Below are 42,719 nucleotides of genomic sequence, written 5' to 3'. Positions count from 1 at the left end.
CCATCTAAACTCAGCGGGTACATTCTGTTATCCATTAGCTGCTTTATAAAATCAATTGATTGATAGTACGGCCAGTGTTCAACGGGTTGTGGATTGAGCCAAGCAACTTTATCAAAGTGGTTGGTGATTCGTGATAACCATGCACTGCCGGGCTCTTCGTTGTAGTGCTCTACTGAGCCGCCGGGGTAGGCGATTTCATAGGGGCCCATAGTGGCATCGCCAACAAATATCACTTTATAGTCGCTGGTAAATTTATTAATCAGCGTCATGGTGTCGATGATGTTTGAATGGCGGCGTGCGTTGTCTTGCCAAACGTGCTCGTATAAGCAGTTATGAAAGTAGTAAAACTCTAAATGTTTAAACTCGCTGTGGGCTGCGCTAAATAGCTCCTCGCAGGTATGAATGTAGTCATCCATTGAGCCGCCAATATCAAACAGCATTAATACTTTTACGGCATTGTGGCGCTCGGGTGCCATTTTTAAATCTAACATGCCGCCTTGTTTGGCGGTTGCACGAATAGTCTCATTTAAATCAAGGGTGTCACTTGCGCCTGTGCGGGCAAATTTACGTAATTTTTTAAGGGCGAGCTTTATTGTACGTGAGCCAATTTCACGGTCGGAGTCTAAATTGCGGTATTCGCGTTTATCCCACACTTTTACCGCTTGGCGATGTCGGTTACCGTCTTGCCCTATACGCACGCCTTCTGGGTTATAGCCATATGCGCCAAAAGGTGATGTACCACCAGTGCCCACCCATTTATTGCCACCTGCGTGGCGTTTTTGTTGCTCTTGTAAACGCTCTTTTAGGGTTTTCATGAGCTCCTCGAGCCCACCCATGGCTTTTAGCTGGGCTTTTTCTTCATCGCTTAGGTGCTTTTCAAATTCTTTCCGTAACCAATCTTCAGGTAGGTTGTGCTGTTGCTTTAAACTCTCGAGCAGGTCTAAGTCGACAATGCCGCTAAAGTAATCGCTAAAAGCTTTGTCGAACCTGTCAAAATGGGTTTCGTCTTTTACCATTATGGTGCGTGCTAAATGGTAAAAGGCGTCTACGTCGGCAAATATAACGCCTTTTTTTAAGGCGTTAATTAAATCGAGCAGCTCGCGCAGGCTTACCGGTAAGCGGTATTCACGTAGTTTGAAGAAAAACGCAATCAACATATTAACGGCGGCTCATAAAGGCTAATTTTTCGATTAGGCTTATGTCTTGCTCGTTTTTAAGTAAGGCGCCAAACATTGGCATTAAGCCGCCTTTTTGGGTTTTGTCGTGCAGTGTTTTAGCGTCTATATCTTCGGCCATTAAAAGCTTTAACCAATCCAGCAGTTCGCTGGTGGAAGGCTTCTTTTTAAGGCCGTTTGCTTCGCGCAGGTTAAAAAATACTTCGAGAGCTTGGCGAACTAAATCTTGTTTAACATTAGGGTAGTGTACATCAATAATTTGCTGCATTTCTTCGCTGCTTGGAAAATCAATATAGTGAAAAAAGCAGCGGCGTAAAAAGGCATCAGGTAGTTCTTTTTCGTTGTTTGACGTGATGATCACAATAGGCCGCTCTTTGGCTACAATGCGCTCGTTAGTTTCGTATACATGAAACTCCATTTTATCAAGCTCTAGTAGTAAGTCGTTTGGAAACTCGATGTCGGCTTTGTCTATTTCGTCGATTAATAGTACAGGGCGTTTGCCGTTAAGTTCGGCGTAGTTAAACGCTTGCCACAGCTTACCTTTAACTATGTAGTTACCAATATTATGTACGCGTTCATCACCTAATTGGCTGTCGCGTAAGCGCGACACCGCGTCGTATTCATACAAGCCTTGCTGCGCTTTGGTGGTAGATTTTATATGCCACTGAATAAGCTCGGTATCTAAACTTTTTGCAAGCTCCTCAGCCAGCATGGTTTTTCCCGTGCCTGGTTCACCTTTAATTAAGAGTGGTTTTTCGAGCATAATGGCGGCATTGACAGCTTGTTTAAGCGAGCTGCTAGCGATGTAGTTGTCGGTAGAATTAAATTGCACGGGTTACCCTTATCTGGTCTGAGCAGTTTTGAATGTGTTTATAATGCCATAGTTAATCTGCAGGTCCAAGGTATGCAAACCTAGGTATGGTTTCGCCGTCTTTTTCAACGGTTTCTAAAAACATGCTTAACGGGCGTGCCCACATGCCATACTCGCCATATAGGGCTTGGTATATCACTAATTGCTCGTCGGTTTCGCTGTGTGTAGCTACGTAAAATACTTTGTATTGCGGGCCTTTGTAGTGTTGGTATATACCTGGTTTGAGGGAAAGTGGTTTTATTGCTGTAGTCATGTTTTGATCTCTTGTATAATTGCGTTTGCTTTTTATTATGCCAAAGAATACACCAACACTATGAATTATATTTCTCTCGATGATTACAAAAAAGCCTGGGTTTTTCGTCATAAAGACCTTCCTGTACCTGAGCAAGATGCAGCGCGAATAAAACCAATGACCAGCGAACGTGCTGCGGTACTTTGGACCACAATGGTAAGCCGCGAATTTGACCACCCCGACTTTTTTGATAAAACAGATTGGTGCGGTAAAGAAGAAAGCTTTAGCGAACAAGTTAATTGGGAAGATGCGTGGGAAAATGGCGACGAAAGCTTACCGCAAGCTATTTTGGAGCATTTAGATTGGCAGGCTAATACCACGGTTTATTTTTGTATGGCGCGCGATAACGTTATCGAAACCACCTTTGATGTATTTAAACGTAATTGGCAAAACTTTATGTTTTTAGCAGATGGCAGTTTATTAATTGGTAAAAAGCGCAATACTGTGGTGCAATTTTTAGAAAGCGGTATTGCTAAATTAGGTGAAAAGCCAAGCGCTTAAATTGCTACGCGCGCTTAAAAAGTAATCGCCACTGTGCTATAAAACAGCTACCTAATTGTTTTTTGAGTATAACTATTGGTAGCGAAGAGTCAGCCACTTGCAGCTCAGCAGCAAGAAATATGGCAAAGTGATGCGCAAAAAGTGTTGTATGCACAATTGTGTAATGCGTTTTATCAGCGTGAGGTGCAGCGTTTAGTGGCGGAGCCTAATGCCGATAAACTTCGCCGCCAACTAAAAAGCTTACCGTATTATATAGAACGGGCAGCAACTTTGGTTGCTAATGGAAGCTCACCGTTTACGCTTGACTCACAAAATGGCTCGTGGCTTGAAAAACAAAAGCCAACACCGCCCGAGGTTAACGCTCAGGCAAATGAACTTTTTTATAAAAAACATGCCCAAGTGGGGCTAATAGTGCCGGTGTTAATAAATAGCCATGATCAAATTAGGCTAAGAATAGACAGCATAGATCAAGTAAGCGACAGTAAATTGCATTGTAATGAACTAGGCTGGTTTGATTTTTTTGGTAAAGGCTTAGAGCAAGCTAATGCGCAGTTGCTAAAACCCAGTAAAATGAGTTTAACAGCGGCATGTTGTGGGCATCAGTGGCAATTTTCAAAACGCTGTGCACCTAGGCTACTTTCACTCAGAGAGATGCTATTAGCCAGTAATATTAATTGGCGTAATATAAAGCGCCCAAGAGCCTAATTTTATTTAAAAACGAAAACCAATAGGGAGTGTTAAATGCGGTTTTTTCAACTTGGCTTGTTGTGCTTAGCACTGTTTATTCAATACCGACTTTGGTTTGGTCACAACGGTGTGCAAGACTATACGCGTTTAAAAGCAGCTGTGGCTTCTCATCAACAAACGAACGAAAAACTCATTAAGCGTAATAAAGTACTTACCGCTGATATAGAAGACTTAAAGCTTGGTCAAGAAGGTATAGAAGAGCGCGCTCGAAACGAATTAGGAATGATTAAACCGGATGAGACGTTTATACGCGTATTACCGGCAAAAAGACATGAAAACGAATAATACAATTGCTGCCATAGTACCCGCTGCAGGTGTTGGCAGTAGAATGCAGCATACAGCCCCAAAGCAGTATATTAAATTGGCAGGTAAAACTATTTTAGAGCATACGCTGTGTAAGCTTTCGCAATTACAAAACTTAAGCCAAATAGTGGTCGCCGTGAGCCAAACCGACCCTTACTTTGATAATCTTGCACCTATTGATTCGCGTATTGTTCGTGCAAAGGGGGGGCAAGAGCGTGCCGACTCCGTGCTCAATAGCTTATTGTTTTTAGAGAGTAACCCTCCTGAGTGGGTACTAGTGCACGACGCAGCTCGCCCCTTAGTCACCATTGACGATATAAACACCTTAATAACGCATTGTATAGCCGATAACGAAGGCGGTATTTTGGCCAGTAAAGTAAAAGACACCATAAAGCGTGGTAACACGCATAGCGAGCAAACCGTGCCTCGTGATGATTTATGGCAAGCGCTTACTCCGCAGCTTTTTAAATATGATGAGCTTATAAAGGCGTTGCATGAAGCGCTTTTACAAGGCGTAACAATTACTGATGAAGCCAGTGCCATTGAGTGGGCAAATAAGCCCGTTAAGCTAGTTGCAGGGCGTAGCGATAATATTAAAATAACCACGCCAGAGGACTTAGACTTGGCGAGGTTTTTATTAAACAAACAACAAAACGAGCAAGCATTATGATTCGAATTGGCCATGGTTTTGACGTACACAAATTTGGTGGCGAAGGCCCAATAACAATATGCGGCGTAAAAATTGATTACTCGCAGGGCTTCTTAGCACACTCAGATGGCGATGTTGCTATTCATGCATTGTGCGATGCTATTTTAGGCGCCTTGGCGATGGGGGATATTGGTAAGCATTTTCCGGATACGGCGAGCGAATATGAAAATATCGACAGCCGCATTTTACTTCGTCATGTTGTAGGCCTTGCCAAAGAGCAAGGTTATATACTGGGCAATGGCGATGTCACTATTGTGGCACAAGCGCCTAAAATGTTGCCACATATTCACGCTATGCGCTCAAATTTAGCTAGCGATTTAAATTGCGAACTTTCACAAATAAATGTTAAAGCGACCACCACTGAGAAGCTTGGCTTTGAAGGGCGTAAGGAAGGTATTTCTAGCCATGCGGTGGTTATTATGAGTAAAGCGCCTAAGAGTACAGCAAGCGCATGAGCGACTTAAATTACTTATACGGTGCGCCGCTTTCAAAAGCTGATTTTAAAACCATTGCCGAAGATTTTATGGTTGATGAAGACCTAGGTATAGAATTTACCGGCAGCGGAGAGCATGTATGCTTACAGGTGGTAAAAAAAGGTGAAAACACCCAGTATGTAGCCAAGTTAATTGCACAAAAGGCTGGCGTATCACCGCGTGAAGTAAGCTATGCCGGCATGAAAGACCGTCACGGCGTGTGCAGTCAATGGTTTAGTGTAAAAGTACCGATTAAAAAGCACATAGATTTTACAGAGCTCAATAGTGAAAGTGTTTTTGTAATTGCGCAGCAACGCCACGAACGCAAACTTCGCACCGGCTGCCATAAAGGCAACCGATTTACTATTACCCTTCGTAATGTAACCCAGCCGCTTGATATATTATGCCGTATTAATGCTGTACGTGCTGGCGTGCCCAACTACTTTGGTGAGCAACGATTTGGTCGCGATGGCCATAATCTAGTGATGGCCGAAAAAATGTTTGCTGGTGAGCGTATTCGCGATAAAAAACTTCGCGGTATTATTATCTCCGCAGCCCGTTCACATGTATTTAATCAAATAGTGAGCTTGCGTGTAAAAGAACATGGGTTAGCTAAAACTATGCACCGTGAAGTATTTATGCTTAGCGGGAGTAATGCCTTTTTTGAGGATGCAATAAGCGATGAAAACATAGCGCGTTTAGCATCTGGCGATATTATGATGTCGGCCCCTATGGTGGGTAAAAGCGAAAAAGGCTTAACTGAACAAGAAAAAATATGGCTAAAACCATACCAAGCATGGTGTGAGGGTTTAGGAGAATTAGGTCTTAAAAATGAGCGCCGAATGCTGCGCCTTCTTCCGCAAGATTTAGCCATAGAAACACTAGACGAAACCACATTAAAATTAAGCTTTGGTTTGCCTAAAGGGTGTTTTGCTACCGCACTTTTACGTGAGCTGGTGGATTACACCGATGCAAGCCCTAATGAGCGAAAAGAAAAGGACAGTCAAAATGAAGATACTGCTAAGTAACGATGATGGTGTTAATGCTAAAGGCATTGCTGTTTTGTATCAAGCACTCACGCAAATTGCCGATGTAACTCTTGTAGCCCCAGATCGTAACTGTAGCGGCGCCAGTAACTCGTTAACATTAATAAATCCACTGCGCGCTACTAGGCTTGAAAACGGCTTTATATCGGTTAATGGTACCCCGACGGACTGCGTGCATCTAGGTGTAAACCAGCTTGTAGATGAAACTCCCGATCTTGTTGTGGCCGGTATTAACCATGGCGCTAACTTAGGCGACGATACCTTATATTCTGGCACCGTTGCGGCAGCAACCGAAGGCCGCCATTTAGGTTTACCCGCAATTGCCGTATCGCTTTGCTCGCACCATGGTGAGCACTTTGAAACCGCAGCAGCGGTGACCGTTAATATAATTAAAGGCCTTGCTTCGCACCCACTGCCAAAAGATCAAATTATTAATGTAAATGTACCCGATGTTCCTTTAAGTGAGCTAAAAGGGGTGCAAGTTACCCGCTTAGGTGCTCGTCATAAAGCCGAAACCATGACCAAACAAACCGATCCATGGGGACGTGATATCTTTTGGTATGGCTCGCTAGGTACTGAGAGTGATGCAGGTAAGGGCACTGATTTTTACGCTATTAATAACGGTTATGCTTCGGTGACCCCATTAAGTGTTGATATGACGGCAAAAGAGAGTATTGAAGCGGTTGGGCAGTGGTTAGCTGAAATGGAGATAGATGGTGCTGGCTAATTACTCCCGTAGTGCAAATGCGCTTGCTAAGCTTTTAGAACAAGAAGGGGTAGAAGATAAGCAGGTATTAAAAGCCATCGCAGATATACCGCGCCACGCTTTTATTGATGATGTATTAAAACACAAGGCGTACGAAAATACCGCGTTGCCAATAGGGCAAGGGCAGACTATTTCGCAGCCCTATATTGTGGCGCGTATGACCGAGCTGCTTTATTTGGCTGGGGTGCGAGATAAAGTGCTAGAAATTGGCACAGGCTCTGGTTATCAAACAGCGGTATTAGCAAAATGTTTTAACAAAGTATATTCGGTTGAACGTATTAAGGCATTGCAATGGCAAGCAAAGCGACGTCTACATCAACTTGATTTATACAACGTAACCATGAAACACGGCGATGGTTGGCAAGGTTGGCAATCACAAGCTCCATTTAATGGTATTATAGTGACCGCAGCCGCATCAAAAGTACCGCAAGATCTACTCTCTCAACTATCAGATGGCGGTGTTCTACTCGCCCCTATAGGCGATAAAGAACAAAAATTAACCATGGTTATTCGCCAAGGCAATAACTTTACAGAGCATGTAATTGCGCCAGTACGATTTGTACCCCTAGTACCTGGTGACATTGAATAGGAATTCACGTTGAAATTTTTTACTAAGTTATACGACATGGCCCTTGTATGGGCAAAACACCGTTTTGCTGAGCGCTATTTAGCTGCTATGAGTTTTGCCGAGTCGGTTTTTTTTCCAGTGCCACCCGATGTGATGCTTGCCCCTATGTCGCTTGCTCAGCCAAGTAAAGCATGGCGATTTGCTAGTTTTACAACAGTTGCATCAGTACTTGGCGGTATCGTAGGTTACCTTTTAGGCTATTGGCTATTTGAACCTGTTGTTCAACCTTTTATTGAGCAGATGCACTGGCAAGAAAAGTTTGAAACCGCGCTTACATGGTTTAAAGAATATGGCGTGTGGGTGGTATTTTTAGCTGGTTTTTCACCTATCCCATACAAGGTATTTACTATAGGGGCGGGTGTTTTACAGATGGCATTTTTGCCATTTTTAATTGCATCTGCGGTTGGACGTGGTGCGCGCTTCTTTTTAGTTTCTGCTTTAATGAAGTGGGGCGGCGCGCAAATGGAAAAAAAATTACGTCAATATGTAGAAGTACTTGGTTGGGGTTTGGTTATATTAATTGCTGTTGCTTACTTTTTATTGCGCTAACCGGCAAAAGTAGTACTTTTTATTATTTTGGAGTAAAACACCTTGAATAGTCAGCATCTAATATATGTAATTGTATTTATTGCTATTATTATTTCAGGGTGTTCATCTCGTCATAGTCCAGCGCCTGTTAGCAGCCTTAATACAAATGTAACTGATTTTCAAAAAGGGATAAATATAGCTGGAAACAAATATAAAGTTCAAACAGGCGACACTTTATATTCAATCGCGTTTAGCGCAGGACTTGATTTTAAAACACTTGCAAAAAATAATGCAATTCCATCACCTTACGTAATATATCCCGGCCAGGTTATTTCACTCGATGCGAGTAATAGCATAGTGAGTAGGGATAGTTCACCAGCCATACAAAAACCTATAACGACCAAAATAAAACAAAAAACTAACAAAAAATTAAAGAAAAATCTTGATCAGCCGAAACAACGAGAGTATGTTCGAAAACAAGCCAATAAAATAGTTAGTAATGCTAAACCCTCGTCGAGCAGTAAAGTACAGTGGTTTTGGCCTGCAAAGGGCAAAGTAACGAAACGCTTTTCTAATAAGGAAAACGGTTACAAGGGTTTACAGATTACTAACCGTAAAGGGGCTTCAGTTTTAGCCGCAGCACAAGGAACGGTGGTGTATGCGGGTAATGCGCTTCGGGGATACGGTAATTTAATCATTTTGAAACATAATGATGATTACCTAAGTGCTTATGCACATAACTCGAAACTACTTGTTAAAGAAAAGCAGAAAGTTAAGGCAGGACAAAAAATAGCAGAAATGGGCAAGTCAGAATCTTCGGTTACTGCGCTTCGTTTTGAAATTCGCTACCGTGGGCAAGCTGTCAATCCTGCTAAATACCTTCCCTAATTTCTAGGTATTGATAATTGCTCGGGAGAAGGCTTATGGCTAACGCAGCAAAACTTGACAAAAACACCACCGATGAAAAATTTGATGACACCGCAGTAGAAGAAACTGCAGCGCTACTCGAAGAAGTCGATAACGAAGAAGAGATCTTTGCAAAAGAGGAAGTCACTAAAAACCTCGATGCAACTCAGCTTTATTTAGGAGAAATTGGTTTTTCTCCCCTACTTAGCGCAGAAGAAGAAGTATTTTTTGCCCGCAAATCGCTACGTGGATGTGAAGCATCACGCAAGCGTATGATTGAAAGTAACCTACGTTTAGTTGTAAAAATTGCCCGCCGTTATAATAACCGAGGATTAGCACTTTTAGATCTAATTGAAGAAGGTAACCTTGGTTTAATCCGCGCCGTTGAAAAGTTTGACCCAGAGCGCGGCTTTAGATTTTCAACTTACGCAACATGGTGGATACGCCAAACAATTGAACGCGCTATTATGAATCAAACGCGCACAATTCGTTTACCAATTCATGTAGTTAAAGAATTAAATGTATACCTGCGTACAGCTCGCGAGCTAACACAAAAGCTAGATCATGAGCCAACAGCAGAAGAAATTGCCCAAAGCCTAGGCAGACCCGTAGAAGACGTAACAAAAATGCTGCGTTTGAACGAAAAAATTGCCTCAGTTGATACGCCAATTGGTGGCGAAAACGACAGTGCGCTGTTAGATATTATTGCTGATGAAAAAAGCGCAGGTCCTGAGGGAGAAGTTCAAAACAACGACATCAACAAGCATATTGTAGATTGGCTAGGTGAGCTAAACCCTAAACAACGCGAGGTATTGGCGCGCCGTTTTGGTTTACTTGGCTATGAGCCATCAACCCTTGAAGATGTTGGTCGCGAAATTGGTTTAACGCGAGAACGTGTAAGACAAATTCAGGTAGAAGCACTTCGCCGCTTAAAAGATATTTTACAGCAAGAAGGGTTAAGCACAGAAAGTTTGTTTGACCAGTTCTCGTAATAGATTTAATACAGCCTATGTGTTTAAAAGCTGAAGGATAAAACCTTCAGCTTTTTTATGCCAAACCTAAAGCAGTGCTTTTAACTTATAAAGTAACTCATGTGCTTGGCGCGGTGATAGGTTGTCTGGGTCTATTGCGCTAAGCTGTCCTTCAACCTCAGAGGGCTCAGGTTCCGGTAGCTCATTAGCAAATGAAAACGCCTGCTGCTCAGCATTAGGTGCTGTCACACTTTGATGACTTTCGAGTAGTTTTAACTTTTGCTTTGCTTGGGCTATTACAGCTTTAGGTACGCCGGCAAGCGCAGCGACCTGTAAGCCAAAACTTTTACTTGCCGCACCATCGAGCACGGTGTGCATAAATGCAATGGTATCGTTGTGCTCTATGGCATCTAAGTGCACATTAACAAGCCCCGCTTTTTGCTCGGCAAGCTCTGTTAATTCAAAATAATGAGTAGCAAAGAGTGTTTTAGCAGATATTTTTTGAGCTAGATGATCGGCCGTTGCATAAGCAAGAGATAACCCATCGTAGGTACTGGTACCTCTGCCAATTTCGTCCATCAATACTAGCGACTGAGCTGTTGCGTTATTTAATATTGTGGCGGTTTCTGTCATTTCTACCATAAAGGTTGAGCGGCCAGAGGCTAAGTCATCGCTTGCGCCAATACGAGTAAATATTCGGTCAATATTACCAATTTTGGCACTATCAGCAGGCACGTAGCAACCAATGTGCGCCATCAGTACAATAAGCGCGGTTTGACGCATATAGGTTGATTTACCACCCATGTTAGGACCAGTAATAATCAACATTTTACGCTGGCTATTTAGCTCCACAGGGTTGGCAATAAAAGGTTCTTTCATTACTTGCTCTACCACCGGGTGACGACCTTGCTTAATGCTTATATTGTCATCATCGCAAAGCTGTGGTTTTGCATAGTTAAGCGTTTGAGCGCGCTCTGCTAAATTATTCAATACGTCTAAGTCGGCCAACGCACTAGCCATTATTTGAAGCTGTTCAATATTTGGTGCTATAAACTCAAATAGCTCTTCATATAACTGCTTTTCAAGCGCCAGTGCTTTTGATTGGCTGCCAAGCACTTTATCTTCGTGCTCTTTTAGCTCAGGTATTATATAACGCTCATTATTTTTAAGCGTTTGACGGCGAATATAGTCATCAGGAACTAAATGTGAGTTTGCACGGCTCACCTCAATGAAAAAACCATGTACTTTGTTGTAACCAATTTTTAATGTGCTGATACCTGTGCGTTCGCGCTCTCTGAGCTCTAATTGCTCAAGTATATCGGTTGCGCCTTGACTCAAGTTTCGCCACTCATCGAGCTCGCTGTTGTAGCCTGGTGCAATAACGCCTCCATCGCGTATCAGCACAGGGGGGTTATCAATAACAGCGCGCTCAAGTAAAGCTTGCAGCTCAGGCAGCTCTTCAGAGTGGCGGACAATACTAGCAATACGCTCATCATTCGCATCGTTTAATAATGCGTGTAATGGGGCAAGCGCTTGCAGGGCAGTGCGAAGTCGAGTCAGATCGCGCGGGCGTGCGGTGCATAAAGCAAGACGTGCAATAACGCGCTCTATATCACCAATCTCTTTTAAAGAATCGTGCAACTCGCCATATAACTGCGCATCTAAAATCGCACTAATAGCATTTAAACGTGAGTTAAGCTCATTTTTGTTTCGTACAGGTGTATGAATGCGGCGTTTAAGTAAACGCGAGCCCATGGCTGTGGCCGTTTTATCAAGTACTTGCGCTAGGGTGTTTTCAAAACCGCCAGATAAATTAACGGTTAGCTCTAAATTTTTGCGTGTTGCGGCATCTAAAATAACAGCGTGTTCATTATGCTCAAGCGTTATAGCGCGAATGTGGGGTAGGGCAATGCGCTGTGTATCTTTTACGTACTGCATCAAACAGCCCGCAGCAACTAAAGCAGTATGCGCTTTATCTACACCAAAACCAACTAAATCTTTAGTGCCAAACTGCTCGCACAGTAAATGCTGAGCGGTGTCTAGATCAAATTCCCATTCAGGGCGTCGGCGTGCCCCTTTTATATGCTCAATTAAATGAGTGTTTTCAAAACTTTCACAATATAAAAGTTCAGCAGGTGCTAAGCGTTGTATCGTTGAAGTGAATGCTTCGTCGGTGGTAACTTCGACAATGTTAAAACGCCCTGAATTAATATCAAGGTAGGCAACACCATAAAGCCCTTTTTTATTTTGCCATACACTGGTGAGAAAGTTATCTTGGCGCTCTTGTAATAAGGCCTCATCTGAAATAGTACCTGGTGTAACAATACGTACTACTTTACGCTCAACGGGTCCTTTACTGGTAGCGGGGTCGCCAACTTGCTCACATATAGCAACTGATTCGCCCATTTGCACTAAACGCGCTAAATAGTTTTCTACTGCGTGATAAGGCACGCCCGCCATCGGGATGGGATCGCCACCGGCTTTACCGCGATGTGTTTGTGAAATATCGAGTAGTTGTGCCGCGCGTATAGCGTCGTCAAAAAAGAGTTCATAAAAATCCCCCATACGATAAAACAATAAAATATCGCGATGCTCTGATTTTATTTTTAGATACTGCTGCATCATAGGGGTTTGTTGTTTTATAGTGTGTGGTGCATAAAGATCAAACGACATGTACTTACCCAAAGGCTGAATATGGAATTACATCAAGAGATTACAACACTTGCTGCGCAATTGGGCGTTATTTTAACGGATAAACGCTTATGGATCACTACCGCAGAATCATGTACCGGGGGCGGAGTGAGCTATGCGCTAACAGATACCCCTGGTAGCTCGGCTTACTTAGGCCGAGCTTTTGTCACATATAGCAATGAAGCAAAGCACGAACTACTTAATGTAGCTAATACCACGCTAGAAAAATTTGGTGCAGTGAGTGAACAAACAGTAAAAGAGATGGCATTTGGTGCGACAAACATGGCCAAAGCCGATGTTGCTATAGCAATTTCGGGGATAGCTGGGCCAGGCGGCGGCATGCCCGATAAACCCGTTGGTTTAGTATGGTTTTGCATACAAATTGCCGATAAGCAATTCACGTTTAAGCAAGTATTTGAGGGTAATAGAGCGAAAGTTCGAGCTCAAGCTATTGAATTTGCATTAAAAAGCACTATCGAGAAGATAAATTTATAAATATAACTTGATACTGTAATTTCATACAGTATACTTGTTCGCATTAGCCGGATTTGGAGAACAGAATGAACGATAATAAACAAAAAGCGTTGGACGCTGCCTTATCACAAATTGAGCGTCAGTTTGGTAAAGGATCAATTATGAAACTGGGCGATAACAAAGCCCTAAATATTGATGCTGTATCTACAGGCTCACTTGGGATCGATATTGCTTTAGGCATAGGCGGTTTACCTATGGGGCGTATTGTTGAAGTGTATGGTCCTGAATCATCAGGTAAAACAACGCTTACTTTGCAAGTTATCGCACAAGCACAAAAAGAAGGCAAAACATGTGCCTTTGTTGATGCTGAGCATGCTCTTGATCCGGTATACGCACAAAAGCTAGGTGTGAATATTGATGATCTACTAGTTTCTCAGCCAGATACCGGTGAGCAAGCACTAGAAATTTGTGACATGTTAGTACGCTCAAGTGCTGTAGATGTTGTTATTGTTGACTCTGTTGCAGCACTGACTCCAAAAGCTGAAATTGAAGGCGATATGGGTGACTCACACATGGGTTTGCAAGCACGTTTAATGTCGCAAGCATTGCGTAAGCTTACAGGTAATATTAAGCGCTCAAACACATTGTGTATTTTCATTAACCAAATTCGTATGAAGATTGGTGTAATGTTTGGTAACCCAGAAACAACAACAGGTGGTAATGCACTTAAGTTTTATGCATCTGTGCGTATAGACATTAGACGCATTGGATCTGTTAAAGAAGGCGACGAAGTCATAGGCAACGAAACTCGCGTTAAAGTAGTTAAAAATAAAGTTGCTCCCCCGTTTAAACAAGCTGAATTTATCATCATGTATGGTGAGGGTATTTCTAAGCATGGTGAGTTAATTGATTTAGGTGTTAAGCACAAAATTGTTGAAAAAGCAGGTGCTTGGTACAGCTACAATGGCAATAAAGTAGGCCAAGGTAAATCAAACTCAATTAAGTTTTTGAAAGAAAACGTAGAAATTGCAGATGAAATAGAAGGCAAGTTACGTGATTTGCTGCTATTAAAGGCAACTGTTGAACCAGAAGACGGTGAAGATGTATTAGGTGATGAGTCTGACCTTTAAGTTATAAAACGTTCTCTAAGCTTGATTTGACCCGAGCTTTAAAAGGCGCTAACCATTACTGGTTAGCGCCTTTTTGTATTTTACTTCAGCTAACAATAAATTAGCTGATTATAGCTGCCAATTAACTGAAAGCGCGTAGTTACGTGGCGCGCCATAGTAACCTTGAGCCCAGTATAGGCTGTGTAGGTACTTTTCGTCTGTGGTGTTATTAACGTTAAAAGTAACCCCCACATTTTCTGTAATTTTGTAGTTAGCCATTAAATCAAGAATACCGTAAGCATCTTGATTAGTGGTTACAAGTGCAGCACCGGTTGCATCTTCAACTTGGACGCGGCTAACAGAATCCTGCCAGCGGTAGTTAGCACCAAATGTTAAGCCTTCAACAAATGGTACTTGGTAAGTTGCAGCCAGTTTTAGCTGATTCTCTGGCGTGTAATCTTCAACTAAATCATCACCCTCAATACTTAAGTTACTAAAGCTGATACTTGCACTTAAATCGTCGGTTACTTTACCACTTAGTTCTATTTCAAACCCATCACTGTTGATCCCATCAGCACCATAATAACGTGTATCGTTTGGTAATGAATCTGGTAATGCAACGGCTAGGTTTTCTTGCTTTGCATCAAAGTAAGCAAAGGTGACAAATACTTGGTCGTCTAAAAGCTGTGCTTTTAAACCGATTTCGCTACTTTTACCTGTAATTGGCGCCAACTGCTCAGCATTTATATCAAGTTCTTTTTGTGGTACGAACGTTTCTGTATAACTTGCATAAGCGGAAAGCGATTCATTGAAATCGTATACAGCTCCAACATAAGGAATAACTTCGCTATCGTCACGGGTTTGTTCAACACCATAAGCACTACCAGAAGTTTCCCAATCTGTGTAACGCACACCGGCTAGTACGCTTAACGGTGCGCTTAATTTTATGCGAGTAGATATATAAGCTGATTGTTGCTTGTTTTCTATCTCGCTGCCATTTAAACCATCAGCAAGAGTTGCCTCAGGCGCTACACCATCCCATGTGTCAAGCGATGGCATCGCAGGAAAGCCGTTGCCCGTTGTGTAGTCATAAAGCGACTGCTCGTTGTAATCCATTTTTGCTTGGCTAACACCAAATGATAGGTCGTGCTCTTGGCCAAATAAATCAAATTTACCGCTGGCGTACAAGTCAAATAAATCATGTTTATCTTCGTAGTCGTAACGGCTTGCGTAGCCTGTTAAACCAAGACCTGTCTCTCTATCTGGTGTTCCGTATACGTAAAATAGCTCTGAGTCTTGCTCATTTTCTATGTGTGCATAACGCGCCGTTGCAACCCATGTAGCTGATAGGTTTTGTTCAAGTGTTACGTAGACTTGCTCTGCGCTGTTATCCCAGTATGACCAATCGGCTGCAGTGCTTGTAGATACGTCGTAATCTGTAGCAGTGCCATCGGTATAGTAAAGAGGCAGTGCACCCCAAAGAGGGCTGTCGGCATCTTTTTGTTGGTTAACATAGTTAATGCTTAGCGTTGTATCGTCAGTTAGTTTGCCTTCGTAGGCTAGGTAACCAATTGTTTTATCTGTTTCGTAACGATCAAGGTATGACTCAGCTTTTTGCTTTGTAAAAACTGCACGTACAGCGTGATCATCATTAATCGGTGTAGAATAATCTAGCTCTAAGCGCTTGTTATCCCAAGAGCCGTAAGACAAAGACGCATGGGCTTGTGTTATATAGGTTGGTTTTTTTAGCACCATGTTTACAGTTGCAGAAGGGTTACCTGCACCTGTCATAAGGCCGTTTGCACCACGTACAATTTCTACTCGATCGTAAATAGAAGTATCTAAAGTGCCTTGAATAGAACCAGAGCTTTGTGGAATTCCTAAACCATCAACCTGAAAGTTTGTTATTTCAAAGCCACGGGCTTTAAAGTAAGTACGGTCAGTTTCTATTTGCTCTACAGTTACACCTGGTGTGCTCTCGAGCACTGAGTTGATATCATCTAGTGAAAAATCATCCATTAAAGCACGAGAAACAACAGAAATACTTTGAGGTGTTTCTTTAATTGTTAGGCCTAATTTTGTAGCAGATTGCGCATCTTCAGTGATGTAGTTTTTATGATGCTGGCCGTATACTGCTATTTTTTCTAATGTATCATCTGTATTTGTTATAGCTTCTTGTGCAAATGCATGACCAGATAAAGCGAGTGAAGTAAAAAGACTGAGCTTAGATAAACGCAAAATTTGTTGGGACGACATGTGTTTTTCCAAAAGGTTCAAAAAAGAAGTGCACAACATAATCTAAATGAGAGTGATTTTCAATAACAAAGATTGTTGTTTGAGCAAATTAATATACTTTTAGGTAAAGTTAAGAATTTTAGTGGATTTTAGCAACTAAGTAGCTGCAAAACTGATACAGGGTCAATTCTGTCTTATATCTAATATAGTGGCGAGCCTTATAATACAAGCCCTATAACAAAAGAGCGGTTTATAACTTGTCGATCTTTGCAAATAAAAACTTGCTCAAGCTGGGGTCTGTTTAATCATGGTGCTCGATTTGTGGCATAGTGGAGTCGAGTATTGCCGAGTAAAGCATCCCTGTGTGTAGCAAAGAGTAAATAGCTGAAGAAGCTCCCTTTAGACAGCGCTTAATTGGCATTAATGCAAGGTTATTGCGAAATTATCAGGGAGTAATGCCCACTAAGGCTTTATGTCTTGGTTTAAAAAAAGCGGCCTAAGCCGCTTTGGTGTGATCAATAAATCTAATTAAAAATTGTATTTAACAGAAAATTGTAAACGGTCTAAATCGCCGTCAACACCACCTTCTGTCTCACGCTCTGCATGCTTAAACTCAGCACCAAATGTTAAGCGCTTAACCGGTGAATATAAAATATTTGCACTAAAGCTTTGGCTAGATTCAACAGGATCACCAGAGATAGCTAATAAATCGGTGTTGTTGTCAGCACTAAAGAAAGAATATAAGAACGTTGAGCGCCACTGGCTTGTCCACTTATGTTGATATGCAACAAAACCAGATGTTGAGTCTATTGCGTCTAGCTCATCTCCATTAAGCACTGCACCGTGGGCAACATTTAAGCCCACGTAACGTCCAAGGCCTTTACCTTGAGTAAGCATAAATTTAAGGTAGTCTTCACCAAAATTTACACGCCCTGATGCGCTTATACCAAAAGAGGTCTCATCGGCATCTACATCACCTACTTTATAAGTAAGTTGTCGAGCAAGCGCAGCAACGACAAAGTTACCCCAATCGGCATTATGTGTGTAACGTGCGGTAAAATCAGGTAATGATGCATCATCGGTTTCTACACGTGTGCCACCTTGTGTGGTAATGGTACTTTCTGGGTTCTCTAAAGAGAACGACCATGCGCCTGTTGTGTATTTAATTTGTGTTTGACGAACAAAAACAGTGCCTTCAGCTGGGCCTACAAAATCAAGGGTCTCAGCAAGTGCACCCACATTTTGAAAGTTTGACCAAGTTTGACCAAATAACCAACCATCGTAAGTAACAAATGCATGGCGAATACGCGGAGCATAAGAGTTTGATACGCGCTCGTTACCACCTGGTGCTGATGCCAAAAAGTCTAACTCAATTTTAGTTTTTACTGTTTTACCGTTATCCATTAAAGTTGATGTGCCAAAGTTGAAACGTGACTCACGCGCATGCATATCAAATACAGCATCAGAATCGTCATCGTCACCAACTGGCAGCGTGCTTGGCACATAAAAATCACGGCCAACGCTTGAGCCCGAAGGGGCGCCTGCAGAGTAATCGCTCCACATAGTATCTAGCTTAATGTATCCGCCGTATGTAAATTCTGTATTACCTATTTTTGCTGCTGTTGCAGCGTGTGCTGTGCTTGTTAATGCGCATAGTACTGCGCTTGCTGCCAATGTTTTTAATGGGGTAAATTTCATTGTGGTGTCCTTCAAAGGCTACTTGTTGGTTATTACTTTTAGACGTTCAAATGTATTACTTGCTACAGGTACTACTTACGAATAAAAGTTTTTACTTATCTTGCATCACGTTACGAATTCATTGGTTAAATAAGAGTTTAAGTAGCATGATTGCATCATTATTTTTGTGTTCAAAAACCACTTTTAAATATGTGCAAAATTTACTCAATTACCTATTGGTCTATAAGACCAAGGTTTAAGAGTAATTCGATAGCGACTTACTTATATTTAACATACTGTATTTATATGTAAAAAAGTCATGAGCCGCGAGATTATAAACGACAAAACGTTAATTAGAAGGGGCGTACAACTAAGGTCTAATACTTAATAAAGTACTGCTGAGTAATCCTTTAATCATGGCAAGTTATTAAAATGGAGACTGAGATGTCACAAAGTATCTATCCTGTTCCTGCACACATAAAAAAAACGACGTTAGTTGATAACGAAAAATATAATACACTCTACAAACAGTCGATTGATGACCCACAAGGGTTTTGGCGTGAACATGGTCAGCGCTTAGATTGGTTTACTCCGTACACTAAAGTAAAAAATACCTCATTTGATAAAGGCCATATAGATATAAAGTGGTACGAAGATGGTGTTTTAAATGCCTCTTATAACTGTATTGACCGCCACTTAAAAACCAAAGCCGATAAAATTGCCCTAATTTGGGAAGGTGATAACCCAAATCAAAGCGAAAATATAACCTATCAACAATTACACGATGAAGTGGCACGCTTTGCCAATGGCTTAAAAAAACTGGGCGTACAAAAAGGTGACCGAGTTGCTATTTACATGCCTATGACGCCGCAAGCAATTTACGCCATGCAAGCCTGTGCGCGCATTGGTGCTATTCATTCGGTTGTTTTTGGTGGTTTTTCTCCCTCTGCAATTGCAGATCGCATAAAAGACTCAGGCGCAAAAGTGGTGATCACATCTGATGAAGGCCGCCGAGCGGGTAACTGCGTACCTTTAAAAGCCAATGTTGACGAGGCCGTAGCGCATGAATCTGTAACGAGTATTGAACACGTTGTTGTGCATCAGCTTACCGGTGGTGAGGTTGAATGGAACGAGCACGACATTTGGTGGCACGACCTTGTTGCTGATTTACCAGCGCAATGCGAACCGGAGCCAATGAACGCAGAAGACCCACTCTTTATTTTATATACATCAGGTTCAACGGGTCAGCCAAAAGGTGTAGTACATACTACTGGTGGCTATTTAGTTTATTCATCAATGACTCACGAATATGTATTTGATTTGCAAGAGGACGACGTATATTGGTGTAGCGCCGATGTAGGTTGGATCACTGGCCACAGCTATATTGCATATGGCCCGTTAGTTAATGGCTGTACGCAAGTAATATTCGAAGGTGTGCCAACTTACCCATCAGCTGGACGTATGGGTGAGGTGATTGATAAGCATAATGTCACCATTTTATATACAGCCCCTACAGCAATTCGTGCGTTAATGGCGAAAGGTAATGAGCCTACAGCGTCTTCAAAACGTGAAAGTTTGCGCATTTTAGGGTCGGTGGGCGAACCGATTAATCCAGAGGCATGGACCTGGTATCACGAAAATATTGGTAATGCTAATTGCCCAATTGTCGATACGTGGTGGCAAACCGAAACGGGCGGCATTATGATCACACCGCTGCCAGGGGCGACCCAAACTAAGCCGGGTTCTGCTACTCATCCGTTTTTTGGTATTGCACCAGCGTTATATGATGCAGAGGGTAATACACTTGAAGGTGCGGTAGATGGTAACTTAGTTATTTTAGATAGCTGGCCTTCGCAAGCGCGAACAGTTTATGGCGATCACGAACGCTTTGAACAAACCTACTTTAGTGCTTACCCTGGTGTTTACTTTACAGGCGATGGTTGTCGTCGTGATGAAGATGGCTATTACTGGATCACTGGTCGTGTTGATGATGTGCTTAATGTATCAGGACATCGCTTAGGCACCGCTGAAATTGAAAGTGCTCTAGTGGCTCATGACGCAGTCGCTGAAGCGGCAGTAGTTGGTTATCCGCATGATATTAAAGGCCAAGGTATTTATGTTTACATTACACCCAATGAAGGTGTGACGGTAAGCGATGAATTAACAACGCAAGTTCGTAACTGGGTCCGTAAAGAGCTAAGCCCAATAGCTTCCCCTGATATGATTCAATGGTCACCAGGTTTACCAAAAACGCGTTCAGGTAAGATTATGCGTCGAATTTTACGCAAAATAGCCGCAAATGAGCACCAACAGTTGGGAGATACATCAACACTTGCAGATCCTACGGTGGTCGATGAGCTTATTGAAAATCGATTAAATCGTTAAATGCGCGTTAAAAACTTGATTACAAGTTGATTCTAAACGTAGTATATCGGCTGCCACTAAGTATTTATTTTCTTAGTGGCAGCCGAATTTATTAGGAGCGAACCATGAGTCAGTTTTTAATAGCGGATGATCATCCGTTATTTCGCGAAGCACTAAAAGGAGCTTTAAGTGCTAAGTTTGACGATTTAGAGGTATTTGAATCATCAGACTTTGATAGCACATTGCAAGTACTTAGCGAACAAGAAGACCTTGATATATTACTGCTAGATTTACACATGCCAGGTAATGGCGATTTATATGGCCTGATACGCATTCGCGAAGACTACCCAAGTTTACCTATAGCAGTTGTATCAGGAAGTGAAGATATAAACATAGTGTCTAAAGTAATGGGTTACGGCGCAATGGGTTTTATACCTAAATCATCATCATCAGATGATATTGCCAATGCCATTAATCAGATACTTGAAGGCGATACGTGGCTTCCAAAAGAGCTCAAAGATAAAGTCGCCGAGATTGAAGGAGAAGACAGAGAAATAGCAGCGCAGGTTGCATCACTCACACCACAGCAATATCGTGTATTACAGTACCTTCATGAAGGATTACTAAATAAACAAATAGCGTACGAATTAAATATTTCTGAGGCAACAGTCAAAGCACACATTACCGCAATTTTTAGAAAACTGGGTGTTTACAACCGAACCCAAGCCGTTCTAATTGCAGCTAAGTTACAATTAGAGCCAATAGAACAAACCTAAAATATTAACAAGGCGAGGGGGTATTCCTTTCGCAGATTAATTTACGGTTGTATGTTTGGTATTGAAGCAATACAGAGCCTATTTATGCGCTGCATTTATAAATAGGTGATGACATAGCGTCAATACTAAACGTAAGCTGCATTAAATTGAGCAACGCAAAGTATAAACAAGCCAATAGTGTTAGGGCGCTAGTTATACTCAAAATCTACATGTCATTTACCTTTAATACATGATCTCTTTTGCAAACAATGCTAGGTTAGCGCAGTTTTGTAATTTATAGAGCCAAGTATGACAGACTCCACACACTCACCTAATAACCAACCTAAGGATAATAACGGTTTATTTAATCGCTTTTTAGCAACCGTTGAGTTTTTAGGAAATATGCTTCCTCACCCCATTACTTTATTTGCAATATTTGCAGTTTCAATCATTTTGATCAGCGGTATAGCAGATTGGTTTGGTTTGAGTGCAATTGACCCAAGGCCTGTTGGCGCGCCAGGGCGTGCACCTGATGGTGTCATTGAGGTCGTTAGCTTACTCAGCGCAGAAGGACTGCAACGTATTATGGCAGGCCTTGTAACTAATTTTACCGGCTTTGCGCCGTTAGGTACGGTATTAGTAGCACTGTTGGGTGTGAGTGTTGCAGAGCACTCAGGGCTACTCTCAGCTGCAATGCGAGGCATGGTGATGGGCGCCTCAAAGCGTTTAGTTACCTTTATGGTTGTATTTGCAGCCATAATGTCTAACACCGCATCAGAGCTCGGTTATGTGGTGTTGATCCCACTTGCCGCAATGATATTTCATAGTTTGGGACGCCACCCTTTAGCTGGTTTGGCCGCTGCATTTGCCGGTGTTTCTGGCGGCTATAGCGCGAACTTACTACTTGGCACAATAGACCCATTATTAGCAGGTATAACTACGCCTGCAGCACAAATGATTGACCCAACTTATGAGGTTGGCGCTGAAGCAAACTGGTATTTTATGATGATATCGGTATTGCTTATTGCAGCACTTGGTACGCTGGTAACCGAGAAAATAGTTGAACCACGTTTAGGTAAATACAACCCAGATGAAGCTGGCAGCGACTTATCACAAAACAATATTGATAAACTTACTTCGCTTGAGAAAAGCGGTTTAAAGTGGGCGGGCATTGCGCTATTAGTGGTGCTGGCCTTATTTGCTTGGACGATTATTCCCGAAGACGGCATTTTACGCCACCCAGAAACAGGTCAAGTGGCAGGCTCGCCTTTTTTAAAAGGAATAGTCGCAATTATATTTGTCACCTTTAGTGTGCCAGGCTTTGTTTATGGGCGTGTTGTTGGCAGCATGAAAAACGATAAAGACATTATTAATGCAATGAGCAAAAGTATGAGCTCAATGGGTTTATATATAGTATTAGTATTTTTTGCAGCCCAGTTTGTGGCCTTTTTTAAATGGACTAATTTAGGCACTATTTTGGCAATTAATGGTGCAGCACTATTACAAGCGTTAAACCTCACCGGCCCAGAAGTATTTGTATTGTTTATATTAATGTGTGCATTAGTGAACCTAAGTTTAGGCTCATCATCGGCGCAGTGGGCGATTACAGCGCCTATTTTTGTGCCTATGCTTATGCTTATTGGTTACGCGCCAGAAACCATTCAGGCTGCTTATCGTATTGGTGACTCTGTAACTAACTTGATTACACCTATGATGAGCTATTTTGGCTTAATTTTAGCGGTAGCAGTTAAATATAAAAAAGACATGGGCATAGGGACGTTAGTGGCCACCATGCTGCCATACAGTATTGTGTTTTTTATTGGCTGGGTTATTTTGTTTTATGTATGGGTGTTTGCGTTAGGCTTGCCAGTTGGGCCTGAGTCACCTATTTACTACACACCTTAATACGTTAATTAACATAAAAAGCCAGCAGCAGGGGGGACTTGCAGCTGGCTTTATAATATGTAAAAAATATTTTTTTAGCTAAATACCACGGTTTTATTACCGTTAATAAATAGTTTGTGTTCAGAGGCAAGCTGAAGCGCTTTACTAAACACGGTTTTTTCTACGTCTTTACCCATTTTAGCCATCATTTCAGCGGTGTTAGCATGCGTTACGCTGGTAACATCTTGTAAAATAATAGGGCCTTCATCTAGCTCATTATTTACAAAGTGAGCCGTAGCACCAATAATTTTTACGCCGCGCTCAAATGCTTGATGATACGGTTTAGCGCCAATAAAGGCAGGTAAAAACGAGTGATGTATATTAATAATTTTGTTCTCAAAGCGACCCACAAATTCAGGGCTTAGTATGCGCATGTATTTTGCTAAGCCAATTATATCTGGGTTGTAAGAGGCAATTAAATCACCTACTTGTTGGTCATGCTCTGCGCGACTTAAGCCAACGTGTGAGACAACATGAAAAGGCACATCAAAGCCCTTTGCTAACGGCTCTAAATCTGGGTAATTGGCAATGACAGCTAATACTTCAATATTTAACGCTTGCTCAAACTGTTTTAGTAATACAGTTCCTAAACAATGCGCTTCTTTTGTTGCAAGTAGCACTACTTTGGTTTTTGTATCATCATGCAGAGCAAGTTGTGCACCCTCAGGTAATAAAGCGCGTAATTGCGATAAAAAATCACTTTGTGGTTCGCCCGTTAGCTCAGTGCGCATAAAAAAGCGCTTGGCGTCTTTATCTACAAACTCGTTATTACGTGTAATATTTAAATTGTGCGCGTGACAAAGCCCTGTAATTTTGGCAATTAAACCTACATCATCGTCACATTGGGTGGTTAGTATATAGCTCATTTTCCTCATTCTTACCCAGATTATAATTGCTTCATTATTTGGTTTTTAACGCATAAAGCAAGGGGTTTATGCGTTAATTTAGAATTAATCAGCTAATTAGGTATAAATGATTCAATTAAGTGAAAAAGAGTTAAAGCTAAGTTAATTGTAGAGCAGGTAAATACCTAAATTTTAACAAGCTGGTATTTAAAAAGGTTTAGCAGTAAGTATTTAGTGCGCCACGGTTTGTAACCTAGTTGCCTAGATTACAAACCGTGGCGCAGTTTAGCTTTTACAAATATAGCTAAGTGATTATTAAGCTTTAGGCTCTGGCGTTAAGTTCTCTTCTTGTCTTAAGTAACCAGCAGCCTCTTCATCTTCTTTTGTAATTGCTTGCTGATTAGGCATTGCACGGGTTTGTTGGTTTAACTGGTGTATTTGCGATGCATTGCCTAAATCGCGCTCACTGGTAATAGAGGCTATCGATTCGCGGTCTTTCAGAAAGGCAATCACATCGTTTTTAATTGCTTGTAATTGGCCTTCATCTTTGTGCATTTCCATTATATGGCGTGGGTGCTCAAGGTTTTTCATGCCAGTAGCTGCAAATGTGCTCGAAATAACACGAGAAACAATGACCCAAGGCGTTATACTGCTACGCACTAAGGTGTTTTCAGAGCGAGTGCTATCGTGAATACCGGTTCCTGTTGAAATTTTTGACTCAGTAAATGTGCCTTCACATTTAAAGTACACAAGTAATGATTCAAACTGCATTTCAGCAAAAAATAAGTGTGCGCAGTTAGCTAATAAACGAGCAAAGGCTTTAATAATTATTGCTATTATAAAAATATGAACACTGCTCATTAGTAAGCTACCAAACTGTATAACATTTTGACTGTTAAACGCTTGCTGTAAATTGTTAATATTAGCGCTATTTATATAGTAATAAACATCAATGAGTGAATAGGCTAAAAACACCGTTAATACTAGTGCCACAATATAAAGTAAATTAGCACTTATAAGCGCTATTAGTCTGGTAAGGGTAAAGCTTTTTCCTAATTCTACAGCGTGTAGTTTAGGCTGAACCTCTTGAATCATTTCGCCTCTAAAACCGCCTTTGCCTTCAATTTGCTCTTGCAGCTTAGGGTCAAGCTCGCGGTACACTCTATTAGGTACTTCTTTGTAGCGTCTATTTGCCATCACAAGGTTATCAAGGTTTATAAATACTTCATCAGGGTGAACAGACTCTTGCCAGTTTTCGCGTAATTCTGACACTTCGGCGGCAGGGTTTACTGCGTTTAAACGTGCTTTGATCATTGTAAATACTAATGCGCAGCTTAATGTTGCTAATATAATAATAGCAATGAGGTATAGGCCAGCATGTAAGTTTGGTAGCTGTGTAAGCCACGCGTCTATTTCTTGCTTACTAATATGTTGCTCTTGCATTAGCCACGACATAGAAAGGCCAATAACGATAGGTAAAATAAACGACAAAGAGATAATTTTAGCGAGTGTACCGCCTCCCAGTGCTTCAATATTTCTTTCAGCGTTACGAGAAATCGGCTTGCTACTTGAACGCCAAGAAAAAAGCAAATAAAACATCAAAATTGTGCTGTAAATCGGAAAAGCTAATTCGCCAGCTTCGCCAGTAAAGCCCGATAGAGAGACAAATGCAACAAGGCCGTACGCAACTAAGGCAACAAGGGTGCTAACCCATGAGCCAAATAATCGCTGCGCAACATTGCGAATTGGATAAGGTAAAAATAACAGTTTGGGAATTAAGCTGTGTAATAAACGAGATAAAAACCCGTTAGGTTCTTTAAAGGTACTGTTTTTACGACCAACCAGCATTTCTTCAAGCGATTGCGCATTATAGGCGACTTCTTTTTTTTCTTCTTGTGCGGTAGAGCTTTCTGACTTACTAAAATTATACGCAAGCGAAGTTGGGTGGTTTCTGCCAACAAAGTATTTTAAGGTGGCGTAAATACCTGTTGATAAAGAGCGAATGCCCAGCGCTAAAATAAACATGCCAAACAGCATTAAAATCCACCCTGCGGTGGTATCTTCTTTTACTGAACCTGCTGCTATAACAAGTAAACTAATGCCTGCAATTGACTCAATAAGGCCTCTTGCAGCGGTTACTTTACCCTCAAGTTTAAATGGATTTTTTAATCCAAGATCAATCGAACCATAATCAAATGCCACTATATGCTCCTTTTAAATAGCAAAATTATTGAAAGGGGATGGTTATTTCCGTATGTATTATGGCCGCAATTAGTATGGTTTAACTGTACAGTTAGGCGCAGTTTTAGTACTTAAGCAGATAATTAAACGAAACGGATTTTATATTATTGTTCATTTTGTATTGATATATCAATAACGTTGTTCAGTTTAAGGTTATTTTATAATGGTACATTCAAGAATAGCTATTTTGGTTGCAAGGAGCATAAATGAAACTAATTTACGTAGATGATAATTTACCCGGTATAACCCGTAAGCGTAAAAACAAGACGTGGCTTTATTTTGATCCAATAGGGAAACAAGTTAGCGATCAAACAGTCATTGATCGCTTAAACGCATTAGCATTTCCGCCTGCTTATAAAAATGCCTGGTTTTGCCCCGAAGAAAATGGCCATATTTTAGCAACGGGTTTTGATAGTAAAGGTCGTAAGCAGTATCGCTATCACCCTGAATTTAGGGCCCAACAAGAGGCTAAAAAATACCAAGCCTGTGGTGTATTTGGTAATAAATTGCCCCTACTGCGTGCACGTTTAGAAAATGATTTACAAGGCGATGAGCTTAATATTGAGCGAACCCTAGCAGCGGTGGTCAGGCTTATGGATTTAGGTGCGCTCAGGGTGGGTAACGAGCGAAATGTAAAGCAAAACAAAAGCTTTGGGGCTACAACTTTGCGCAACCGCCATGCCAAGCTGACGGGTAAAAATATACAACTAAGGTATCGAGCTAAATCAGGCAAAGAACGTGAGGTAAATATTACCGACAGAGTGCTAAGCCATGTAATTAAAGACCTACAAGATTTACCCGGGCAACATTTATTTCAATATATAAGCGATGGAGAGCGCACAAATGTAACCTCTAGTGAAATTAACCAGTATATTCAGCAAATAATGGGCGAGGACTTTAGTGCAAAACATTTTAGAACGTGGCGAGCCAGTGTCATTGCCTTTAAACAGCTTGTAAAAGCAAAAGGGGCACTTAGTTTAAAAAGTATGCTCGAGAGCGTGTCTGAGCAATTAGGCAATACACCCGCTATTGCCCGAAAATCGTATGTTCATCCTGATTTAATTGCCTTATGTAAAGAGGATGAGCAAACCCAAATAATGTGGCGAGAGTCGCTTTCTCTACCGCGAAAAACCAAATATTTAAGTCGTTATGAACGTGGCTTTTTAGCCTTTTTAAAAGACTAATTGCTGTAGCAACTTTACATACTTGCGCACCCAAATTACATAATTGTTTATTTAAGGTGTTTTTTTAACTCCCGCATAAATTTAAAAAAGTTATTAACTTTCATTAAGTTGTGTTTTTATTTTACTTTGGCACCTGCATTGCACCTTCTTATTACTGTTAAGCAGTAAGTACGTAAGCATTTATCAATGATATTTAGCGAGGAGGTACAAAGTGAAGGGGTTGTTTTCAAAGGCATTATCTACAAAAGTAAAACATATTACGTTACACGCTACACTTGCAGGCTGCGCTTGCACCATGGCAACAGGTCAAGCTCTAGGCAGCGCAGATCTTGAAAGTGTGGCGCTTGCCAGCGCTTCATTAACCACCTATAACTCGCAACAACAATTGCAAAATAGCGATTATTATTTTGATCAAAATGCTGCACAGTTAATAGCGCGTACTGAAAAAGCTATTAACTGGTATACAGAAATAGTTAACAGTGGCGGCTTTACCCCTCTATACACCAATGAGTTACTTGAACTAGGCAACACCAGCAAAGCGGTGAGTCAGTTAGCGATGCGTTTGTATCAGGAGCGTGACTTAACCCGCAATGTATGTGACACCGTAATGTGCACATTTGATAAAACCATTGAGCAAGCTGTGAAACAGTTTCAGCGTCGTCACGGTCTAAAGGTCGATGGGAGAGTCGGAAAGCGTACCTTAGCTAAGCTTAATGTACCCGCTAAGAAAAAACTGGCTAAATTAAAGCTTAACTTTTACCGCATAACTAACTTCGCAGGTGCTAGCGATTCGCAGTATGTGTATGTAAATATACCAGAGTACACATTGCGCTACGTTAAAGCTGGGGAAGTAAAACTACAAAATAACGTCATCGTCGGCAAATCAAGTTGGAAAACACCAGCCTTTAGTGACGAAATCGAAAAGTTTGTTGTAAATCCCGAGTGGCGCATACCAACCTCTATTGCAACCAAAGAAATAGCGCCTAAGGTGGCTAAAGATCCTCACTACCTTGCTAAAAATAATATCGAGGTGAGAAAAAATAGTTACCTAGACTCTAAAATAGTAAACCCCAGTAATATAGATTGGCAGGCTATTAAACCCTATCAGTTTGATCATTTTTTAGTTAAGCGTGCAGGGGATGAAAACCCACTTGGCGAAGTGAAGTATCTGTTTCCAAATCCTGAAGCTATTTATGTTCACGATACTCCTGCAAAATACCGTTTTAATCAAACACGACGCGCGTTATCGCATGGTTGTATACGTGTAGAAAAACCATTTTCGCTGGCGCGTGAAATAATCAAGCATCAAGGTGAAACTCACACCTTAAAACAAATTGATGAAGCTAGGGTAAACGACACCACGCAAACTTTTCATTTAGATGAGCCTTTACCTATTCATTTAGTGTATTGGACGGCGTGGGTGGGTGAAGACATGCTCGTTAACTTTAGAGATGATATTTATCAACACGATAAGAAAGCACTCCTTGAGCACAAAACACAATCAGTGATAGCTGCGTTAATAAATTAAATTACAGGAGGGGGCATGCAGTTCATACCGTATATTATCAGTTTCATGTTAGTGTTAAGCGTTAGTTGCTATGGCGTAGAGTCCACAAATAAAGTGCACTCAAGTGTAAATATTGAAAATAAAGCAAATTTTGAAGATGCAGAATTTAGCCTAAAGATTAACGATATAGTAATGCCTTATTCGGTGTTTTCTGTTTTTGTGATACCTAATGAAGCGGTTGAATTTGAAGTACTTTACGCACAATCAAAACGCAGCTATTCGTTTATAAATGACGACAGCAACGCCACCTTAACTGATACAAACCGCTGGCAGTGGCGGGCACCTAAAAAGCCAGGTTTAACACAGGTTATTATTGAATCCCCCGACAAAAAGCAACGCATGACAATTAATGTGTTTGTAAAAGTGCCTGCAGATCAAGTACAAGGTGGAAAGCTTAAATATTACCATATTGGCCACTACCCAACGCCTTCACAAATTAAAGACAGTAAGCATTACATAGTGCCCGACGGTTTTGTAAAAGTGACCCCAGAGAACGAGAATGTAAAAATATCACCGCATTTTTCTCTTAAAGAATTTGTCAGTAAACAACGTAGTAAGCACCCTAAATACTTATTTTTACAAAACAAGTTGTTACTTAAACTTGAAAAAATACGCAAAGAGCTGATTTTAGTAAACATACCAGTTAAAAATATGGTGGTAATGAGCGGTTATCGCACCCCTTATTACAATAAAGCCATTGGTAATGTAAAGCTTAGCCGCCATGTGTTTGGCGATGCTGCCGATATATTTATAGATAACGATGGCGATTACCGTATGGATGATATAAACAACGACGGTAAGCACTCTATTGGCGATGCACACGCTATGGCTGCGATAGTGGAGTCGCTCGCAAAGCGAGAGTCATTTAAAGGCTTATTAGGCGGTTTAGGTGTTTACGGGCCTAAGTCGCACCGCGGCGCATTTATACATGTTGATACACGGGGTTTTAAAGCGCGCTGGGTGAGTAAATAATATATGTTTAGTGGCCAGTTATTACGTTAGCACAAAAGTATTGCTAAATGTTGATCACGTTTCATAGCTTACTCAAAATTTAAGTGCAAGGCTTTAAATCAATACCAGCCATGTTATTAAAACACATAAGGTATAAGACTCGTTAAAACGGATTAAGCGCAGGTTGAAAATATCAGAAATTAAACGGTTCCAAATTTCTTTAAATAGTGCCGACAAAATACAGGCACTTATAATCCACATTGCTAGTAGTAGCGCCGTTTTTACTGCGAACGAGTGTATATAAATATCAATAAGGCTATTCGTTTGATATGTATTCCCTACATCAAACGTCATTAACGTACACAACAAACTAATAGCCCACAAAGCTATACTCGCAACGATATTAAAGCGCGTGGTAATTCCTTTTTTCATTAAAGTTAAGTCCTTTTTATTTAACGTTAGCTTTATTATTGTAAGTTACCAATAATGGTACTGGCAATCTACTGTAGCATAAAAGTTTCGTACTCAAGCTCTTCAAATTGTTTTGATAGCCAATACAGACCAATTACAGATGTAATTATGGTCGAGAGCGCAAAACCGTAACCATAAAACTGTGGCCCTAATGCAATTGAGGCAATCGTAAATACGATATTGATAAACAAAAACAGCCCAGATAAAAATAATACGGTGGCACGCTTATCTAAGTAAAATAAAATATTTAAAATAGACAAAAATATAACCTGTACACCTACACCCACCACATCAATAAACAACAGTGTTTTATAGTTAGGGTCTATGCCAATAAAGGTTAGTATTTGCTCGCCCCAGAGCAATAAGCATGCAACGGTTATACCTTGGATTTTAAATATATCGTAAAGGCCGCCTTGCGCTGTTTGTACCATTTTATCTTTTAGGTAAAAAATTTCTTCAAGTGATGAACCGCCTCTAATGGCGCTATAAAAACGGTCGTATTGTTCTACAAAATCGGTTTCCATTCTGACCAAAAACACCGCCATCCCAGGAATAATGGTTAAATAGGCTAAAAATATAGGCAAGTCGTAAATAGGGCTTGCTCTTAATGTGCCTATAATTTGAATAGAGGTAGCGGGGGAGTACCAAAAAATAATTTTATCGGCCCATACACCTATGTTGTAAAAAAGCCCACAAAAAAAGAGGCTGTAATACACTTTTTTGTTGTTTAAAAAATCAAAGCTGATGAGTCTACCACCGGGGTAGCGGCGAATAATCATAAATAAAAAGCTAAAGAACAGTAGCGCTTCACCGGCAAAAAAAGCAAAAAATAGTCCATCTATTTGCCAGTCGCGCAGTAAAAACGCCAGTAATACCATAAAGCTGTAACCGCTGAGCATGGTTACTAATATAAGTCGGTACTCTTTCATTCCCGATAAAAATATAGCGCCGAGCCATTGGTTACATAAGCTTATAAATGCCCCAAGTATGATTATTTTAGTCACAACAGGGAGCGGTAGTATTGGCCAAACGGCTAACCCAATAAGCAATGCCGCAATTGTTGTTACAAGCTGAGCACCGAGTAAATTAGGCAGTACTTGCTCATCCTTTTTTTCAAAAAACAGATCGGCAACAAAGCGCGTTAATAGGAGTTGCAGTCCGCCAGTTAGGATAAGGGATGCTGCCATCATATAGGTGATAAGCGTTAAAAATTGAACAATGAGTACTTTAGGCAGCACAACACCAAGGCTTAAAATGCCGATTAGCATAAGCGCAATGATAGAGAGCAGCCAAGGCCCCGAGCCGATTAACCCTGCGTAACCGTAGGCTTCAAAAACAGAGAGTAGGGTGTTTTTTTTGAGAATTTTACGTATCTCAAAACCTATTCCGGCCATGCCATTATATCCTTGTAAAGTTTATCGTAACGGGCAAACATGTGGCTTTCATCGTAGTATGCTTTAACACGGTTGAGGCCACTTTGTTGGTACTCATGCCATGTTTGCTCATTTTGTAAAATGTTGATTATTTGCTGGGCGGTTTCGCTTGGCGAGGCAATAGGAACCACTTCGCCGGCTCTACCAAATGCTCTATCTTCATCGCTCACGCCTTCTATAATTTCTCGGCACGAACCAACATCACTGGCAAGCACCGGCACACCTGCAGCCATTGCTTCAAGCAGTACCAGTGGCTGAGCTTCAGATATTGAGGTTAATGCGACAAGGCCCAATTGAGGGAGAATTTCAGCAATATTTTGCATGCCAGTAAATTTAATGTTTTCAGTTAAATCAAGGCTGCTTACCAATAGCTGGCACTCTTTGTAATACTGAGGATCTTCTTCAAAGGGGCCGATGATCCAGCCTTCTATTTGCGCAAGTGTCGCTTGGGCCTCTTTAATAGCGCGAATGAAGGTTTTTATATCTTTAATAGGTACTACCCGGCCAATTAATCCAACCACCTTAGGGACTGATTTGGGCCTTGCATGAAGCGACTCAATAAAGTGTTGTGTTTTTATGCCATTAGGTACAACCGAGGCTTTATTCGCATTGGCACCATCTTTAATTTGCCTTTGCCTATTCCCCTCATAAAGCGAGATGATTTTGTCGGCTTGGTGATAGGAAGTACGGCCAATCTGTTCAAAAAAACTGATCCACATTCTGCGAATAAAGCCCATTTCAGTATTTAGGTTTTTGCCTAAGCTTTGTTCTGACTCTTTTATCCAGCTGGCTTGTATCAAGTCTATTTTACGCTCTTTGGTATAAATACCATGCTCGGTAAGCAAAAAAGGCGTGTTTTGTAAAACGCTTGCGCCTGCACCTAACATGCCGGCATACCCAGTTGAAATAGAGTGAATTAGCTTAACTTCAGGGAGTGAGCGAGCTATTTCGGCTATTTTAAATAGCGGTTTATATAAGTTTCTGTATGACCAGAAAAAATCGATGAATGATGACTCATCGCAATAGGTTAAATAGTAGTTTGCCAGCACCTGCCACGACGACTCGCTATATAAAAAGTCAGCTTCGGTAATGCCATTTTTTTTAGCTAGGTTTTCAAAAGCAAACTTTAGAAGCTCTTTAGGTATTGGGTCTTTACAGTCACGAAAGTACCCTTGTAGCTGCTGCCAAAAATCAAACAGTTCTTTTTTATATTTTACACCGTGTTTTGCTTTTATTTTTGTAGTGTGTTGCGTTACTAAATAATGTACATGTAACTTAGTGACGTTACTGGGCAGCGTGTATTTAATATCGCCATAGTGCTCGGGTGCGCCACCGACAAACACAAGTTCAAAGTTATAATGGGGTAGGCCTTCTATTATCTGGTGTACCCAGCTAGAAACGCCGCCCCGTACATAAGGGTAAGTGCCTTCAAGTAAGAGTAAAATGTCAGCTTTTTTTTCACTCATGCCAATACTCCTGCAAATGGCGTAACTCAGAGCCTTTAGGCTGTAGTGCTAACTCTTCAAGGTAGCGCTGACAGTCAGTGTAATTGTGTAACCCAAAAGCGACTTCAGCTTTATAAGGCAATACATGGCGTCTGGCCATACCTAGTTGCGTGGCTAAATTTAAGCATTGTTGCGCCTCATTTAATTTATTAAGCGCAAGTTGTATACGGCCTAAAAAAACATAGCTTGCTGGCTGAGGGTTAAATTTAATGCTTGTTAGGGTCAATGATTCTGCTTTTTCTAATACGTATTCTTTAAGTGCGCCTTGCGCTAACCCTAAGTAGCTAAGCTCCCAGTAAAGCTCCGCTTGCTGGCGTTGCAGGATACTTAATTGTGGTTGTTGCGTGGTATTGGCTATAGCTTGCTGGTACTGACTTATTTTTTCGTTAATTTTAGTTTCTTTGCCATCAAGCGTTGAATAGGCAAGTAGGCGAATATCATCCTCTAAGTCTTTTAGTGCTAGCTTTAAAATAGGAATAGCTTGGGCATCGCTCATATGTCTTGCAGCCATTACAGCATTTAAGCGTTTATTAGGCTCGCTGGCGTGCTTTAAAATCGCTTTAAGGCCGCCCATAGAATAAATTGGCGTGGCAGACACACTCCTTGCCTCAAAGGGGAGAGTCGGCACTTTGTGCTCTTCAATAGCAATGTTGTTATTTTTGAGCGGTTTGCTAAGTGCAAAAGTAATAGCAAATACTACGCCTAAAATACCAAATACGGGCAAAGTAAATAGCAACAAAAATAACAAGAGTGCACCACTTTTTAAGGTGGTTTTGTACTTATTAGGAATAAAAAAATGGCTTACAAAGGTAAAGCACAAGCTTGCAATGCCGTGCAGTAAAACAATCAATAGCCAGTTAGGCGCATCTAAAATATGTGCAAACGCAAAGTATTCACATAAACAGCCAATAAAAGCGGCAACAATAATTTTAATCATGAGGTGCAACTAGCTTAGCGATGTGTTCGCTACTTATTGGTAAGGCCATTTGTTCTTCTATTTTAATATGCAGTTGCTCAATGGTTTTGCCAAAGTGTTCAATACACCATGTGTTAATACGCGATATAAAGCCGCTTTTATCCAGTTCATTTGCCATTGGCATAAGCAATAACAGAGTGTGGTTCTCACTGTCGTAAAGGTAAATATCTAGTCCCCGACGAGCCTCACTTAAATACTCTAACAACTGACGTGACTCCTCACTTGTTTGCACTGCTTTTAGTTTAAGCAGCTGCGAGGGAATGTTATAGCGTTTAGCCTCTTTGTTTGCTCTGCGTAGCTGCCTTACAAAATAAGAGGTTTCTTGTGGGGTCATTACCGGATTAGTAATTTCGTGGCGAAGTAGGTCGCCAATATTACCAGCCATCACGGCAAGTAAAGTAAGTGTGGTGTTTTTAAGGGCAAAAAACTGGATGCTTTGTACTAAAATAACCCCGTAAATCGTGTTGTTAATATCAACCAATGGGATAGCAATGTGGTATTGGCTAAATTTATTTTTAACCTCTTTTACCGATACCAGTTCGCGCTCTTCAAACATGGCTTTTATAAGCGGATCGTTAATATTTAGCTCACTTATAGCGCCTATACTCGCTAAAGGCGGCTCGATTAGGGTGTTGTTTTCTACTTTATAAAGGGCTGCTTTTTCAAGCGAGCCGTATTCAACAAATAAATTTAATATGCTGTTTGCGGCACTGTCTAAACGTCTATGCTTCAATTTGCCTATCACGGCGCGCACTGCTTGCAACGATTCTCGCAGGCTGAGCGTGTGCCCGGCTAGCATTTGCTCAATCCGGTCATGAGATGAGTTAATTAAATGGTATTGTCGAGTAAAGGTTTCAAGTCGGTTAGTTACGTATTCAAGTTCGATACTTTGCTGTTGATTAGTGCGCTCCCAGACGTCTCTAAATTCGCCGGCAATCATAATAACAATCAAATAACCAATCATAGCGTTAACGTTGAATTCGTTAGGTTGCGCGAGCACTTCGCTATTACTTAACAATAATTGGCCAGCCAATAAAGACAATATACTTATAAAGCCTTTTGAAAAACCATAGCGTAAAGCTATTAGCAGTGGCCCAAGTACAGGCCACGAAAACCCATTTTTCGTCCAGAAAGGATCTTCGGCGTTTAATAAAACCGGCAGCACAATTGCAAGCACGGTAAATATAATTACCTCAGCCCAAATTTGTAGCTCAGGGACCTCTCGTGGTCGAAAAAAATGTGTTTTCACTCACTAACCTCAATATACGAAATTAAATCGGCAATAACATCCTGTGCTGTGGCGGCAATACTGTCGCGTCCCCAACCACTTTTAGCGATAGTGCCTGTCCAGATCGGGGTTGTTTGATTTGTAGCAGTTAAGCTAAGGGTAAGTGCAACGACAGGCTCACCATCTAGTCCGGCTTTATAGCGCCATTCTTCAATGCTGCCAGATAGTACATAGTCTGCTTGCTGTGTGCTTAGCCACTGCATAGCGTTATCAAGACGGTATTGATCATCAAGTGGCGGAAGGTCTTTATTGTTTTTTCTAGGGGCGCGTAATAACGTAGGTAGCTTATTTTGCTGCCAAATGCTTGCTAGTATATCTTCTGCACGTTCACCTGCTAATGGGGTCTGCGCATGATTCACTAAGGGTAATAAAGCCACGGTTGTTGAAGGCCCAAGCTCTACATCATCTGCGACACGGCTGGTGGTACATGCACTGAGCATTAGTACCAAACACGGTATGATTAAACGAAACATATTCTCTCCTAACATTAAAAATGTACGTAATAGCCTAATTGTAATTGTGTATCTGAGTTACCTACTTTATTGCTACTTTGGTAACCTAGCTGTAATTTTAATAAATCATCTCCAAGTACCGACCAACCAGCACCACTTGAAATAGCAATATCCAGGGTGTCGTTTAAGGTTTGATAGCCTGTACTTATATCAAATAACCATGAGGGGCTTTTACCTAAATAAGGGGGCGCTAAGCTTGAATTAGATGAAAGCGAAGTTCCCACAGCAAAGCGCCTAAAAGGCTGTATATCAATTAACAAAGGGCGTCCCCTTTGAGTGACCCCTAATGGCGCCAGTGTACGTTCAAAGTCTTGCCATTGCGCGCTAAAGTAGGTGCTCCAAAGCGGGCGGTCTTTTAAAATAGTATATTGATAGCGAGCGTTGTATTCTTGCCCATTTATAAGTGTAGAGCTATCGCTGCGGCGCTTAAATGCCATTGCTGCAGCCGATAATTGCAGGTTTTGTCGCCCATCTATGGCGTAATTTATATACGCGGTGGTTTTATTTAATTTGGCAAAACTAAGCAGGCTCTCAGACTGGCGGTTTTCAACGTTATATTCTAGTTTAGCCCCTATTTGGGTGCGCGAATCCCACTGATATCGGGCGTCTAAACTAAGGCCTTGGCGGCTCATTAATTTGCCTTGATGAGAGTCTACTTTTGTATCAAAGTACCATCGGCCCCACGTTATTTTGTCTTCAATGGCAAACAGTAACCCGTTGTTATTTAAGTTTTGTTGATTACTAATACTTAGTTTCCATTGCCCTTTAGCATATGGAAAATAAACATTTACATCGTATTGGCTAGTGTTTAAACCTGCCTCGGGCGATAGATTAATCTCTAATGCTCTAAAGTAGCTCGTGCGGGCATTACGTAATAAATCTGTTTCGGCTTGTGTTGGCTCTTCGGTTAGCTCTTCATACCAACGCTGCATGGTGGCATAGGGTTGTTTTAAATATAGTAAGGCGCTTAGCTCATCTACTTTTCCCAACGTTTGCGTATTGACCAGCGCCTTCACTTTATTAAATTCGCCGTTGCTCATAGCTAATTGTAGCTTTTGCCATGGCTCAAGCTTTTGTGCAGCCCGTCTTGCTAACCACCAGTTAGCGGTTGCGTTGTTTATAGCCTCAGGTGCTATGTCATCTAAGCTACTAAATTGGCGTAAGTGTGGCACGGCCATAGCACCCGCCCATTGGATCATTAAGCCTCGGTATGCGTATTTGTCTTTTGGCAAATGGTTTAATAAATAATGCTTGAGTTCGTGGGCATTAGCGTAATAGCCTAACTGGTTCATTACATCAGCTAAATTAACTAAAGTGGTTAAATCATCTGGGTTGCTAATAGCTAATTGGCGCAGATAAAAGTAAGCACTATTAAACGCTTTTTGATAAATGGATAAACTTGCCAATAATTGCGCCCATTGTTGGTTAGGTTTATTACTGGAGTAGTCTGCCAAAATACGCTTTATCATAATGGTGTCGTGCATTTGTAATGCAAGCCATCCTTGCGCCAGTACCACATCGGGGTTGTATTCACTTAGTTTTGCAGCTCGGTTAAGTGTTGTGTACGCGTAGTTCAAGTCACTTTGATTTTGGTACCAATTTGATAGCGCTAACCAAGCCGGATAAAGCGTTTTATTATAGCGTTGTTTTTCAAGTGCTTTACGTGCTCGTGTTATGTATTTTTCTTCGCCAATTTGCGTACTTAACACCGTAATTTGGATTAACTGTCTATCGGTCAGCGGCATTTGCTGCCATAAATAATTGAGCAATCCCTTTGGATCGCCTGCAAACTTTAACTGCTGATAATGCAGCATATCGCCCACGCTCAATGGGCTAATATTTTTTAATTGTTCTAAAGCGTGCAACTCCTCTTGCTTATCGTTTACACGCAAAGCCATATCTGCACGGGCACTCCAAAACTCATCATCACTACTGCGCTCTTTTTGCTGCAAAATAGCTAAAGCGGTCGCAAAGTCATTATTTAGCCAGTGTGCTCTTGCCAGCCAAAGTAAGTCTTCTTCATTTTTCGGTCCTAAATAATGTGGCGATAAGGCTCTTAACCCAGCTAAATTTCCCGTATCGTGTAATACTTTAGCTTTCCAGTATTGCGAAAGGGAAGTCTTTCCGTTTAATTGCTCATAGCGCTCAATATGGCTAAGCTCTTGTTTAGCATTACCAATAAATTCATTGGTTTGCATCCATTTGGCAAACCCACTGCCTTTAAGTTGCCGGTTTTGCGCTTTATATTCATAAATGTCATTAGCATCTTGATACAAGTACAATGCATTTGCGTCATTAATACTGTCGGTCAGCATGGCTACATCAACGGCTTTATGAGCCATTAGCCATTTAAACTCTTTAAGTGCTTGTTTAGGTTTGTTTTGCCAGCGCATCACCTTCCAATTTAAAAGCCTAAGGGCTTTATCATCTGGTGTTTTACGTAATAATTTTGCGATTAATTGTTCAGCCCTCGGTGCATCACCATTGGCTAGGTGTAAATGCATCGCTTTAGTTAAATACTCGCTGTTATTAGGCTGTGCTTTTAATAAGGGTTCAACAGCTTTTAAGGCTGCTGCATTATCACCTGCTAAGTTTGCGTAATATAATGTGCGCTCGTTATTTGCGGTATTGCCATATATTTTCCACCAGGTATAGGCTTGGTTTGGATCGTTAGCGCCCAGTGCAGTGTCAATCGCTTTTTGAGCTACATCGGCATTGATATGGGTTTTATAAATAGTGAGCGCTTTGCTAGGCTCGCCAGCGCTTAACCAATGTTCAGCGGCTAACAAAGGTTGATTATGCTGCTGATAATACAGTGCTACGTTTTTATTTAGCCCTGTTGCTTTGGCTATATTTAATAACTCGTTATCCCATTGTTTAAAGGCGGCAAGTTTAAGTGCAAGCGTTTCAAGGCGGTCATCTTGTTTAGCGCCGCTATCAACCCAGAGTGCGTATAAAAGTTTAATTTCTAGTTCAGTTTTTTTATCGCTTTTAGAAAGCTTTTCAAGCTCGTTAGTCGCCTCTGAGTATTCATTTAGGCTGATATGTATCGCTATTTTTTTTGCTCGTAATTTTTCGTTATTAGGCTCAGTACTTAACGCGGCATTTAAGTAGGTTTTTTCAAAGGTATAATCTTGCGACAACGAATCACTTTCAAAAAATAAGGTGTGCGGAAATAACGCGTAAAGTGAAAAACAACTCACGGCTAATATAATTAAAATGGTTTTTAGTGAGACTAAATGCGGGCGCTTTTTGTTATTCATTAATAAGCCCCGAAGAGCAATTTAAATAGCCATAAAAGTTACCTGCTGGCAATGTAAACTGTGTGATGTTGTTATTAGTTTTTCCGCTAAATCGCTCACCTATGTGCGAAATAAATTGACAGTTTTGAGCATTTTTAAGCTCTATTTCAGCTTTAATCCACGCTTTGAAGCTTACAGGGCCATTTACCTGCCAATTAGTAAACACCACATTTGCTGAAAGCAAAGAAGGTTGCTTATCTGGTGTTGTATGATCAAAGTTGATAGTGGCTATTTCATCGTTTAAATGAATGTAGTTTCCCTGCGCAGTTACTCCCGAAATACCGTGGCTATTAGTCAGGTTAGGAACATCAAAAATAGCAGGTAAGCGAAGTGTTTTTATATATTTAGAGCTAAATAACCATTCGCCACGCGCGTTTTTAGCAAGTGCGGAAAAGTAAAAATCTTTGGCAATACGTGCATATTGACTTAAATGCACTGGGGTGTTTTTTCTGGCTAATACGTAATCAATATTGTAATGCAGTGCATCAAGCCCTGCGAGTACTTCGCCAGAGTAAAAATGAAAATAAATTGTGTAAGGTTTTAATCTATATGGCTTTTCGGTTATTTTAAATGTTTCAACTAAACGTTTAAAACCATAATAGGGACCGTGCCACAGGTTGGTATAAACGTTTTCGTTTAAAATAGGGGCGTATATTTGATACAGCAAATCTCGCTCCGGACGGCCAATAGGCGATATATGTGACAGACTTGGATTATCGGCGTTTACGTTTGTATTTCCTCCGTTTACATTAATGACGCCAGCATCTCGCGCAAGCTCAAGTGCCTTAGGCCCTGGGGTTGCATCACCCGACCACAACATCATTACCGTTTTTTTATTCTTTGGAGTGAGCCGCTCATTGATGTAATCTATAGAGCCTGTTATTTCTTTATCTAAATCAATAGCATCATAACCTGGTATATCTAAATGAAACCCGTAATCGGTATCGTCTTTACTTATTTCCTTTCTTCCTGATAGGGCAGTCCAAAAGTAAGGGTGACTATAGGTATGTGATGCCACCTCCACATAAGGGAGTGCAAAAATTTCTTTAGCTATTTTCTCAAGCTTTGGGCTGTCTGCACTGTGCAATCCGTTGGGTTCAATATCAGCTTGGATAATGGATGAGGTTAATGGAAGTTGGTATTTTTTTATCACCTCATCACGAATTATTTCGGCCGCATAAGGTCTACCAGCAAAGTGTGCAACGCTCGTAAAACCATCACCATCAATATGCAAAGTCAACATGCGTCGCCCACTGACAGTGGTGGTATCAGGAGCAAGGATAGGCGCAAGCCCCATGGCATCTGTTAATATGGCTTTAGGGTCTACAACCCAGTAACTTCCTTCCATAGGTAGTGTATCTATAAGCCAAGGTGCGGCAATGAGTGCACCGTACTTTGTTTTACTAGCTTGGGTTAAGGTGATGCCATTTTCAGACTGTATTGATATTAACGATTGTGCATCAGCAGCAAGCGTTAACAAGTAGGGTTTTACAATAGCGGGTGCAGTACTCGATTCACCCTTGAGCCAAGATACCATTGAGGTGAGCTCATAAGGTCCATATGAAGGATTATTTAGGGTTTCTACCCCTAAACTTTGTAATAGTGTATTTGAGGGCGGAAGCTCACCAAGAATGAGTTGTGGGACTGTACCTAAATTATCTTCGAGCCACTCAATAACATCTGCGCTATAAAATTGATCACTTGTAGTCCATGAGATAATTCCAGCATGCAGGCTAGTATCTACGTTAGGTAAAGGAGATTTGGCCACGTCGATGTAATCGGGTATATAACCTAAGTACTCTATCATCGTGGCAAGTTTTAAATGAACAGGCGTGTATATAAGTGGCTTAACATTACTATTGTACGGGATGAGTATACGCCTAGGTACTGGCTTAATGCTTGATGTGCCCCACGTTTGTAAATGCCCATCAGTAACCCACGGCGCATAACCTTGGGCAATAATTTGCTGTGCCATTGCAAGTCGGTGTGGTGGTTGTGCGTAATCAATTACTTGCACGTTAAAGCCCATTGCTTGTGCTTTAGTTAGCTGAGAATTTAACCAATCTTGATCATTTTTTGAGGTGATTTTGTAACTGTTATCGACCGGATTAAAGTGACTAAATAACCCTTCTGCTACTAAATCTGAGGCATAATTATTAAGTTTTGGTAATACCTCAAAACCCCTATTCAAAATCAAGTGCTTGTTAAATATGTGCGACAAGTTTTTAATTATAGCTACTAACCCTGCTTGCTGTGACGTAATGTCATAATCGGGTTTTAGTAATTGGTAGCTGTCGAGTGTGTCTAAAAATAAACCTGTAAAGCCACGTTTTTGTAGCTCATTGGCTTGTGTGTGTAGGTGTTGCTGCCATTGCTCAGAGGTTAAATCCGCAATATAACTTTTCCAATGTGGATTTTTTGCCACCGATGACGCATTTTCAGAAAACGATTCTCCCACACTTAAATAAGCGTATACGCTAATATTGCGCTTTTTAAGCCAATTAAGTTCGTGTTTAGTGATATTTTGCGGCTGCACAACAACCCGTGAATAAAAGGTCATTTCAGCTAGAGGCATAGGAGATGAGTAATAAAAGGCAATGCTTTTATTAGCTGGTTGTGCGAACACGTTTAAACATATGAACAACGCTAAAGATAAAAAGTACTTCATTATTATTTTTAAAAACCACAACCTAAGTTAACGTTGAACATTGTCCCGCTTTTCATGTAAGTATTTATTATTAGAATTATGATCATTATATGTTAAACGAATATGCCTGGCTAGCTTAATGTGAAGTGAAACAAAAGACGCTGACTTATTTTTTACTCACTTTGAAAGTAATTAAGCTGCGCTGAAGTGTCGCTTTTAGGATAAAAATTGCGACTAATGTCGAGTGATAATATATATCTAAAGCGCTGTAATCTAATTATAATGCGCCCACTTTGCCAGCCTTTGGTGAATCCCTATGCTATTTATAAGTCGGTATAAATAGTGACATATTGAATGCTTACTTTATTGCGTTGAATACTGCAAAGCAGGCAGTGTTAACGTGTATACCTTATTTGTGGAGATTTAATGAGTAACTTAAGCTTGAGAAATAAACTTTTGTTACTGGCTATTTTACCGTTGAGCTTGTTATTAATTAGCTTAATGGCCAGCTCGTACTATTTAGAATCGCAAAACCAGCAACAAAATTTTGAAACAATTAAATCTAAACTCATTAAAGACAAACACACGCTACTTGCCACTGAAGTTGAAATAGCAAGCAAGCTGGTACGCCA

35 protein-coding genes and 1 pseudogene are annotated in these 42,719 nt (G+C 41.0%); 20 read left to right on the top strand and 16 right to left on the bottom strand.

Going from position 1 to position 42,719, the window contains the following annotated elements; all coding sequences use genetic code 11:
* The 3 genes from AABI99_RS07095 to AABI99_RS07085 form a co-directional block, all read right to left on the bottom strand.
* On the bottom strand, nucleotides 1-1,157 hold a 1,157-nt coding region (locus tag AABI99_RS07095; RefSeq protein WP_338364864.1), incomplete at its 3' end, for a VWA domain-containing protein.
* Between the two features lies 1 nt (nucleotide 1,158).
* The gene (locus AABI99_RS07090; RefSeq protein ID WP_338364862.1) at nucleotides 1,159-2,007 is read right to left on the bottom strand and encodes a MoxR family ATPase; all 849 of its coding nucleotides are present in this window, start codon (nucleotides 2,005-2,007) and stop codon (nucleotides 1,159-1,161) included.
* Between the two features lie 52 nt (nucleotides 2,008-2,059).
* On the bottom strand, nucleotides 2,060-2,299 hold the full coding sequence (locus AABI99_RS07085; RefSeq protein WP_338364860.1) for a DUF1653 domain-containing protein: 240 nt from the start codon (nucleotides 2,297-2,299) through the stop codon (nucleotides 2,060-2,062).
* A 60-nt stretch (nucleotides 2,300-2,359) separates the two neighbouring features.
* Between AABI99_RS07085 and AABI99_RS07080 the strand changes: the two genes are divergently transcribed.
* From AABI99_RS07080 to rpoS, 11 genes are all read left to right on the top strand, one after another.
* Nucleotides 2,360-2,839 (top strand): DUF2947 domain-containing protein, encoded by a 480-nt coding sequence (locus AABI99_RS07080; protein WP_338364858.1) that lies wholly within the window; start codon nucleotides 2,360-2,362, stop codon nucleotides 2,837-2,839.
* Nucleotides 2,840-2,914: 75 nt separating this feature from the next.
* A complete protein-coding gene (locus AABI99_RS07075) occupies nucleotides 2,915-3,544 on the top strand; it encodes a hypothetical protein (protein WP_338364856.1) in 630 nt (209 codons plus the stop codon).
* Nucleotides 3,545-3,580: 36 nt separating this feature from the next.
* Entirely contained in the window at nucleotides 3,581-3,871 is a 291-nt protein-coding gene (ftsB, locus tag AABI99_RS07070; protein ID WP_338364855.1) for a cell division protein FtsB, read from the top strand.
* A complete protein-coding gene (gene ispD, locus AABI99_RS07065) occupies nucleotides 3,858-4,559 on the top strand; it encodes a 2-C-methyl-D-erythritol 4-phosphate cytidylyltransferase (protein WP_338364853.1) in 702 nt (233 codons plus the stop codon). The genes ftsB and ispD overlap by 14 nt, the downstream gene beginning before the upstream one ends.
* Nucleotides 4,556-5,053 (top strand): 2-C-methyl-D-erythritol 2,4-cyclodiphosphate synthase, encoded by a 498-nt coding sequence (gene ispF, locus AABI99_RS07060; RefSeq protein WP_338364851.1) that lies wholly within the window; start codon nucleotides 4,556-4,558, stop codon nucleotides 5,051-5,053. Before ispD ends, ispF begins: the two co-directional genes overlap by 4 nt.
* Nucleotides 5,050-6,099, top strand: coding sequence for a tRNA pseudouridine(13) synthase TruD (locus tag AABI99_RS07055; protein WP_338364849.1), 1,050 nt, complete (start codon nucleotides 5,050-5,052; stop codon nucleotides 6,097-6,099). The genes ispF and AABI99_RS07055 overlap by 4 nt, the downstream gene beginning before the upstream one ends.
* Nucleotides 6,080-6,844 (top strand): 5'/3'-nucleotidase SurE, encoded by a 765-nt coding sequence (surE, locus tag AABI99_RS07050; protein ID WP_338364848.1) that lies wholly within the window; start codon nucleotides 6,080-6,082, stop codon nucleotides 6,842-6,844. Before AABI99_RS07055 ends, surE begins: the two co-directional genes overlap by 20 nt.
* Nucleotides 6,834-7,472 carry a protein-L-isoaspartate(D-aspartate) O-methyltransferase gene (locus AABI99_RS07045; protein ID WP_338364866.1) on the top strand — a complete coding sequence of 213 codons (639 nt, stop codon included), beginning with the start codon at nucleotides 6,834-6,836 and terminating at the stop codon, nucleotides 7,470-7,472. Before surE ends, AABI99_RS07045 begins: the two co-directional genes overlap by 11 nt.
* A 9-nt stretch (nucleotides 7,473-7,481) precedes the next feature.
* On the top strand, nucleotides 7,482-8,060 hold the full coding sequence (locus AABI99_RS07040) for a YqaA family protein (RefSeq protein ID WP_338364846.1): 579 nt from the start codon (nucleotides 7,482-7,484) through the stop codon (nucleotides 8,058-8,060).
* A 42-nt stretch (nucleotides 8,061-8,102) separates the two neighbouring features.
* Nucleotides 8,103-8,927 (top strand): peptidoglycan DD-metalloendopeptidase family protein, encoded by an 825-nt coding sequence (locus AABI99_RS07035; protein ID WP_338364844.1) that lies wholly within the window; start codon nucleotides 8,103-8,105, stop codon nucleotides 8,925-8,927.
* 35 nt (nucleotides 8,928-8,962) lie between these two features.
* Entirely contained in the window at nucleotides 8,963-9,937 is a 975-nt protein-coding gene (gene rpoS / locus AABI99_RS07030; RefSeq protein ID WP_338364842.1) for an RNA polymerase sigma factor RpoS, read from the top strand.
* A gap of 66 nt (nucleotides 9,938-10,003) precedes the next feature.
* Here rpoS and mutS read toward each other — a convergent pair whose 3' ends face one another.
* Entirely contained in the window at nucleotides 10,004-12,589 is a 2,586-nt protein-coding gene (gene mutS / locus AABI99_RS07025) for a DNA mismatch repair protein MutS (protein ID WP_338364840.1), read from the bottom strand.
* Between the two features lie 21 nt (nucleotides 12,590-12,610).
* Here mutS and AABI99_RS07020 point away from each other — a divergent pair, with 21 nt between their 5' ends.
* The gene (locus AABI99_RS07020; RefSeq protein ID WP_338364838.1) at nucleotides 12,611-13,102 is read left to right on the top strand and encodes a nicotinamide-nucleotide amidohydrolase family protein; all 492 of its coding nucleotides are present in this window, start codon (nucleotides 12,611-12,613) and stop codon (nucleotides 13,100-13,102) included.
* 65 nt (nucleotides 13,103-13,167) lie between these two features.
* Nucleotides 13,168-14,211: a recombinase RecA gene (gene recA, locus AABI99_RS07015; protein ID WP_338364836.1), complete on the top strand. Its 1,044-nt coding sequence runs from the start codon at nucleotides 13,168-13,170 to the stop codon at nucleotides 14,209-14,211.
* A 108-nt stretch (nucleotides 14,212-14,319) separates the two neighbouring features.
* On the opposite strand, the gene AABI99_RS07010 is transcribed toward recA, so the two are convergent.
* Together AABI99_RS07010 and AABI99_RS07005 are read right to left on the bottom strand one after the other, a co-directional pair.
* Nucleotides 14,320-16,446, bottom strand: coding sequence for a TonB-dependent siderophore receptor (locus AABI99_RS07010; protein ID WP_338364834.1), 2,127 nt, complete (start codon nucleotides 16,444-16,446; stop codon nucleotides 14,320-14,322).
* A 507-nt stretch (nucleotides 16,447-16,953) separates the two neighbouring features.
* The gene (locus AABI99_RS07005) at nucleotides 16,954-18,123 is read right to left on the bottom strand and encodes a DcaP family trimeric outer membrane transporter (RefSeq protein WP_338364832.1); all 1,170 of its coding nucleotides are present in this window, start codon (nucleotides 18,121-18,123) and stop codon (nucleotides 16,954-16,956) included.
* A gap of 423 nt (nucleotides 18,124-18,546) precedes the next feature.
* Here AABI99_RS07005 and acs point away from each other — a divergent pair, with 423 nt between their 5' ends.
* From acs to AABI99_RS06990, 3 genes are all read left to right on the top strand, one after another.
* Nucleotides 18,547-20,487, top strand: a complete 1,941-nt coding sequence (acs, locus tag AABI99_RS07000; RefSeq protein ID WP_338364830.1) for an acetate--CoA ligase — start codon at nucleotides 18,547-18,549, stop codon at nucleotides 20,485-20,487.
* A gap of 104 nt (nucleotides 20,488-20,591) precedes the next feature.
* On the top strand, nucleotides 20,592-21,242 hold the full coding sequence (locus AABI99_RS06995; protein WP_338364829.1) for a response regulator transcription factor: 651 nt from the start codon (nucleotides 20,592-20,594) through the stop codon (nucleotides 21,240-21,242).
* Nucleotides 21,243-21,530: 288 nt separating this feature from the next.
* The gene (locus AABI99_RS06990; protein ID WP_338364827.1) at nucleotides 21,531-23,126 is read left to right on the top strand and encodes an AbgT family transporter; all 1,596 of its coding nucleotides are present in this window, start codon (nucleotides 21,531-21,533) and stop codon (nucleotides 23,124-23,126) included.
* A gap of 74 nt (nucleotides 23,127-23,200) precedes the next feature.
* On the opposite strand, the gene purU is transcribed toward AABI99_RS06990, so the two are convergent.
* Nucleotides 23,201-24,031 (bottom strand): formyltetrahydrofolate deformylase, encoded by an 831-nt coding sequence (gene purU / locus AABI99_RS06985; RefSeq protein ID WP_338364825.1) that lies wholly within the window; start codon nucleotides 24,029-24,031, stop codon nucleotides 23,201-23,203.
* A 294-nt stretch (nucleotides 24,032-24,325) separates the two neighbouring features.
* A complete protein-coding gene (locus AABI99_RS06980) occupies nucleotides 24,326-26,212 on the bottom strand; it encodes a hypothetical protein (protein ID WP_338364823.1) in 1,887 nt (628 codons plus the stop codon).
* Between the two features lie 245 nt (nucleotides 26,213-26,457).
* On the opposite strand from AABI99_RS06980, the gene AABI99_RS06975 reads away from it, so the two are divergent.
* From AABI99_RS06975 to AABI99_RS06965, 3 genes are all read left to right on the top strand, one after another.
* On the top strand, nucleotides 26,458-27,435 hold the full coding sequence (locus AABI99_RS06975) for a DNA topoisomerase IB (RefSeq protein WP_338364821.1): 978 nt from the start codon (nucleotides 26,458-26,460) through the stop codon (nucleotides 27,433-27,435).
* A gap of 211 nt (nucleotides 27,436-27,646) precedes the next feature.
* Entirely contained in the window at nucleotides 27,647-28,963 is a 1,317-nt protein-coding gene (locus AABI99_RS06970; protein ID WP_338364819.1) for a L,D-transpeptidase family protein, read from the top strand.
* 15 nt (nucleotides 28,964-28,978) lie between these two features.
* On the top strand, nucleotides 28,979-29,974 hold the full coding sequence (locus AABI99_RS06965) for a D-Ala-D-Ala carboxypeptidase family metallohydrolase (protein ID WP_338364818.1): 996 nt from the start codon (nucleotides 28,979-28,981) through the stop codon (nucleotides 29,972-29,974).
* A gap of 93 nt (nucleotides 29,975-30,067) precedes the next feature.
* Here the strand turns inward: AABI99_RS06965 and AABI99_RS06960 are convergent, their stop codons facing one another.
* The 8 genes from AABI99_RS06960 to AABI99_RS06925 form a co-directional block, all read right to left on the bottom strand.
* Nucleotides 30,068-30,385, bottom strand: a complete 318-nt coding sequence (locus AABI99_RS06960) for a hypothetical protein (protein WP_338364815.1) — start codon at nucleotides 30,383-30,385, stop codon at nucleotides 30,068-30,070.
* A gap of 68 nt (nucleotides 30,386-30,453) precedes the next feature.
* Complete coding sequence (pelG, locus tag AABI99_RS06955; protein WP_338364813.1) at nucleotides 30,454-31,818, bottom strand: exopolysaccharide Pel transporter PelG; 1,365 nt, start codon at nucleotides 31,816-31,818, stop codon at nucleotides 30,454-30,456.
* On the bottom strand, nucleotides 31,806-33,323 hold the full coding sequence (pelF, locus tag AABI99_RS06950; RefSeq protein WP_338364811.1) for a GT4 family glycosyltransferase PelF: 1,518 nt from the start codon (nucleotides 33,321-33,323) through the stop codon (nucleotides 31,806-31,808). Before pelF ends, pelG begins: the two co-directional genes overlap by 13 nt.
* A complete protein-coding gene (locus AABI99_RS06945) occupies nucleotides 33,316-34,299 on the bottom strand; it encodes a protein PelE (protein WP_338364809.1) in 984 nt (327 codons plus the stop codon). Before AABI99_RS06945 ends, pelF begins: the two co-directional genes overlap by 8 nt.
* Nucleotides 34,292-35,587 (bottom strand): PelD GGDEF domain-containing protein, encoded by a 1,296-nt coding sequence (locus tag AABI99_RS06940; RefSeq protein ID WP_338364807.1) that lies wholly within the window; start codon nucleotides 35,585-35,587, stop codon nucleotides 34,292-34,294. Before AABI99_RS06940 ends, AABI99_RS06945 begins: the two co-directional genes overlap by 8 nt.
* On the bottom strand, nucleotides 35,584-36,099 hold the full coding sequence (locus AABI99_RS06935; protein WP_338364805.1) for a protein PelC: 516 nt from the start codon (nucleotides 36,097-36,099) through the stop codon (nucleotides 35,584-35,586). The genes AABI99_RS06940 and AABI99_RS06935 overlap by 4 nt, the downstream gene beginning before the upstream one ends.
* Nucleotides 36,100-36,113: 14 nt before the next feature.
* Complete coding sequence (locus AABI99_RS06930) at nucleotides 36,114-39,401, bottom strand: tetratricopeptide repeat protein (protein ID WP_338364803.1); 3,288 nt, start codon at nucleotides 39,399-39,401, stop codon at nucleotides 36,114-36,116.
* Nucleotides 39,394-42,108: an endo alpha-1,4 polygalactosaminidase gene (locus AABI99_RS06925; protein ID WP_338364801.1), complete on the bottom strand. Its 2,715-nt coding sequence runs from the start codon at nucleotides 42,106-42,108 to the stop codon at nucleotides 39,394-39,396. The genes AABI99_RS06930 and AABI99_RS06925 overlap by 8 nt, the downstream gene beginning before the upstream one ends.
* A 405-nt stretch (nucleotides 42,109-42,513) precedes the next feature.
* Here AABI99_RS06925 and AABI99_RS06920 point away from each other — a divergent pair.
* Nucleotides 42,514-42,719 (top strand): annotated as a pseudogene (locus tag AABI99_RS06920) (chemotaxis protein); the annotation flags it as partial.

Source organism: uncultured Pseudoalteromonas sp., assembly GCF_963922945.1.
Classification (GTDB): domain Bacteria; phylum Pseudomonadota; class Gammaproteobacteria; order Enterobacterales; family Alteromonadaceae; genus Pseudoalteromonas.
This window is presented reverse-complemented; position numbering and strand designations above follow the sequence as displayed.

Excerpts from the sequence above, each read along its gene's own strand:
- AABI99_RS07055 (WP_338364849.1), top strand. The coding sequence starts at position 5,050 with ATGAGCGACTTAAATTACTTATACGGTGCGCCGCTTTCAAAAGCTGAT.
- AABI99_RS06960 (WP_338364815.1), bottom strand. The coding sequence starts at position 30,385 with ATGAAAAAAGGAATTACCACGCGCTTTAATATCGTTGCGAGTATAGCT.
- AABI99_RS06965 (WP_338364818.1), top strand. The coding sequence starts at position 28,979 with ATGCAGTTCATACCGTATATTATCAGTTTCATGTTAGTGTTAAGCGTT.
- AABI99_RS06975 (WP_338364821.1), top strand. The coding sequence starts at position 26,458 with ATGAAACTAATTTACGTAGATGATAATTTACCCGGTATAACCCGTAAG.
- mutS (WP_338364840.1), bottom strand. The coding sequence starts at position 12,589 with ATGTCGTTTGATCTTTATGCACCACACACTATAAAACAACAAACCCCT.
- surE (WP_338364848.1), top strand. The coding sequence starts at position 6,080 with ATGAAGATACTGCTAAGTAACGATGATGGTGTTAATGCTAAAGGCATT.
- AABI99_RS06945 (WP_338364809.1), bottom strand. The coding sequence starts at position 34,299 with ATGATTAAAATTATTGTTGCCGCTTTTATTGGCTGTTTATGTGAATAC.
- ispD (WP_338364853.1), top strand. The coding sequence starts at position 3,858 with ATGAAAACGAATAATACAATTGCTGCCATAGTACCCGCTGCAGGTGTT.
- AABI99_RS06995 (WP_338364829.1), top strand. The coding sequence starts at position 20,592 with ATGAGTCAGTTTTTAATAGCGGATGATCATCCGTTATTTCGCGAAGCA.
- AABI99_RS07020 (WP_338364838.1), top strand. The coding sequence starts at position 12,611 with ATGGAATTACATCAAGAGATTACAACACTTGCTGCGCAATTGGGCGTT.
- pelG (WP_338364813.1), bottom strand. The coding sequence starts at position 31,818 with ATGGCCGGAATAGGTTTTGAGATACGTAAAATTCTCAAAAAAAACACC.
- pelF (WP_338364811.1), bottom strand. The coding sequence starts at position 33,323 with ATGAGTGAAAAAAAAGCTGACATTTTACTCTTACTTGAAGGCACTTAC.
- AABI99_RS07010 (WP_338364834.1), bottom strand. The coding sequence starts at position 16,446 with ATGTCGTCCCAACAAATTTTGCGTTTATCTAAGCTCAGTCTTTTTACT.
- ftsB (WP_338364855.1), top strand. The coding sequence starts at position 3,581 with ATGCGGTTTTTTCAACTTGGCTTGTTGTGCTTAGCACTGTTTATTCAA.
- AABI99_RS06930 (WP_338364803.1), bottom strand. The coding sequence starts at position 39,401 with ATGAATAACAAAAAGCGCCCGCATTTAGTCTCACTAAAAACCATTTTA.
- ispF (WP_338364851.1), top strand. The coding sequence starts at position 4,556 with ATGATTCGAATTGGCCATGGTTTTGACGTACACAAATTTGGTGGCGAA.
- AABI99_RS06935 (WP_338364805.1), bottom strand. The coding sequence starts at position 36,099 with ATGTTTCGTTTAATCATACCGTGTTTGGTACTAATGCTCAGTGCATGT.
- rpoS (WP_338364842.1), top strand. The coding sequence starts at position 8,963 with ATGGCTAACGCAGCAAAACTTGACAAAAACACCACCGATGAAAAATTT.
- AABI99_RS06990 (WP_338364827.1), top strand. The coding sequence starts at position 21,531 with ATGACAGACTCCACACACTCACCTAATAACCAACCTAAGGATAATAAC.
- recA (WP_338364836.1), top strand. The coding sequence starts at position 13,168 with ATGAACGATAATAAACAAAAAGCGTTGGACGCTGCCTTATCACAAATT.
- purU (WP_338364825.1), bottom strand. The coding sequence starts at position 24,031 with ATGAGCTATATACTAACCACCCAATGTGACGATGATGTAGGTTTAATT.
- AABI99_RS07080 (WP_338364858.1), top strand. The coding sequence starts at position 2,360 with ATGAATTATATTTCTCTCGATGATTACAAAAAAGCCTGGGTTTTTCGT.
- AABI99_RS07085 (WP_338364860.1), bottom strand. The coding sequence starts at position 2,299 with ATGACTACAGCAATAAAACCACTTTCCCTCAAACCAGGTATATACCAA.
- AABI99_RS06925 (WP_338364801.1), bottom strand. The coding sequence starts at position 42,108 with ATGAAGTACTTTTTATCTTTAGCGTTGTTCATATGTTTAAACGTGTTC.
- AABI99_RS07005 (WP_338364832.1), bottom strand. The coding sequence starts at position 18,123 with ATGAAATTTACCCCATTAAAAACATTGGCAGCAAGCGCAGTACTATGC.
- acs (WP_338364830.1), top strand. The coding sequence starts at position 18,547 with ATGTCACAAAGTATCTATCCTGTTCCTGCACACATAAAAAAAACGACG.